Origin of the sequence: Dokdonia sp. MED134 (assembly GCF_000152925.2) — a bacterium.
GTDB lineage: Bacteria > Bacteroidota > Bacteroidia > Flavobacteriales > Flavobacteriaceae > Dokdonia.
In genome coordinates this window covers 1,326,444-1,383,479 of record NZ_CP009301.1, presented here as the reverse complement: position 1 = coordinate 1,383,479, position 57,036 = coordinate 1,326,444, and the positions used below count along the sequence as shown (strand labels likewise).

Annotated in this window: 63 protein-coding genes and 2 tRNA genes (2 of these 65 running past the window's edge); 47 read left to right on the top strand and 18 right to left on the bottom strand. The window is 38.3% G+C overall.

Translation table 11 applies throughout. The features are described 5' to 3' along the window. The 11 genes from xrtF to MED134_RS06160 all read left to right on the top strand — a co-directional run. On the top strand, positions 1–320 hold the 3' portion of the coding sequence (xrtF, locus tag MED134_RS06210; RefSeq protein WP_038597311.1) for an exosortase family protein XrtF. The gene continues 229 nt to the left of window position 1, outside the view; 320 of the gene's 549 nt are visible here — the last part of the coding sequence; the start codon falls outside the window, past its left edge; the stop codon is at positions 318–320. Beyond that, entirely contained in the window at positions 313–744 is a 432-nt protein-coding gene (locus MED134_RS06205; protein WP_021778225.1) for an exosortase F system-associated membrane protein, read from the top strand. Before xrtF ends, MED134_RS06205 begins: the two co-directional genes overlap by 8 nt. Positions 745–780: 36 nt before the next feature. Next, a complete protein-coding gene (locus MED134_RS06200; RefSeq protein ID WP_021778226.1) occupies positions 781–1,344 on the top strand; it encodes a DUF3347 domain-containing protein in 564 nt (187 codons plus the stop codon). Between the two features lie 42 nt (positions 1,345–1,386). Next, entirely contained in the window at positions 1,387–1,767 is a 381-nt protein-coding gene (locus MED134_RS14695) for a hypothetical protein (RefSeq protein ID WP_052084148.1), read from the top strand. Between the two features lie 99 nt (positions 1,768–1,866). Next, entirely contained in the window at positions 1,867–2,898 is a 1,032-nt protein-coding gene (locus MED134_RS06190) for a transporter (protein WP_021778228.1), read from the top strand. Between the two features lie 69 nt (positions 2,899–2,967). Then, positions 2,968–3,384 carry an HYC_CC_PP family protein gene (locus MED134_RS06185; protein WP_148305633.1) on the top strand — a complete coding sequence of 139 codons (417 nt, stop codon included), beginning with the start codon at positions 2,968–2,970 and terminating at the stop codon, positions 3,382–3,384. Between the two features lie 140 nt (positions 3,385–3,524). Then, the gene (locus MED134_RS06180) at positions 3,525–4,292 is read left to right on the top strand and encodes a hypothetical protein (RefSeq protein ID WP_021778230.1); all 768 of its coding nucleotides are present in this window, start codon (positions 3,525–3,527) and stop codon (positions 4,290–4,292) included. 12 nt (positions 4,293–4,304) lie between these two features. Beyond that, positions 4,305–4,934, top strand: coding sequence for a heavy-metal-associated domain-containing protein (locus tag MED134_RS06175; protein ID WP_021778231.1), 630 nt, complete (start codon positions 4,305–4,307; stop codon positions 4,932–4,934). 1 nt (position 4,935) lies between these two features. Further along, entirely contained in the window at positions 4,936–5,826 is an 891-nt protein-coding gene (locus MED134_RS06170; protein ID WP_021778232.1) for an NHL repeat-containing protein, read from the top strand. After that, positions 5,826–6,593: a heavy metal translocating P-type ATPase gene (locus MED134_RS06165; protein WP_021778233.1), complete on the top strand. Its 768-nt coding sequence runs from the start codon at positions 5,826–5,828 to the stop codon at positions 6,591–6,593. The genes MED134_RS06170 and MED134_RS06165 overlap by 1 nt, the downstream gene beginning before the upstream one ends. Beyond that, positions 6,590–6,790 (top strand): hypothetical protein, encoded by a 201-nt coding sequence (locus tag MED134_RS06160; RefSeq protein WP_021778234.1) that lies wholly within the window; start codon positions 6,590–6,592, stop codon positions 6,788–6,790. The genes MED134_RS06165 and MED134_RS06160 overlap by 4 nt, the downstream gene beginning before the upstream one ends. Positions 6,791–6,907: 117 nt before the next feature. Here MED134_RS06160 and groL read toward each other — a convergent pair whose 3' ends face one another. From groL to miaB, 7 genes are all read right to left on the bottom strand, one after another. Beyond that, positions 6,908–8,542, bottom strand: a complete 1,635-nt coding sequence (groL, locus tag MED134_RS06155) for a chaperonin GroEL (protein ID WP_021778235.1) — start codon at positions 8,540–8,542, stop codon at positions 6,908–6,910. Positions 8,543–8,643: 101 nt separating this feature from the next. Next, positions 8,644–8,919: a co-chaperone GroES gene (groES, locus tag MED134_RS06150; protein WP_021778236.1), complete on the bottom strand. Its 276-nt coding sequence runs from the start codon at positions 8,917–8,919 to the stop codon at positions 8,644–8,646. Between the two features lie 163 nt (positions 8,920–9,082). Continuing rightward, positions 9,083–9,427, bottom strand: coding sequence for a preprotein translocase subunit SecG (secG, locus tag MED134_RS06145; protein ID WP_021778237.1), 345 nt, complete (start codon positions 9,425–9,427; stop codon positions 9,083–9,085). A gap of 6 nt (positions 9,428–9,433) precedes the next feature. After that, positions 9,434–10,348: a hypothetical protein gene (locus MED134_RS06140; protein ID WP_021778238.1), complete on the bottom strand. Its 915-nt coding sequence runs from the start codon at positions 10,346–10,348 to the stop codon at positions 9,434–9,436. Further along, positions 10,348–10,860, bottom strand: a complete 513-nt coding sequence (locus MED134_RS06135) for an LptE family protein (protein WP_021778239.1) — start codon at positions 10,858–10,860, stop codon at positions 10,348–10,350. The genes MED134_RS06140 and MED134_RS06135 overlap by 1 nt, the downstream gene beginning before the upstream one ends. Positions 10,861–10,909: 49 nt before the next feature. Then, on the bottom strand, positions 10,910–12,178 hold the full coding sequence (locus MED134_RS06130) for a sigma-54 interaction domain-containing protein (RefSeq protein WP_021778240.1): 1,269 nt from the start codon (positions 12,176–12,178) through the stop codon (positions 10,910–10,912). 102 nt (positions 12,179–12,280) lie between these two features. Then, complete coding sequence (gene miaB, locus MED134_RS06125; protein ID WP_021778241.1) at positions 12,281–13,735, bottom strand: tRNA (N6-isopentenyl adenosine(37)-C2)-methylthiotransferase MiaB; 1,455 nt, start codon at positions 13,733–13,735, stop codon at positions 12,281–12,283. Positions 13,736–13,861: 126 nt separating this feature from the next. On the opposite strand from miaB, the gene MED134_RS06120 reads away from it, so the two are divergent. The 9 genes from MED134_RS06120 to MED134_RS06080 all read left to right on the top strand — a co-directional run bounded on the left by MED134_RS06120 (position 13,862) and on the right by MED134_RS06080 (position 25,354). Beyond that, entirely contained in the window at positions 13,862–14,797 is a 936-nt protein-coding gene (locus MED134_RS06120) for a lipid A-modifier LpxR family protein (RefSeq protein WP_021778242.1), read from the top strand. A gap of 50 nt (positions 14,798–14,847) precedes the next feature. Beyond that, a complete protein-coding gene (locus MED134_RS06115) occupies positions 14,848–15,621 on the top strand; it encodes a hypothetical protein (protein WP_021778243.1) in 774 nt (257 codons plus the stop codon). Between the two features lie 147 nt (positions 15,622–15,768). After that, positions 15,769–18,309: a type I DNA topoisomerase gene (gene topA, locus MED134_RS06110; RefSeq protein ID WP_021778244.1), complete on the top strand. Its 2,541-nt coding sequence runs from the start codon at positions 15,769–15,771 to the stop codon at positions 18,307–18,309. A 3-nt stretch (positions 18,310–18,312) separates the two neighbouring features. Continuing rightward, entirely contained in the window at positions 18,313–19,479 is a 1,167-nt protein-coding gene (locus tag MED134_RS06105; protein ID WP_021778245.1) for a formimidoylglutamase, read from the top strand. A gap of 107 nt (positions 19,480–19,586) precedes the next feature. Continuing rightward, positions 19,587–20,966 (top strand): gliding motility lipoprotein GldK, encoded by a 1,380-nt coding sequence (gene gldK / locus MED134_RS06100; RefSeq protein WP_021778246.1) that lies wholly within the window; start codon positions 19,587–19,589, stop codon positions 20,964–20,966. Between the two features lie 78 nt (positions 20,967–21,044). Further along, positions 21,045–21,680 (top strand): gliding motility protein GldL, encoded by a 636-nt coding sequence (gene gldL, locus MED134_RS06095; RefSeq protein WP_021778247.1) that lies wholly within the window; start codon positions 21,045–21,047, stop codon positions 21,678–21,680. A gap of 49 nt (positions 21,681–21,729) precedes the next feature. Continuing rightward, positions 21,730–23,280, top strand: coding sequence for a gliding motility protein GldM (gldM, locus tag MED134_RS06090; protein WP_021778248.1), 1,551 nt, complete (start codon positions 21,730–21,732; stop codon positions 23,278–23,280). Positions 23,281–23,293: 13 nt separating this feature from the next. Next, positions 23,294–24,184: a gliding motility protein GldN gene (gene gldN, locus MED134_RS06085; protein WP_021778249.1), complete on the top strand. Its 891-nt coding sequence runs from the start codon at positions 23,294–23,296 to the stop codon at positions 24,182–24,184. Positions 24,185–24,295: 111 nt separating this feature from the next. Then, positions 24,296–25,354 (top strand): NAD(P)/FAD-dependent oxidoreductase, encoded by a 1,059-nt coding sequence (locus MED134_RS06080; RefSeq protein ID WP_021778250.1) that lies wholly within the window; start codon positions 24,296–24,298, stop codon positions 25,352–25,354. Positions 25,355–25,406: 52 nt separating this feature from the next. Here MED134_RS06080 and MED134_RS06075 read toward each other — a convergent pair whose 3' ends face one another. Beyond that, on the bottom strand, positions 25,407–25,802 hold the full coding sequence (locus tag MED134_RS06075; protein WP_021778251.1) for a DUF983 domain-containing protein: 396 nt from the start codon (positions 25,800–25,802) through the stop codon (positions 25,407–25,409). An 82-nt stretch (positions 25,803–25,884) separates the two neighbouring features. Here MED134_RS06075 and MED134_RS06070 point away from each other — a divergent pair, with 82 nt between their 5' ends. From MED134_RS06070 to MED134_RS05995, 16 genes are all read left to right on the top strand, one after another. After that, positions 25,885–27,795, top strand: a complete 1,911-nt coding sequence (locus MED134_RS06070; protein ID WP_021778252.1) for an ABC-F family ATP-binding cassette domain-containing protein — start codon at positions 25,885–25,887, stop codon at positions 27,793–27,795. Positions 27,796–28,017: 222 nt separating this feature from the next. Next, positions 28,018–29,154, top strand: coding sequence for an efflux RND transporter periplasmic adaptor subunit (locus MED134_RS06065; RefSeq protein WP_021778253.1), 1,137 nt, complete (start codon positions 28,018–28,020; stop codon positions 29,152–29,154). Between the two features lies 1 nt (position 29,155). Next, on the top strand, positions 29,156–32,404 hold the full coding sequence (locus tag MED134_RS06060) for an efflux RND transporter permease subunit (protein ID WP_021778254.1): 3,249 nt from the start codon (positions 29,156–29,158) through the stop codon (positions 32,402–32,404). Position 32,405: 1 nt separating this feature from the next. Beyond that, positions 32,406–33,086, top strand: a complete 681-nt coding sequence (locus MED134_RS06055; RefSeq protein ID WP_021778255.1) for a hypothetical protein — start codon at positions 32,406–32,408, stop codon at positions 33,084–33,086. Beyond that, the gene (locus tag MED134_RS06050) at positions 33,083–34,420 is read left to right on the top strand and encodes a TolC family protein (RefSeq protein ID WP_021778256.1); all 1,338 of its coding nucleotides are present in this window, start codon (positions 33,083–33,085) and stop codon (positions 34,418–34,420) included. Before MED134_RS06055 ends, MED134_RS06050 begins: the two co-directional genes overlap by 4 nt. Positions 34,421–34,461: 41 nt before the next feature. Beyond that, positions 34,462–34,641: a CPXCG motif-containing cysteine-rich protein gene (locus tag MED134_RS06045; protein ID WP_038597300.1), complete on the top strand. Its 180-nt coding sequence runs from the start codon at positions 34,462–34,464 to the stop codon at positions 34,639–34,641. A 237-nt stretch (positions 34,642–34,878) separates the two neighbouring features. Next, positions 34,879–34,951 (top strand) — tRNA-Met (locus MED134_RS06040). A 135-nt stretch (positions 34,952–35,086) separates the two neighbouring features. Next, entirely contained in the window at positions 35,087–35,311 is a 225-nt protein-coding gene (locus MED134_RS06035) for a hypothetical protein (protein ID WP_021778257.1), read from the top strand. Between the two features lie 134 nt (positions 35,312–35,445). Continuing rightward, complete coding sequence (locus MED134_RS06030) at positions 35,446–35,670, top strand: hypothetical protein (RefSeq protein WP_013751231.1); 225 nt, start codon at positions 35,446–35,448, stop codon at positions 35,668–35,670. A gap of 57 nt (positions 35,671–35,727) precedes the next feature. Then, on the top strand, positions 35,728–36,189 hold the full coding sequence (locus MED134_RS06025) for an RNA methyltransferase (protein WP_021778258.1): 462 nt from the start codon (positions 35,728–35,730) through the stop codon (positions 36,187–36,189). Positions 36,190–36,312: 123 nt separating this feature from the next. Continuing rightward, positions 36,313–37,197, top strand: a complete 885-nt coding sequence (era, locus tag MED134_RS06020; protein ID WP_021778259.1) for a GTPase Era — start codon at positions 36,313–36,315, stop codon at positions 37,195–37,197. Between the two features lie 71 nt (positions 37,198–37,268). Further along, the gene (locus tag MED134_RS06015; protein ID WP_021778260.1) at positions 37,269–37,808 is read left to right on the top strand and encodes an RNA methyltransferase; all 540 of its coding nucleotides are present in this window, start codon (positions 37,269–37,271) and stop codon (positions 37,806–37,808) included. An 84-nt stretch (positions 37,809–37,892) separates the two neighbouring features. Next, entirely contained in the window at positions 37,893–38,378 is a 486-nt protein-coding gene (locus MED134_RS06010; protein ID WP_021778261.1) for a DUF4199 domain-containing protein, read from the top strand. A gap of 179 nt (positions 38,379–38,557) precedes the next feature. Beyond that, positions 38,558–39,232 (top strand): 50S ribosomal protein L21, encoded by a 675-nt coding sequence (rplU, locus tag MED134_RS06005; protein WP_021778262.1) that lies wholly within the window; start codon positions 38,558–38,560, stop codon positions 39,230–39,232. 40 nt (positions 39,233–39,272) lie between these two features. After that, positions 39,273–39,533 (top strand): 50S ribosomal protein L27, encoded by a 261-nt coding sequence (gene rpmA / locus MED134_RS06000; protein WP_021778263.1) that lies wholly within the window; start codon positions 39,273–39,275, stop codon positions 39,531–39,533. 133 nt (positions 39,534–39,666) lie between these two features. Further along, entirely contained in the window at positions 39,667–40,218 is a 552-nt protein-coding gene (locus tag MED134_RS05995) for a hypothetical protein (RefSeq protein WP_038597294.1), read from the top strand. Position 40,219: 1 nt separating this feature from the next. Here the strand turns inward: MED134_RS05995 and MED134_RS05990 are convergent, their stop codons facing one another. Further along, a complete protein-coding gene (locus tag MED134_RS05990) occupies positions 40,220–40,924 on the bottom strand; it encodes a DUF6503 family protein (protein ID WP_038597291.1) in 705 nt (234 codons plus the stop codon). A gap of 60 nt (positions 40,925–40,984) precedes the next feature. On the opposite strand from MED134_RS05990, the gene MED134_RS05985 reads away from it, so the two are divergent. Then, positions 40,985–41,614, top strand: coding sequence for a hypothetical protein (locus MED134_RS05985; protein ID WP_021778266.1), 630 nt, complete (start codon positions 40,985–40,987; stop codon positions 41,612–41,614). Between the two features lie 14 nt (positions 41,615–41,628). Here MED134_RS05985 and MED134_RS05980 read toward each other — a convergent pair whose 3' ends face one another. Both MED134_RS05980 and MED134_RS05975 read right to left on the bottom strand, forming a co-directional pair. After that, positions 41,629–43,149, bottom strand: a complete 1,521-nt coding sequence (locus tag MED134_RS05980; RefSeq protein WP_021778267.1) for a GH3 auxin-responsive promoter family protein — start codon at positions 43,147–43,149, stop codon at positions 41,629–41,631. Positions 43,150–43,305: 156 nt separating this feature from the next. Continuing rightward, complete coding sequence (locus tag MED134_RS05975; protein WP_021778268.1) at positions 43,306–43,743, bottom strand: retropepsin-like aspartic protease; 438 nt, start codon at positions 43,741–43,743, stop codon at positions 43,306–43,308. Positions 43,744–43,867: 124 nt separating this feature from the next. Here MED134_RS05975 and MED134_RS05970 point away from each other — a divergent pair, with 124 nt between their 5' ends. From MED134_RS05970 to MED134_RS05930, 9 genes are all read left to right on the top strand, one after another. Then, positions 43,868–44,644, top strand: a complete 777-nt coding sequence (locus MED134_RS05970; protein WP_038600968.1) for a TatD family hydrolase — start codon at positions 43,868–43,870, stop codon at positions 44,642–44,644. 70 nt (positions 44,645–44,714) lie between these two features. Beyond that, positions 44,715–45,836, top strand: coding sequence for a hypothetical protein (locus MED134_RS05965; protein ID WP_038597288.1), 1,122 nt, complete (start codon positions 44,715–44,717; stop codon positions 45,834–45,836). Then, positions 45,833–46,855, top strand: coding sequence for an asparaginase (locus MED134_RS05960; protein WP_021778271.1), 1,023 nt, complete (start codon positions 45,833–45,835; stop codon positions 46,853–46,855). Before MED134_RS05965 ends, MED134_RS05960 begins: the two co-directional genes overlap by 4 nt. A 99-nt stretch (positions 46,856–46,954) precedes the next feature. Further along, positions 46,955–47,039 (top strand) — tRNA-Ser (locus tag MED134_RS05955). Between the two features lie 687 nt (positions 47,040–47,726). After that, positions 47,727–48,521: a MotA/TolQ/ExbB proton channel family protein gene (locus MED134_RS05950; RefSeq protein ID WP_021778272.1), complete on the top strand. Its 795-nt coding sequence runs from the start codon at positions 47,727–47,729 to the stop codon at positions 48,519–48,521. A gap of 31 nt (positions 48,522–48,552) precedes the next feature. Next, positions 48,553–48,987, top strand: a complete 435-nt coding sequence (locus tag MED134_RS05945) for a hypothetical protein (protein WP_021778273.1) — start codon at positions 48,553–48,555, stop codon at positions 48,985–48,987. Positions 48,988–48,989: 2 nt separating this feature from the next. Continuing rightward, a complete protein-coding gene (locus tag MED134_RS05940) occupies positions 48,990–49,604 on the top strand; it encodes an ExbD/TolR family protein (RefSeq protein ID WP_021778274.1) in 615 nt (204 codons plus the stop codon). A gap of 24 nt (positions 49,605–49,628) precedes the next feature. After that, positions 49,629–50,102: an ExbD/TolR family protein gene (locus MED134_RS05935; RefSeq protein ID WP_021778275.1), complete on the top strand. Its 474-nt coding sequence runs from the start codon at positions 49,629–49,631 to the stop codon at positions 50,100–50,102. 94 nt (positions 50,103–50,196) lie between these two features. Next, positions 50,197–50,904 (top strand): porin family protein, encoded by a 708-nt coding sequence (locus tag MED134_RS05930; protein WP_021778276.1) that lies wholly within the window; start codon positions 50,197–50,199, stop codon positions 50,902–50,904. Between the two features lie 28 nt (positions 50,905–50,932). On the opposite strand, the gene MED134_RS05925 is transcribed toward MED134_RS05930, so the two are convergent. The 4 genes from MED134_RS05925 to MED134_RS05910 form a co-directional block, all read right to left on the bottom strand. Next, positions 50,933–51,538, bottom strand: coding sequence for a hypothetical protein (locus MED134_RS05925; protein ID WP_021778277.1), 606 nt, complete (start codon positions 51,536–51,538; stop codon positions 50,933–50,935). Beyond that, positions 51,538–52,983 (bottom strand): RNA polymerase factor sigma-54, encoded by a 1,446-nt coding sequence (gene rpoN / locus MED134_RS05920; RefSeq protein ID WP_021778278.1) that lies wholly within the window; start codon positions 52,981–52,983, stop codon positions 51,538–51,540. Before rpoN ends, MED134_RS05925 begins: the two co-directional genes overlap by 1 nt. A gap of 104 nt (positions 52,984–53,087) precedes the next feature. Further along, positions 53,088–53,906, bottom strand: a complete 819-nt coding sequence (gene kdsA, locus MED134_RS05915) for a 3-deoxy-8-phosphooctulonate synthase (RefSeq protein ID WP_021778279.1) — start codon at positions 53,904–53,906, stop codon at positions 53,088–53,090. 62 nt (positions 53,907–53,968) lie between these two features. Beyond that, on the bottom strand, positions 53,969–54,622 hold the full coding sequence (locus MED134_RS05910; RefSeq protein ID WP_021778280.1) for a flavin reductase family protein: 654 nt from the start codon (positions 54,620–54,622) through the stop codon (positions 53,969–53,971). A 16-nt stretch (positions 54,623–54,638) separates the two neighbouring features. On the opposite strand from MED134_RS05910, the gene MED134_RS05905 reads away from it, so the two are divergent. Next, a complete protein-coding gene (locus MED134_RS05905; RefSeq protein WP_038597279.1) occupies positions 54,639–55,442 on the top strand; it encodes a class I SAM-dependent methyltransferase in 804 nt (267 codons plus the stop codon). Here the strand turns inward: MED134_RS05905 and msrA are convergent. From msrA to MED134_RS05890, 3 genes are all read right to left on the bottom strand, one after another. Next, complete coding sequence (gene msrA, locus MED134_RS05900; RefSeq protein ID WP_021778282.1) at positions 55,439–56,095, bottom strand: peptide-methionine (S)-S-oxide reductase MsrA; 657 nt, start codon at positions 56,093–56,095, stop codon at positions 55,439–55,441. The genes MED134_RS05905 and msrA overlap by 4 nt on opposite strands. 146 nt (positions 56,096–56,241) lie before the next feature. Further along, entirely contained in the window at positions 56,242–57,021 is a 780-nt protein-coding gene (locus tag MED134_RS05895; protein ID WP_021778283.1) for a zinc ribbon domain-containing protein, read from the bottom strand. Positions 57,022–57,024: 3 nt separating this feature from the next. Continuing rightward, on the bottom strand, positions 57,025–57,036 hold the 3' portion of the coding sequence (locus MED134_RS05890; protein WP_021778284.1) for a Nif3-like dinuclear metal center hexameric protein. Its footprint extends 1,083 nt past the window's final position; the window shows 12 of its 1,095 coding nt (coding positions 1,084–1,095); its start codon lies beyond the right edge, outside the window; the stop codon is at positions 57,025–57,027.

Here is a 57,036-nt window from a genome sequence, read left to right as displayed (position 1 = left end):
ATCTCACTATGGACGGTAAAACCCTCGCTCGCGTAGTAGAAGGTTGTAATGCCGTAAGTGTGATGCTGCTTTTTGTGTCGTTTATGCTTGCATTTTTTGGAGATGTAAAAAGAACACTACTTTTCATTTTTGGAGGAGTCGTACTTCTCTATGGTATGAATGTCTTGCGCATTGCCTTACTTACAATAGGTATTTATGAATACCCAGCATATGCAGATGTACTACACGGCACTATCTTTCCGGCGGTTATTTATGGCACCGTATTCTTGCTGTGGTTAGGCTGGATAAACTCGTATAAAAAACCTGTAAAAGATGCATAAGGTATTCTATATGTTGCTAGCTGTGCTATGCCTGTTTGGGTTGCTTTTTATACGCTTTCGCGAAAGCGTACTCTTCTACGATCCTCTCATAGATTATTTTCACGGAGATTATCAAAACACGCCACTACCTACTTTTGCAAAAGGGAAGTTAATGGCGCATATATTATTTAGATACTTGTTAAATATGCTGTTGTCGCTGGGCTTGCTGTGGGCTGTCTTTAGAGATAGGGGTATTATTAAGTTTACGATTGTATTTTATGCAGTTGTTTTTATTGTGCTCAGTATCGTTTACTATATTTTATTACATCACCATACACCCTCTGAGTATATGGGGCTTTTTTATGTGCGCCGTTTTTTAATCCAGCCATTACTTGTTTTCTTATTATTGCCGGCATTTTTTTATTACCGCAAGGTAAATAAGTGAGTACGTTGTATTTTTGCAGGGTTAAAACCCTAGCAAATGAAAAATGTATTTTTTGTAGCCATCGCAATCGCGTTATTTTCTTGTAAGCAACATCAAGAGGCAGAAGTAAAAACAGCACCGTCGCAACATAGTGATACGGCAGTAATAACCTCTACTGGAGATCTTAATGTGACAGAAGAGTTTGTTGAGGTGACTTTTAAAACAGAAGAGGCTACGCAAGTACATCGTGCTTACTTAAATCTTAAGGGGGCTTTTGTAAATACAGATGCAGAAGATGCAGCATCTGTCGCAAAAGATTTTAGCCAGATGCTTACTGTAGTGCCTAGTGCAGATGCTTTTTCTGCTTTAAAATCTGATCTAGATCAAATCGCTACATCTACTAATATAGATAAGCAACGTGAAGTTTTTGAGGATGTGTCAAAAAGTGTTGAGGTATACCTTTCTGGTCAACTTGCAACTGGATCACTCATAAAGCAATATTGCCCTATGGCCTTTGAAGGTAAAGGTGCTTACTGGTTATCAGATTCTAAAGAAATACGCAATCCTTACTACGGTGATAAAATGCTTAAGTGCGGCGTAGTAGATAAGGAGATACAATAAGAACTTGTTTAATATATTCCTTGCCAATAACAGATCTACCTGTTGAAAGCAATTTACGCACTTATACTCTTTTCTATTTTTGCACTACGTCCAGTTATGAACGTAGGCAATGTTCTATACTATGAGCTTAATATAGATTATATAGTAGAGACGTATTGTGTAAATAAAGATAAACCCAAGTTACAGTGTAACGGTAAATGTTATTTATCTAAGCAGCTGTCACTAGATACTTCAGATAGTAGTAATGAGAATCTGAGTATACGTATTGTAGAAGCATTTTACCCCTTATACTTTCAGTCGGAACAGTCATTTACTATAACCTCCTTAGTAAGTAGTTACACTCAGAATTCTTACCCGCTAATAGAGGGTAAAGTAGCCTCATATCAATCTGATATAGATTGGCCTCCTCAACTATCAGTATAGTTATTTACGAGAATGGTACGTATATGTACTGTTCAAAACCTTAAGCATTCTCTATAAAGGGATATGCTCATTTTACTATGAAATAATTTACACATAATAATGAAAAATTTTATAATGGCTTTGCTAGCTATAGCAATGACCACAGTACTAAGCGCACAAGAAACTGAAACTCAAAATCCTTGGTCAAGTAATCGTCCAGATGGTCACGCACCTATCTCTGTAATGGGAGATCATACACATAAAAAAGGTGAGTTTATGATTTCTTATAGATATATGAATATGCAAATGAACGACCTTAAAAGAGGGAGTGATGATGTAAGTTTTGAGAGTGTATTACTTCCTAATGGTGGGGAGTATATGGTAACTCCTACAGATATGCCTATGAATATGCATATGCTAGGAGGTATGTATGCCGTATCAAATAAAGTAACACTAGCTGCAATGCTAGGATATACATCTATAGATATGGAGCACCTTACTGCAATGGGAGGAAATTTTGAAACTTCATCTAGTGGCATTTCAGATCTTAAAATCTCTGCCCTAGTTACACTTTTTAATAAAAACAGACAGCAGCTACACGCAAAGGTGGGGGTCTCGCTGCCTACGGGTAGTATAGATGAGATGGACGTAACGCCTGCCTCTATGGGTAATGAAGTTATATTGCCTTACCCTATGCAGTTAGGTGGTGGTACACTAGATGCATTACTAGGTGCGACTTATATCTGGCAGTCAGACTCTTTTTCTGGAGGTAACCAGCTAGATGCTGTAGTGTGCACGGGTACTAATGATCGCGACTACCGTTTAGGTAATAGCTATACTCTAAATAACTGGGTGGCTTACAAGGCAACAGATTGGATTAGTTTTTCTGCAAGAGTAAAAGGAACTGTCGTTTCGGAAATAGATGGTGCAAATCCAGATTTAAATCCGCTTATGGTAATCACTGCAGATACTAGAAACTCTGGTGGTACTTATATAGATGGAGGTCTAGGCTTTAACCTTTATGCAAATAAAGGAACACTCAAAAATGTACGTTTTGGGTTTGAGTTTGCAACACCACTTTTACAAGACGTAAATGGTGTACAGCTTAAGCGCAAGGAAACAATTACTGCCGGCTTGCAGTATACTTTATAGTAGATTTAATATAGATTTAAGAGCCCCTCGTGATGCACGAGGGGCTTTTTTGTATCTTTGTAATAAGATATGAAAGCAATTTTCCAAAATATAATGTCTGTCCTTCTAGCGGTATTAGTGCTAGGGTCTACGATGTCGTTTACGGTGTCAAAGCATTATTGTGGCGAGCATCTTGTAGATGTAAGCATTTTTGGAGAGGCACAAGCTTGTGAGATGCAAGCAGCACTTACTCACAAATATGGTGATGACCATTCTAAAAAAATGGAATGCTGTTCAGATCAAGAAACTGTGCTTGACGCACAAGATGAGCTCAAACATCACTTTGAAGATTTCTCGCTAGAGAATCTTGAATTTATTGAGGCTTACACGCACACTTACTTATTACTATTTGATACAGTTGTAAAAAAAGTAGTAATAACAGACAGGTACTTGCCACCACTTATAACGCAAGATTACCAAGAGCTCTTTGAGCAATACCTAATTTGATTTATTAAAAGTCTCCGCACTGGCGGATGGTCTTTTGCGTATCAATATCTTGATACGCAATTATTTAACGCGTTTTAAATTGAATAAAACGTTTATTTAATTAATTTAACCTCAGTCTTTTAGAGGAAAATCAAATACTAATGAAAAAAATAATTTTCACTACATTATTGAGTCTAGTGCTTGTAAAAGTTCTTGCTCAAGGCCCACCTATAACGGCAGATAAGCCCATAATGCTAGGCGGGAACAGCTTTACCACAAAGACACTCACTGAGATAAGGAATAATGATAGAGGTACCGCTGTATATGTACCTTTAATGTTGCATTATCTTCCTACGTCTAACTCTTTAGTGGCTTTGCACATACCCTATTTAAGTTACGATCTAGATGGAGCAGGCTCTGGTAGCACGCTGGCAGATATAAAAGTACAGGGTAAATACCAGTTTTTTAGAAAGGACGGTACAGGTAGAACCTGGCGTATGGTGGCTAAAACTATTCAAACCTTACCCACCGGTAAGGAGCTAGACTTATTAGAGCTCAGCACTGGAGAATATCAAGGCTATTATGGCATAGTTTCTGGACTAGAAACCTTAAAGTATGGAATCTCAACAGAGATAGGCTATAACTGGGCTCCAGATGGTAATCAAGATGAACTTAGAGCAAAATTTGGCGTAGGGTTACCGTTGCTTAAACCGCAATACCCAAACAAGCAAGTCAACCTTTATTTTGAGTACACAAGCTCGTGGCTCACAGATCGAGATTGGTATCAATTACTGTATGCTCAGGGTATACAGTATGCGCTTAAAACGGTCACTTTTGATCTAGCAGTTCAGTTGCCACTTATAAAAGATATTCCAGAAAATAGAGCATTAAATTACAGTGTCTTTTTAGGCACTAGATATACATTTTAAAAATAAATACAGATGAAAATAAAAGCAATAATAGTACTCGTAGCGGTTGTGATGGTTTCCGCTTTCGCGAAAGCGCAAAAAACAATGGACACCTTTGAAGTACAAGTAGACGGTCTAGGTTGCCCATTTTGTGCATACGGACTAGAAAAGAAGTTCAAAGAATTTAAAGGAATAAAGAAAGTAGCGATAGATATTGAGACAGGAGACTTCTCTTTTCAATACCCATCAGAAAAGAATCTTACAATGCAGGCTGTTGTAAAGCAAGTAGAAAAGGCGGGTTATACACCTATCACTTCAAAAATTACAAGAGCAGATGGTACTGTAGAAACAAATGAAGCAAATACAACAGAGCTCTCTGCAGAGAGTGTGGTAGTGACCCAGCAAGTGCTTGTCGCAGGTAAATGCGGTATGTGTGAGGCACGTATTGTAAATGCAGCAGGTAACATACCTGGTGTTACAGATGCCACTTGGAAACAAGAGTTACAAATGATGAAGGTGACTTATGACAAGAGCCAGGTCACGCTAGATGGTATTCAGTCTGAAATTGCAAGAATAGGCCACGACACAAAAGCTCATAAAGCTACAGATGAGGCTTATGCAGACCTACCTGGATGTTGTAAATATGAACGATTAGATCAATAGTATGAAGCAGTATATAATTATAATATTGACAGCGATGCTTATAGCCAGCTGTCAAGAAAAGAAACAAACAGAAATACGCTGGGTACATAGTAAAACCATTGCGCTAGCAGATGTAAATCCTATAGGTATCGCTCAAGGCGAAAAAGGAATCTGGCTCAGTGATGGAGATCGTAATAGGCTGGTGTTAATAGATAATAGCGGTGTAGTTTTAAATACAATAGACTCACTAGACAGACCTATGCACATCGCCTCAGAAGGCGAGATGCTTGTTATACCTCAATATGGTAATGATGAGATATTACGCTTTCGCGAAAGCGAAAAAGAAATCGTTCGTACCTGGGACAGTCTTGATGCTCCAGCTGGGGTAGCGATTAAAGGTGCTGAAATTGCCATTGCAGATTTTTATAATAACAAGGTGCATTACACCGAAAATTCTAACGATTGGATCACCTTTGGAAAAGAAGGAAAAGCAGATGGAGATTTTTATTATCCTACAGATGTGCACTTAACAGAAAGTAATATATGGGTGGCAGATGCTTATAATAATAGGTTGCAGGTGTTTGATAAAAAAGGCAATCATCTTAAAACCATAGGTGAAGACCAAAAGATGAATGCAGCGACGGGAATCTTTGTATCAGATACTAATGCTTATACAACAGATTTTGAAAACGATAGAGTACTTGTTTTTGATCTAGAAGGAAGTCTCAAGCAAGTGCTTGATACAGATATTTCAAAACCTACAGATTTAATTATAATCGATGAGGTGTTGTATGTGACAAATTATAAAGGCAAGTCGTTAAGTCTCTACACCCAGCAAGAAGTTGAAATAAGTAGTCAAGAAGGTCACGATACTCATAATGATCATCACGACCACGAAGATCATAAGGATTAATGAAAACAACAGCTTATACAATTAAGGGAATGACCTGTAATGGTTGTCGTACTGGAGTAGAGCAGAAGCTTGCCGGAATAGCCGGCGTCTCGCAGGCTACTGTTTCCTTAGAAAACGAAGAGGCTATCCTTACAATGGACGACGAGGTGACACTTGATCATTTAAAAAGTGCATTGCCAGAAAAGTATCGTATATCATTAAAGGAACAATCTAAAGCAGAGAGTGAAACCCAAGAGAAGAGCACTGGTGTTTTTGCAAGTAATGAGACGGCTACGCAAGAAGCAAGCGAGTCAAAATTGCAACAGCTCAAGCCGCTCTTTCTTATCTTTCTGTTTATAACTGGAGCAGCCGTATTACTTCATTTTAAAGATGGTCTTTGGGATCAAGCAATGCTAGATTTTATGGGGTTGTTTTATGTTGTTTTTAGTTTTTTTAAATTTTTAGACATTAAAGGATTTAAAACAAGCTTTGCGATGTATGATCCGCTGGCAGGGGCCGTACCTGGATATGGTTATGTATATCCATTTATAGAGCTTGCACTGGGACTTATGTTTTTAATGCGACTACAAATAGCCATAGCACTTGTGCTTACTATTGTCATACTAGGTATCACAACGGTAGGTGTGACTAGAAGTTTGTTGAGTAAGAAAGAGATACAATGTGCTTGTCTAGGTACGGCACTTAAACTACCTATGACAGAAGCAACATTTATTGAAAATGCTATTATGATTATAATGGCGGTTATAATGCTTACAAACCTTTTATGAAAAAGAAACTCACAGCAGTACAAATTTGCACTTTGATTGTATTTACGCTCTACTTAGTCTGGGAGTATAATATGCAGGAATTTATTTCGGTAAACGGATTGTCTAATTCTTTTGAGACACGTCTAGACCTTCTGCTGCTTGTCCCTTTATTGCTTGTTTTGGTGAGTATTTCTATCTGGCAATTTGTAAAGAAGTAATTACGCTTTCGCGAAAGCGTAACAAGAACCATAAAAAAACCTCTGCCGAAAAGCAGAGGTTTTTGATTTTTAGAACCACTCCGAGAGTAGCTCATAAATATCTATGGCGATTCGCCATTACATCATTCCTGGCATTCCGCCTCCTCCCATAGGTGGCATTGCTGCTGGAGCATCTTCTTTAATGTCTGTAAGTGCACACTCTGTAGTAAGAATCATTCCAGAAACAGAAGCAGCATTTTCTAGTGCTACACGTGTTACTTTTTTAGGATCGATAATTCCAGCTTTAAGCATATCTGTGTACTCACCATTTTTTGCGTTAAAACCAAAGTCTTTCTTTCCTTCTAGTACTTTAGAAATCACCACGGCTCCTTCACCACCAGCATTAGAAACAATCGTTCTAAGTGGAGACTCAATCGCACGGTTTACGATCTGCACACCAGTCTCTTGGTCTGCATTTTCTGTTTTGATTTTGTCAAGAGACTTCTTTGCACGTACAAGAGCAACACCTCCACCGGCAACGATACCTTCTTCTACAGCGGCACGAGTTGCGTGTAAAGCGTCATCTACACGGTCTTTTTTCTCTTTCATCTCAACCTCAGAGGCAGCACCTACGTAAAGTACCGCAACTCCACCTGCAAGTTTTGCAAGGCGCTCTTGTAGTTTTTCTTTGTCATAGTCTGATGTAGTAGTCTCTATTTGAGATTTGATTTGCCCTACGCGAGCTTTAATCATATCTGAGTCTCCAGATCCGTTTACAACAGTTGTATTGTCTTTATCTATAGTTACTGTCTCTGCAGTACCTAGCATATCTAGCGTAGTGTTTTCTAGTGTAAAGCCTCTCTCTTCTGAGATTACAGTACCTCCAGTAAGGATAGCAATATCTTCTAGCATAGCCTTACGACGATCTCCAAAACCTGGTGCTTTTACAGCAGCAATTTTAAGAGCACCACGTAGTTTATTTACCACAAGTGTAGCAAGTGCTTCTCCATCTACATCTTCTGCAATGATAAGAAGTGGCTTTCCTGTTTGTGCCACAGGCTCAAGCACAGGAAGTAAATCTTTCATATTTGAAATCTTCTTGTCAAATAGTAAGATATACGGGCTGTCTAGCTCTGCACTCATTTTCTCACTGTTTGTCACAAAGTATGGAGAAAGGAAACCGCGATCAAACTGCATACCCTCTACAACATCTACATACGTTTCTGTTCCTTTTGCTTCTTCTACAGTGATAACACCTTCTTTACCTACTTTTCCAAAAGCTTCTGCGATAAGCTCTCCTATCACTTCATCATTGTTTGCAGAGATAGATGCTACTTGCTTTATCTTGTCTGAAGAGTTGCCCACTTTTGCAGTTTGTTTTTCTAAATCTGCAACGATAGCCTCTACTGCCTTATCAATACCTCTTTTAAGATCCATTGGGTTTGCACCAGCAGCTACGTTTTTAAGTCCTTCTGTAACGATAGCTTGTGCAAGTACTGTTGCTGTGGTTGTACCGTCACCAGCAAGGTCATTAGTTTTTGAAGCAACTTCTTTTACCATCTGTGCTCCCATATTTTCAAGAGCATCTTCTAGTTCTATTTCTTTTGCTACAGTTACACCATCCTTTGTTACGTGTGGCGCTCCAAAAGATTTTGAAATAATCACGTTACGACCTTTAGGTCCTAAAGTAACTTTTACTGCGTTTGCAAGTTTATCTACACCACGCTTTAATCCGTCGCGTGCTTCTATATTAAATTGAATGTCTTTTGCCATTTTCTTTTTACTTTTTCAAAGGCTTTAAGCTGTATGCTCTAAGCGCTATGTTTAAAATATTTTAATTTTCTTAATACGCTTTCGCGAAAGCGAATACCTATTTATACAATTGCAAGGATATCATCCTCTTTCATAATCATATAATCTGCTCCGTCAAATTTTAGTTCACTACCTGCATACTTTCCGTATATCACAGTGTCACCTACTTTAACCGTCATCGTATGATCTTTTGTTCCAGATCCTACAGCAACTACTTTACCTCTTTGTTGCTTTTCTTGTGCACTATCTGGAATATATAAACCAGATGCTGTTTGAGTTTCTGCTGCTACAGGCTCTATTACAACGCGGTCTGCTAATGGTTGAATTTTAATTGCCATTGGTATTTAATTTAAGTTATAAAGTTTGATTCTAGTTGTAACCTCTGTAAGTTACGCTAGCGTAAATGGCAGAAATTATGCCAGTGATTATGCACTGACAAAATTGCATAAAACAAAAAAGCCAGCTGTAAAGCTGGCTTTTTATAATATTTTAATATGAGACTTATTGGTCTCCCCCGTCTGTATCTGGTAAACTTACCGGTGCTGGTGCAGAAGTAGATTGTTCTACAGCATCTGCATCAAATACTTGTGACTCTGCTGTTACTGAACCATCAAAAATAGCTAGATTACTAGCAAGTATAAGGATAAGTAATATGGTTGCAAGAGCCCACGTTGCTTTGTCTAGAAAGTCTGTAGTTTTTTGAACACCACCCATTTGCTGTGTACCGCCACCTCCAAAAGAAGAAGAAAGTCCGCCACCTTTAGGATTCTGTACCATAATAACCACTACTAGTAAAAATGCTACAATAACGATTAGTGCTAAAAATATATAAAACGTAGTACTCATAATATTTTAATCTTTTTGTTGCTCGAGTTGTTCTACTGCTCGAATTTGGTCTGCAAAGAAACCACTTTTTTCTGGATATTTCAAACTTAAAATGCGGTAAGCTTGTTTTGCTTTTTTAAAGTTTTTTTGCTCTACATAAACACGCGCTAAAGTCTCTGTCATCAAAGACTCAGAAGAATATGGTAATTCTTTAATAATCTTCTTTTTTTCTGACTTAGCAGGTTTTAATGCGCTTATTTTGGGATTTGTTTCTATAAAAGAATCTATGATTTTGCGCTTGCGCTCCTTGCTATTATCTTCTTGTACAGAAGTTTGGGTTTCGTTATTATCTTCACTTTTAGGTGTTGCAATAACTTTTTTAGTGTCGTTGGTTTTTGTTTGAACTGTCTCATCTTGAGAACGATCAATATGAGTGAAGCTTGAAAGCTGTAACCACTCACTAAAAGAGTGTGCCTCAGACTTAGTAAACGGTAATGGTTTTCCTACTTGAAGGGTCTCTTCTGCTCTCGCTCTTGTCATCTCAGAGTCTACTTTTTCTACAAAGAGATCTGGGTCTAGTATTTTAGAAGCTTTAGCTTGTTCTTCTTCATCAAGTATGGTAGATACGTCTTCTATATCTGTGATAATAAGGTTGCGTAGTGCCGTCTCTTGCTCTTTGATTTGTGCGCTTACGTCATTTTGTAAAAAACGCTCTGACGTAATGTAGTCAAAAAGCACAGCTCTGTCAGACGTGTGGCTAGCAGTACGCTTTAGGGCCTTGTTATAAGCAAAGCTTTCTTGGTTTTTTAATCCTTTGAGGTAGAGTGCTTGAGCACTCTGAAAAAATGGAAATGCATCTACGATATCACGTAAAGTTGCAGTTTCTTCTGCCGTGATTTTATCTGGATGTTCAAGCAGGTATGTGTATTGCTCTGTATTCATTACCAGCGTGCAAGTGATGCGTTAAAAACATCTTGAGTTATACGTTCATAAATCTCGTCTATAGCAGCGTCTAGTACACTACCCACGGGTTGTGCCGTGCCGGTAAAGTCAGAAAAGAAAGAAAACCTACGCTCAAAGTCATATTCACCGTCTGTTTGCGTGTTGTTATAAAAACGCACGTTTATAGTAATGGTTAATCTGTTTTGAGCAGCTGTATTTTCTGAGGTTGAGGCTTGTGGCGCAATGTAGTACTCTACAATCTCACCTTCATAAATAACGTCTGCATTAGTATTTGTTAATACTAGGGGAGACTGGTTTTGTATAATATCTCTAAGTTGCTCTGTAAACTCGCGGTCTATACCGGGTTCTACAATGGCCGCTTCATTTTGAAAAAAGCGAACTTCAAAAGTTTCTTCATTTACAATAGAAACTCCACTTAGAGAGTACACACCACAACTCTGGAAGCCAAGTGCAAATAAGATAATAAGTAAGGTGCTTTTTATAGAATTCATATGTAGATAACGAAGATGCGGTTTAAAAATTGAATGTACAAGCCTAAGGTTATAGATCAAACTGTTTGATTTTTCTATAAAGCGTGCGCTCGCTTATACCTAGTTCTTGTGCGGCAGCCTTACGTTTTCCTTTGTGACGCTCTAGTGATTTCTTTATAAGTTCCAGCTCCTTGTCGTGTAGTGATAAAGTTTCTTCCTCTTCTATCTCCTCTGCAAAGTGATATGGGTCTACTGTCTGCTCTGTAGGGGGTGGAGTAGAGGCTTGTTGTGATTTTTGAGGTATCTGTAATACATCCATCACTTCTTCTACCGTCTCGTAAGAGTCGTCTTGGTCATCATTATAAATCTTGTTTATAAGACTTTCATTCTCCTGACGTACATCTTGCGTGTTGCCATTTTTCATAAGCTCGAGCGTGAGCTTTTTGAGATCATTTAAGTCGGCTTTCATATCAAAAAGCACTTTGTAAAGAATCTCTCGCTCGTTAGAAAAGTCTGATTTTTCTTGTGATTTTATAACCGCAGGAAGTCTAGATCCTGTATCTGGTAAATAGTTTCTTATAGTCGTAGCGTCTACCTCGCGGTTAGTCTCAAGTACAGATATCTGTTCAGCTACGTTGCGTAGTTGTCTTATATTACCACTCCATCTATATTGCACGAGTAGTTGTATAGCCTCATCACTTAGGCGTATGGTAGGCATCTTATACTTCATAGCAAAGTCTGAAGCAAACTTTCTAAACAATAGGTGTATATCGCCTTTGCGCTCTCTTAATGGTGGCAAAGCAATATCTACAGTACTTAATCTGTAATATAAATCCTCACGAAATTTTCCTTCTTCTATGGCATCAAACATTGCTACGTTTGTTGCAGCGACAATGCGTACATCTGTTTTTTGTGTTTTTGAAGACCCTACTTTTAAGAACTCTCCATTTTCTAAAACTCTTAAAAGGCGCACTTGTGTAGGCAGCGGTAATTCTCCTACTTCATCTAGAAAAATGGTACCACCATCTGCCTCTTCAAAATAGCCACTTCTAGTGGAGGTAGCTCCGGTAAAAGCTCCCTTCTCGTGGCCAAAAAGTTCACTATCTATCGTTCCTTCTGGAATTGCTCCACAGTTTACGGCGATGTACTTGTTATGTTTTCTGTGTGAAAGCGAGTGTATAATGCGGGGGATACTTTCTTTACCTACCCCAGACTCTCCCGTAACAAGTACAGATATATCAGTAGGCGCCACTTGTATTGCTTTTTCGATTGCACGATTAAGCCCAGGATTATCTCCTATAATACCAAATCTTTGTTTTGTGGTTTGTATTCCTTCCATAATTACTTAACTCGTTTGTCGTGTCACAGCGCTCGCTTGTGATGGTTGTTTTTACGCTTTCGCGAAAGCGTAATTAAGCCCTTTAAAATGTATTAGTCTACATTAGTTCTGCCAATAATCTGCATACCCAACAGCCTCTCCTATTAGCGTTCCAGTAGTGCACTCATTTACTTTTACGTTTACAAAATCACCTACTTTATAATCACCTTTAGGGAAAACGGCAACTACGTTTTGGTCATTGCGACCGCTCCACTCGTCTTTATTCTTTTTAGACTCTTTCTCTATTAATACCTCTATGGTTTGATCTTGATATCTTAATAGATTTTTTCTTGAGATCTCACGCTGTAAGTCTATGACGTCTTGCAATCTTCTTTTCTTAATTTCTAGCGGAATATCATCTTCCATTTTACGTTCCGCAAGGGTTCCAGGGCGTTCAGAATAATAAAACATAAAACCGTAGTCATACTTTACGTAGTCTATAAGGTCTAGTGTGCCTTGATGATCTTCTTCGGTCTCTGTGGGGAAACCTGTTATCATATCTTGACTTATCCCAATGTCTGGAATAAGGTTTTTTATATTATCTATAAGCGTTTTATACTCTGCTACCGTATGCTGGCGGTTCATAAGCTTGAGTATTCTGTCACTACCAGATTGAACCGGTAGGTGTATGTAGTTACAGATGTTTTTATGGCTCGCCATCACTTCTATAACGTCTAGCGTCATATCTTGAGGGTTTGAGGTAGAGAAGCGTATTCTCATTTTAGGCTGTGCTTTAGCCACCATATCCATAAGCTGTGCAAAGTTTACCGCAGTAGCCTTTGCCATCTCACTGGCTTTGTCAAAATCTTTTTTAAGGCCACCGCCATACCATAGGTAAGAATCTACGTTTTGACCCAGTAGGGTAATTTCTTTAAATCCTCTATTTGCTAGATCTTGTACTTCTTCTAGTATAGATTGCGGGTCACGGCTACGCTCACGACCTCTTGTAAATGGTACCACGCAAAATGTGCACATATTATCACAACCACGTGTGATAGATACAAAAGCGGTAACTCCGTTAGTTTGTAATCGCACTGGTGAGATATCACCATACGTTTCTTCTTTAGAAAGGATAACGTTTACAGCATCACGCCCTTCTTCTACCTCACTTAGTAGATTAGGAATGTCTTTATAGGCATCTGGACCTACAACGAGATCTACAATTTTTTCTTCTTCAAGAAATTTGCTTTTAAGACGCTCTGCCATACAGCCTAGCACGCCTACCTTCATTGTAGGATTTTGTTTGCGCTTTACGGCTTGGTATTTTTCGAGTCGCTTTCTTACAGTAACCTCTGCCTTTTCACGTATAGAACACGTGTTTACAAGTACGAGGTCTGCTTCTTCAAGATTTTGAGTGGTGTTATATCCTTCATTTGCAAGTATAGAAGCCACCACTTCACTATCTGCAAAGTTCATCTGGCAACCGTAACTTTCAATAAAAAGTTTTTTACTGTTCTCGAGTTTTCGCTCTAGTGTAAGCGCTTCCCCTTGTTTATGCTCGTCTATTATTTTTTCCATCTGCTTAATCGTCCTGAATACGTTGTCAAGGATTATGCAAAGATACAGTTAATAAAGAATTGTGACAAAGTGGCAGGCGTTTAGAATTGACATAAATTCTCGTAATTTGTAGCAAAAATTAAAAAATTGCAACTCAAGCTACTCCCTATTTTAGTTTGTATACTCACGCATCAGGCTTGGTCTCAAGATATCGAGCCTGCTTCTACGCAACTGTATACACAAGAGTTTTCTATACAACACGATAATGACTTTCTTTTTGCAATAGACCGTTATTATACCGCGGGAAGCTTTTTGAGATATAGTAGAAAGGTAGAACAGGATTTTATTTTTAAAAATACGCAAGAGTCGCCGTTACAATATGATATCATCATAGGTCAAGAGACTTATACACCACGTGAGCTATTTGTAGAAAACTTTGACAGCTTAGAGCGACCTTATGCGGGCTATTTATTTGCAAGGTTTAATCTTACAAAAGCTCAGAAAAATAGCTTGTATACTGTGGGTCTTGAGATAGGTCTTGCTGGAGAGCAATCTGGAGCGCGTACCTTACAGCTCAATTATCACAGACTTATAGGGGCATTTATGCCCGTATGGTCTGGCCAGATTGCAAATAGTACACACATTAATCTTTATGGAAATTATATAAAGGACTATGAGTTGCCTAATTCTAATCTGTTTAAAAACGCTGCACTACAATCTTCTGTGGCTATAGGTTCAAGAAGAATGTATGCACGTCAAGAAGCACTTTTATACATAGGTGATAGGGCGCAAGTGAGTACCTCTAGTGCATATGGTCAAGTAGGAAACACAACAGAATTTTATGGTGTAGGCGGTGTAGGAGTTGAGTATGTAGTGCTTAATGCGCTTATAGAAGGTAACCCACTAGGTGATGGTTCTCCTTTTACCTTACCTGCAGTGCCAGTAGTTTTTTCTTTTAAGGCAGGAGGTGTCTATCGAGCGCATCGCAACACCTACCGTATGATCTATAAATTTAGAGCCAAAGAAACCAAAAGAGAGGGAAGAAGTCAGTACGTAACCTTTGAGTTTGCCAGACGATTTTAAATTCCCTTATTTTAGAGCGTTCACTTTATAAATATAAACCAGTATTATTTATGACCCACACAGACTTACTCACCAAAATAAAAAATGCACCACACGTAGATTTTGGTAATCTCTTTGGAGAGTCTATCAACCTTTTTCAAAAAGTGTTCTTACAAGGGTTACTCTTGCAGATACTAACCGTAGCCATTTCTTACGGGATATCTATGCTTGTTATGCTGCCTTTTAGTCTAGGTGGCGCATTTATAGATTATAATGATATCAATAGTTATAGTGATGAGGAAGTAGGCATCGTGGCTATTATCACAATGTTTTTTTTATACCTAATAATTACCGTTGTAATGGCGGTGGTAAACTTTGCCTTGCAAGCCGCGTTTTACAGAATCGTGCGTATGAAAGATAGAAACAAGCGCAGCGAGCTGGGTGTAGGCTTTGGGATGTTTATAAAAAAGCAGCATATAAAAAAGGTGCTCATCTTGTCTATGGCTCAAATAGGCATTGCCGTGGTGGCGATGTTATTTTTTATTCTCCCCTTGTTTTTTGTGCTTGTGCCGTTGCAATTTGCCGTTATCATATTTGCCTTTAACCCAGAACTCTCTGTAAACGATATTTTAAAAGCTGCTTTTGCTCTTGGAACAAAAAAGTGGGGAATCACCTTTGGGGCTTGTCTCATTATAGGTTTTCTTGCGCTTGTGGTAGGGGTGATGGCTTGTTTTGTCGGGGTGTATGCAACGATTTCAATTGTGTATTTACCGGCTTACCTGGTGTATAAAGAAGTGGTAGGCTTTACCGAAGATGAAGACCTCATTGCTCAGATAGGTGTGTAGTGTGAGTGCGCTTTCGCGAAAGCGTAATAAACCCTATTAAACCGCAATTTACAAGGCTTTAAAAATGCATTTATTATAGAAATAACGGCCTTGCGGATTGCGATATAAATAAAACATCTACTTTTGTAATCTGAAAAAATAAAATGTATGGCAAAGAATCTCGTCATTGTGGAGTCACCTGCAAAGGCTAAAACGATAGAAAAATTTCTAGGCTCAGACTATAAAGTTGAGAGTAGTTTTGGACACATTGCAGACCTTCCCTCTAAGGAGTTAGGTGTTGATGTAGATGGAGATTTTACTCCAAAATATAAAGTCTCAGACGATAAGAAAAAGGTGGTGAGAAACCTTAAGTCTCTTGCAAATAAGGCAGAGATGGTGTGGCTCGCTAGTGATGAGGATCGCGAGGGAGAGGCTATAGCCTGGCACTTAGAACAAGAGCTTGGGTTAACACCAGACCGTACAAAACGTATTGTTTTTCACGAGATTACAAAGACGGCTATACTAAGAGCTATTGAGAACCCTCGTAAGATTGATTATGATCTTGTAAATGCACAACAAGCGCGTAGAGTGCTTGATAGATTAGTGGGGTATGAGCTCTCTCCAGTATTATGGAGAAAGGTAAAAGGAGGTCTTTCGGCGGGGCGTGTGCAATCTGTTTCTGTAAGACTTATTGTAGAGCGTGAGCGTGAGGTTTTAGGTTTTGAGCCTAAAGCATCATATAGAGTAGATGCAGAGTTTACTACGCAAGATGGAAAGTCTTTTAAAGCAAAACTTCCTAAAAATATAACTACCAAAAAAGAGGCGAAGGCTTTTCTTGAGAAAAACCTTAGTGCTACTTTTAAAGTAGATGCGCTTACTAAGAAGCCAGCAAAAAAATCACCAGCACCACCATTTACTACCTCTACTTTACAACAGGAAGCAAGTAGAAAACTGTATTTCTCTGTAAGTAAAACGATGACGATGGCACAGCGACTCTATGAAGCTGGGCATATTACATATATGAGAACAGATAGTGTAAATCTATCTAAAGATGCAAAGGCTGGAGCAGAGGCAGAGATTGTAGCTGCTTATGGTAAGGAGTTTCATAAAGAACGTAATTATAAAGGAAAGTCTAAGGGAGCACAAGAAGCTCACGAGGCGATACGTCCTACAGATTTCTCAAAGCATTCTGTAAATATGGATCGCGACCAGATACGTCTTTATGAACTTATCTGGAAACGTGCGATTGCCTCACAAATGAGCGAGGCACAACTAGAGCGCACAAATGTGCAAATAGCTTCTAGTGCAGGTACAGATAATTTTACAGCAAATGGGGAGATCTTAAAGTTTGAAGGTTTCTTAAAAGTATACCTAGAAGGTAGTGATGATGAAGATGTAGAAGAAACAGGTTTACTTCCTGATCTTAAAACAGGAGAGGCGCTACTTAATAAATACATTACCGCCACAGAACGTTTTACAAGACCACCATACCGTTATACAGAAGCTTCTCTAGTAAAGAAACTTGAAGAACTAGGTATAGGACGTCCATCTACATATGCACCTACTATTACGACTATCCAAAATCGTAAGTATGTAGAAAAAGGTACTGTAGAAGGGAAGGAGCGATCTTATGATGTGCTTAGTCTTGAAAATAACGAGATAAAAGATAGAACTCTTACAGAAACTGTAGGGTCAGATAAAGGAAAGCTTGTTCCTACAGATGTAGGGATGGTCGTAAACGACTTTTTAGTCCAGCATTTTGAAAACATTCTTGATTATAACTTTACTGCAAAGGTCGAAGCAGATTTTGACGACATAGCAGAAGGAAAGCAGGAGTGGACTAAAATGATGAAGGATTTCTATAAAGACTTCCATCCTCACGTAAAAGATGTAGAAAAAAATGCAGAGCGTGAAGTAGGAGAGCGCATACTAGGTAAAGATCCAGAAACAGGTAAGCCTGTGAGTGTGCGTCTAGGTAAATTTGGTCCTATGGTTCAGATAGGTTCTGTAGAGGATGATGAGAAGCCTCGATTTGCAAGTCTAGGTCCAGATCAAACGCTTAGTAACCTTACGTATGAGCAGGCAATGGACCTCTTTAAACTACCTAAAGATTTAGGAACTTTTGAAGAAGAAGAGGTGTCTGTAAATAATGGTCGTTTTGGACCGTATGTTAAGTTTGGAAAAACATTTGTATCACTACCTAAAGGACGTGATCCAATGGATGTAGATCTAGATGAAGCTATAGTGTACATCAAAGAAAAACAAAAGGCAGACGCTCCTATATATATGTATGAGGATCTTCCGGTTCAAAAAGGTACAGGTCGTTTTGGCCCGTATATAAAATGGAACGGAATGTTTATAAACGTAAACAAGAAGTACGATTTTGATAACCTCTCTGATGAGGATATTGTAGAGCTTATAGAAGTTAAAAAGCAAAAGGAAATAGATAAAGTACTTCAGGATTTTCCAGAAGAAGGAATACGTGTAGAAAAAGCACGCTGGGGACGCTCTAATATTATAAAAGGTAAGCTCAAAATAGAGCTTAGTAAAGATATAGATGCTGCTGCTTTAAGTCTTGATGAGATAAAAGACTACATCGAGAAGAAAGCTCCAAAAAAGAAAGCTCCAAAAAAGAAGGCTGCCAAAAAGAAGGCGCCAGCAAAAAAGAAAGCTCCGGCTAAGAAAAAAACCACAGCAAAAAAGAAATAACATATGGCATTTGAGGTGCTCCTCCCTATTCCAGATCTTGCGCTTGCACATATACAGCTGCAGCATCACCAGTCACTAGGTAATAACATAAGGCTGCACAGCGAGCAAGAAGGACTGCCAGAATTAGAAGGGGTACGCATAGCTATAGTTTGCTTACGCGAAAAAAGAAGAGACCCCAATAATCTTTCAGACGGGCTCTCTTTTACCGAAGTGCGCCGAACATTTTATGAATTGTTTCCTGGAAACTGGCACACTACTATTGCAGATCTTGGAGACATAAATCCAGGTGCGTCTGTAGATGATACGTACTTTGCAATACGTACACTCAACGAGTCTTTATTCAAAAAAGGAATCATACCTATTTATATAGGAGGAAGTCAAGATCTTGTGTATCCTATTTATCGTTCTTACGATAAGCTAGATCAAATGGTTAATATCGTTAATGTAGATAGCCGTTTTGATCTAGGTGATGCCAGTCAGCCCATAAGCAACAAGTCTTACGTAGGTAAAATCATAGTCACAGAGCCTTATAATTTATTTAATTACTCAAATATTGGGTATCAGACCTATTTTAATCCTCAAGAGGAAATAGATTTGATGGATAAGTTGTATTTTGACTCCTATAGGCTGGGCAATGTTTCGGCAGCTATAAATATTACTGAGCCTGTTATGCGTGATGCAGATCTTGTTGCTATAGATCTTAATGCTGTACGCAGTAGTGAGTTGAGTACTAGGCATAATAAAATGCCTAATGGTTTTGATGGAAAGGAGATATGTACCATTGCAAGATATGCAGGGATAAGTGACCGTGTAAGTTCTTTTGGAATTTTTGAATATCAAAATGATGCTCAAGAAGAAAAAGCGGCAATGCTTGTTGCACAGATGATGTGGTACTTTATAGAAGGAGTAAATTTTCGCGCAAGCGAAAATATGGATGTAGAAAAAGGTAATTTCCTTACCTACCAAGTCCCTATTGAAGATGAGGTGCTTACATTTTATAAAAGTGAAAAAACAGCTCGCTGGTGGATTGAAATTCCATTTATTATGGGCTTGAATAATAAATTAAAAAGGCACACGTTATTACCTTGCACGTACCAAGATTATCTAGACGCTTGTAACCAAAATATCCCCGAAAGATGGTTTAAGGCAAGAAAGAAAAACGAGGTTTGATTGTGTGTTTCAACGATGAAAAGATTATTTTTGGCGAATAAATTGTTTATTTCAAATAAAATAAATAGGTTTACGCCCTTAACTTAGAATACTTAACCTAATATCCTATGAAAAAGTATATTGCATTTATTGCGATAGTAGCTTTGCTGTCTAGTTGTGGCAAAGGCGATCGTGGAGAGCTCGTTGGTGCCAAAGGCAAGCGATGGAATCCCGAAAAACCATTTGGTATGACTCTCGTTTCTGGAGGGGCATATATAATGGGTAAAAGTGATGATGACTTTGCTGCGGTAAATGATGCTCCTACTAAAACTGTTACTGTTCGTTCTTTTTATATGGATGAAACAGAAATCACAAACGCCGAATATAGACAGTTTGTAGAGTGGGTTAAAGATTCTACTGTACGTACAAAACTTGCTATACTAGCAGATGAGCTTGGGGAAACTCCAGGGTCTGGTGATGGAGCCAGTATAGGTGATTTTGCATTTAGTGATGCAGATCCAGAAAATATGACTCCATACGAGCAATATATGTACGATAACTATTATGGGTTAGGCGAGACTGGCTTTGAAGGTCGTAAACTCAATAAAGATATTGAACTAATCTGGGATACAGACCAGTATCCAGATGAGTACTATGCTGAGGTGATGGATACAATGTATATCCCACTAGAAGAGGCTTACAATGGACAGCGCACGATAGACGTAGATAAACTTAACTTTCGTTACACATACTTAGACATACAAGCTGCTGCAAAGAAGAACGGTGGTCGTCGTAAAGATCATATTAAGACAGAGGTGGTTCCGATTTACCCTGATACGACTGTATGGATTAAGGATTTTGCATACTCTTATAACGAGCCTATGCATAATGATTACTTCTGGCACGATGCTTATGGCGAGTACCCTGTAGTAGGTGTTACTTGGATGCAAGCAAAAGCATTTTGTGAGTGGAGAACAATGTATAAGAACTCTTACCAAAAATCAAAAAAGAGACAATTTGTAAATCGTTTTAGACTTCCAGGTGAAGCAGAGTGGGAATATGCTGCTCGTGGCGGACTGGAAAGTGGTGACTACCCTTGGGGTGGACCGTATGCAAAAAATGATAGAGGATGCTTCTTAGCAAACTTTAAACCTTTAAGAGGAGATTATGGTGCAGACCAAGCACTATATACTGTAGAGGCAGATGCTTACGAACCTAACGACTATAACCTGTACAATATGGCAGGTAACGTGTCTGAGTGGGTAGCTTCTTCTTATGACCCAGCTTCTTATGAATATATGTCTACTATTAACCCTAACGTAAACGATAAGGATAACCGTCGTAAAGTTATACGTGGTGGTTCTTGGAAAGATGTTGCTTACTTCCTACAGGTAAGCTCACGTGATTATGAGTATCAAGACTCTGCACGTAGTTATATCGGTTTTAGAACCGTACAGGATTTTATGGGAATTGATGAGAAAATCAACCTTAGAAAACCGAAGAAATAACTAATATTATTTACCCAAATTATATTATTCAATTACTTAACTAAATTAACTTAACTAAACTAAAAAATTTTATTAGTCATGGCAAAATCTAAAACTGGAAAGAAATTAATGAATATGGTCTACGGACTAGGAGCAGCAGTTGTAATTATTGGTGCTTTATTTAAAATTATGCACTGGCCTTTTGGAAACGAGATGCTTATTGTAGGTCTTGTTACAGAGGCAGTAGTATTCGCAATTTCTGCATTTGAACCAGTAGATGACGAACTTGATTGGGCGCTAGTATATCCAGAATTAGCTGGCGGAGCAGGTGGATCTAAGAAAAAAGCTGCAGCTCCTGTAGATGCAGAAGTACAATTATCTAAAAAACTAGACGATATGCTTAAAGAGGCAAAAATTGACGGTGAGTTGATGAGCAGCTTAGGAAATAGCATTCGTAATTTTGAAGGTGCAGCAAAAGGAATTGCTCCTACAACAGATGCAATGGCCTCTACAAAAAAATACTCTGAAGAGATGGCACTTGCTGCTGCTCAGATGGAATCTTTAAATAGCCTTTATAAGGTGCAGGTTGAGTCTTCTAGCCGTCAGGCAGAAATCAATGAGCAAGTAACTGCAAATGCAGGGAAACTTAAAGAGCAAATGGAGAGTCTTGCAACAAACCTTTCTTCACTGAATGGTGTTTATGGAGGAATGCTTTCTGCTATGAATAAAAACTAATTCTAGTTGTTTTTTACAATTAACTAACTAACAGCTAAAATTAAAAACAATGGCAGGAGGAAAACAAAGCCCAAGGCAGAAGATGATTAACCTGATGTATCTAGTGTTTATAGCAATGCTAGCACTTAATATGTCTAAGGAGGTACTATCGGCTTTTGGATCGATAAATGAAAAGTTTGATCGTTCTAATACTACGTTTGAAACTAAGAATAATCTAGCACTAGCAGATCTTTCTAAGAAGGCAAACGAAAATGAAGAGTTCAAAGCAGCTGCAGCAACAGCGCAGTCTGCAAAGCAACTAGGAGATGCATACTTTGCTTATCTAGCTTCAGAGAAAGATGCGCTACTTGCAGAAGTAGAAGATAAGACAGATTATGAATCAATGGATAAGTCTAACTTTCTAGATGAGCGCTTTTATAAAGGAGGAAAAATCACACCAGAAGGGCAAACTTTTCTTGATGAGATGGCAAAGTACCGTGACGGTATGGTAAAGCTTGCAGGTGACAATAAAGCGCTAGTTGCTCAAATCAATGAAGATTTTAGTACGAGTGATATTGTAGATGGAGAAGGAGTAAAGAAGGATTATATATCATATAATTTTGTAGGTTTCCCTTCAGTATCTTCATTAACTAAGATGTCTCAATTACAAAATGATATTAAGGTTGTTGAAAACGAGCTTTTAACAAAGCTACTTTCTGGTAATCTTAAAGAACTTGCTTCTTTAGATAATTATGAGACAGTAATGACTACTTCAAAAGGAGCTTATTACACAGGATCAACTTTTGATGGTGTGCTTTCTTTAGGTCGTGTAGATGCTTCTACAAAACCTTCTAGAGTTGAGCTTAAGCTTGATGGAAGAGCAATTCCTTCAGATAAGATTTCTTATGATGGTGGTAAACTAGTATTAGGAGTAAATACTGGTGGAGTAGGAGATCACAAAATCACAGGTACGTTATTTTACCCACAAGACGGTAAAGAAATAGAGGTTGCTGTAGAGCAAGCTTTTACAACAATAAACAAACCTAACTCTGCAACTATCGCTGCAGATAAGATGAATGTTGTATACCGTGGTGTAGATAACCCTATGACGATATCATTTGCTGGTGTGGCAGATAATGCTGTTACAGCATCTGGAGCAGGTCTTTCTAAAAGATCAGGAAGTAAGTACAATATGAAACCTTCTCAAGGTAGAGAGGTGACAATTAATGTGACTGCAAAGCTGCCAGACGGCGGTGGTACAGTTTCTGATAAAGCTGTTTTCCGTATTAAAGATATCCCGCGTCCAGTAGGAGCTTTAGGAGGAGATGACGGTGGTAACCTTAAGAAACCACGTAACACAGTATCTGCAGCTCCTATTAATGCTGTTTTACCAGACTTTGATTTTGACCTAAATCTTAAAGTAAATAGCTTTAAGTTTAGAGCAGGTGATCAGGCAACGGTAGCTGTACAAGGTAATAGACTTAATGCTGCGGCAAAGTCTGCACTTAAAAGAGCAAAAAGAGGTTCGTCAGTACAGATATTTGATATTAAAGCAAGTATACCAGGTAACTCTATAAGATTGAAGACAGTGTCTCCTATCATTATTGAGCTATCAAACTAAAATAAAGTAAATTATGAGTCTTAAACGTTTAATTTTTGTTGCACTAGGTCTTTTAATGACTGTACCAGCGTTTGCACAAGGTAACATCCTTAATGCAAAAACGCCAGACGAGATGTTTGAAGTAACCGAAGAGCAAAAAGCAAAAGATAATGACAAACCATTACCATACGGTTACGTTGAAAAACGTGATGTACTGTGGGCAAAAAATACGTGGGAAGTTATTGATCTTGATGAGCGCGTTAACTTTCCTCTATATTACCCTATTGATACGGTAAATATGGGGTCAGATCGTCGTTCGCTTTTTGATGTTCTTGTAAAGAATATTAAAAATGGTAAGATAGACGCTATCTATAGAGATTCATATTTTACAGAAAAGATACAGTTAGAAGACCTTTCTGCGGCAATGGTAAAGATCGATACTTCAGATGAGGGGTATGATCAGTTTAATGCAGGAGAGCCTATTTCAGATTATAACATTGAGCGTACAGAGATTACATCTTATGACATTAACGCATATCACGTACGAGGGTACTGGTATATAGATAAGCGTCAAGGTGAGTTAAAGTACCGTCTGTTAGGTATTGCTCCAGTGTCTGGTGATGTAAACTTTTTAGATGATGCAAGTGCGGCAGATATCGAGCTTTTCTGGGTATGGTTCCCAGGGGCGAGAGAAGTGCTTCATAATGCAAAAGCTTTTAACCGTAAAAACACATCTTTACCTATTTCATTTGATCATCTTCTTAACAGTAGGCGCTTTAACGCCACAATTTATCAAGAAGATAATGTGCAAGGAGACCGCAAGGTTAAGGAGTACATAAGTGACAATGCAATGATGCAGTTACTTGAGTCTAATCGTATAAAAGAAAATATACGCAACATAGAGCAAGACCTTTGGAATTATTAAGGGAGTTCTATTAGAATATATAAAAGCCATCAGAACAATGTTTTGATGGCTTTTTTTATGTAATGAAGATAACATCACTATTTAAACCGGCTATTACCTTATTTTTGTTTTGTGAGTAAAGTAGATTATATAATAGTAGGTCTAGGTCTTGCTGGTATTGCTTTTTGTGAGCAATGTCTAGCCGCAGGTAAGACTTTTATGGTGTTTGATAAAGGCGTAGAAGGTGCCAGTAGGGTAGCTGCCGGTCTTTATAATCCTGTAATTTTAAAACGATACTCCCTCCCTTGGAAAGCTGTATCGCAGTTTGATCTAGCGATTCCGTATTTTAAAAAACTTGAGGAAAAGCTAGATACTCAGTTTATGTACTCTATGCCCGTGAGGAAGGTGTTTCACTCTATAGAAGATCAAAATAATTGGTTTGCTGCTAGTGATAAGCAGGGGCTCGAGCGTTTTGTAAAAACACCACTCGTAAAAAACGAAAATAAAGATATACAAGCACCTTATGATTATGGCGAAGTACTAGAGACAGGTCGGGTAGACATAAAGGCCTTACAGCACGCTTATGAAAATTATCTTGAGGGGATGTCCGCTTTCGCGAAAGCGGAATTCAACTACACACAGCTCACACTTACAGATGCCGGAGTACAGTATAAAGATTATGAAGCAAATCACATAGTCTTTGCCGAAGGATATGGTATCAAGCAGAACCCTTATTTTAACAGATTACCACTTGTAGGAAACAAAGGTGAGTACATCATCATAAAAGCTCCAAAATTAAAGCTGACTGCCGCTATCAAAACATCATTTTTTATTGTTCCCCTTGGTGAGGATTTGTACAAAGTAGGAGCAACTTATAACTGGACTGATAAGGACTGGGAGAGCACACAGATAGCCTGCGAGGAGTTAGAGTCTAAGTTTGCTGCTTTAGTAAATACACCATATGACGTGGTAGGTCAAGAGGCAGGTATACGCCCTACTACGGGAGATAGAAGGCCACTTTTAGGAGTGCATCCTGCATATAAACAGCTTGCTGTGCTCAATGGCTTAGGTACGCGCGGGATAATGGCAGGCCCTCTGCTGGCACAACATCTATTTGAGTTTATAGAAAAAAATATTCCACTTCCAGAGGAGGTCGATATAATGAGATTTCCAAAAAAGCTGGAGATTTAAGTAGTAAGGAATGTGGTTTAGTACGCTTTCGCGAAAGCGTACTCTTACTTACTTACTTACTTACTAGTTGATCTTTACTAGGGTCATATGTCATAAAAAAGTTAATCCATATGTTGCGTGCTAGTCGCATAATAACCGGCATAAAAACGACCATTGTGCCTACTATGGCGATAAATGTATTTACTAGCGTAGCTTCAAAAAAGAAATAGGTAATTACAAAAGCTGCTGTTGCAAAAGCAATCCCCACGGGATAACTCACATACATAGCACCATAAAAGAAAGAAGGTTCTATCTTATACTTTGTGTCGCAGTGAGAGCAGCGCTCGTGCATTTTGAGCGTCTCAGATAAGATATAAGGATTTGAGTTTTTGTACATAGACTCGTTTTGACACACAGGGCACTTTCCTGTAAGAATACTGTTGAGTTTACTGCCTTTTAGAATTCCCATAATCTCCTTAGTTTTTAACTACAAATTTAAGCATCTTTGCACGGTTAGTACATACCAAATAATAACTTTTACTTATTACTCTATGCTCAATATTCACAACCTTTCTGTCTCTTTTCAAGGCGAATATTTGTTTGAAGAAATCACCTTTAGACTTAATAGTGGTGATCGGGTAGGACTGGTAGGTAAAAATGGTGCTGGTAAGTCTACAATGCTACGTATCATTTCTGGCGAGCAGCAATATGATACGGGATCTATAGCTATAGAGAAGGAGATAAGCATAGGTTTCTTAAAGCAAGACATAGATTTTATAGAAGGACGTACCGTACTTGAGGAGTCTTATGAGGCTTTTAAAGAAATAAAAAAACTAGAGAGTCAACTTGCACATATTAATGAGCAACTAGCGACACGCACAGACTACGAGAGCGAGAGCTATAACCAGCTTATGATAGATATAAACGACGTACAACACCAGTATGAAGTGCACGGCGGGTATAGTTATAAAGGTGAGACAGAGCGCATATTACAAGGTCTAGGTTTTAAGCGTGAGGATTTTGATAAGCTTACAGACACCTTTTCTGGAGGGTGGCGTATGCGTATAGAGCTGGCTAAGCTTTTACTGCAAAATCACGATATATTACTGCTCGATGAGCCTACAAACCACTTAGATATAGAATCTATTATCTGGCTTGAGAGCTTCTTGCGTGGGTATACTGGTGCTGTGGTGATTGTATCTCACGATAAGATGTTTTTAGATAACGTGACTAACCGTACTATTGAGATTTCGCTAGGTCGCATTTATGATTACCCGAAGCCGTATACACAGTACCTTGTGCTTCGTTCGGAAATAAGAGAGCAGCAACTGGCTTCACAAAAAAACCAGCAGAAGCAAATTGAGCAGACAGAAAAGCTTATTGAGAAGTTTAGAGCAAAAGCTTCTAAGGCCACAATGGCCCAGTCGCTCATAAAAAAGTTAGATAAGATAGACCGCATTGAGGTAGATGAAGATGATAATAGTGTGATGACGCTTAAATTTCCTGTATCTGTAACGCCTGGTAAGGTTGTGGTAGAGGCTGAGGAGGTTGCAAAGAGCTATGGAGATAAAAACGTTTTACAGGGTATAGACTTGCTGGTAGAGCGTGATACTAAGACTGCCTTTGTAGGGCAAAATGGCCAAGGTAAATCTACGCTGGCAAAAATTATAGTAGGAGAGCTCGAGCACCAAGGGAAGGTTAAGCTAGGTCATAATGTACAGATAGGGTACTTTGCTCAAAACCAAGCAGAGTATCTTGACGGATCAAAAACTGTAGAAGACACGATGATAGATGCTGCAGATGAGAAAACAAGACCACGCGTGCGAGATATATTAGGCTCTTTTCTCTTTAGGGGAGAGGAGGTAGATAAGTATGTGCGTGTACTCTCTGGAGGTGAGCGCAACAGGCTAGCACTTGCTAAGCTTATGCTGCAACCCTTTAACGTGCTTGTGATGGATGAGCCTACAAACCACCTAGACATTAAGTCAAAAAATGTACTTAAAGATAGTCTCAAGCAGTTTGAAGGGACTCTTATAGTCGTATCTCACGACCGTGATTTTTTACAAGGTCTTACAGATAGAGTTTATGAGTTTAAAGATCATCGTATAAGAGAGTATCTGGGAGACATAGATTATTATCTAGAGCAGCGAGAAGTGGCAAACTTGAGAGAGGTAGAAAAGCGTGATGTTGTAAAAAAAGAAGCGCCTGTAAAGAGCACAAAAAAATCTTACGAAGATCAAAAAAAGCTCAAATCTCTTAATAATAGACTCAGTAAAGTAGAGTCTAATATTAATAAAATAGAACGCGAGATCAAGGAGCTAGACGTTGCTCTTGCGACTAATTATGATGAGACGGTTGCAGATCCAGCGTTTTTTGATAACTACAATGGCAAGAAAAAGAAGCTAGACGGCTTTATGGAAGACTGGGAGAAAATCACAGAAGAACTCGATGCGTTAAACTAGTATTTTTACGCTTTCGCGAAAGCGTAATACCATTCAATAATAATTAAGAAACCAGCTATACAAGCTGGTTTTTTTCTTTTAACATATGCAATAGGTTGTTTTGTAAGTAATACCGCACGTTCTTGCTTTTAATTTAAGACATCGTTAACAGCAGCGCTATGGCTTCATACTTAGATTTGCACTGCTGGTACTCAAGCCACCAAAACAACCAAAATAAACTAGATGCGTAAAATCATCCTCTCTCTATTAGGAGTCCTACTCATAATCGGAGCTTTTTTTGCTTCAGAAGCTATTGTAGCAAGTAATCAACGTACAAGGCCTAAGCCTAAAAAAGTAATTAAAACCGTTTTTGTAGAAGATGCTGTAAATGGGGTCGTACCTATTGAGATTTCGGCAAACGGTAATCTCGTTGCTCAAAGAAGGTTAGAAATATTTTCTGAAGTACAGGGCGTTCTTCAAAAAGGAAGTAAACTTTTTAAGCCAGGGCAAGAGTATAGAAAAGGACAAACATTACTTAGTCTTAATAGCTCTGAATATTATGCAACTGTACAATCTCAAAAAAGTGCATTGTATGATCAGATTACTTCTATAATGCCAGATTTACGTCTTGACTATCCAGAAGCCTACCCAAAATGGCAGGCTTATCTTAATAACTTTGACCTAAGCAAGGCAACTCCACCTTTACCAGAAGTCACATCAGAAAAAGAAGGCTATTTCATTTCGGGAAGAAATATACAAACGGCTTATTATAACGTAAAAAACTTAGAGCAACGTCTAGGTAAATACAGAATAACCGCTCCATTTACAGGAGTTCTTACAGAAGCTCTAGTTACAGAAGGAACGCTAGTACGATCTGGACAAAAGCTAGGCGAGTTTATAGATACAAGCTTATATGAACTAGAAGTTGCTATAAGTAAAAACTATGCAGATTTATTACAAGTAAATAATGAAGTAACACTGTCTACTATAGACGGTAAGCAAACGTATACTGGTAAGGTAACTCGAGTTAATGGTAATATAAATCAAGCCTCACAAACTATAAATGCCTACATAGAGGTAAAAGGAGAAGGTCTTAGAGAAGGTGTTTACTTAGAAGCATTGCTACAAGCAAAAGAAGAGCAGGATGCAATATCCCTACCAAGAGGATTATTACAGCCAAATAATGAACTTTTTATGGTGCGTGATTCTATTCTAGATGTGATAGAGGTAAACCCAGTTTATTTTTCTGATAAGGAAGTAGTTGTAAAGGGTATACCTGAAGGTACAAAGATAGTAAGCAAGCCAGTACCTGGGGCATATGCAGGTATGCTTGTAAAGATCTATTCAGAAAAGGAATCATCACAAGAAGAAGCAGAGTAAGATGCGTAAAGTCATTGAATATTTTATTAAGTATCACGTAGCTGTAAACGTTATCGTGTTAATGTTTGTGGTGTTTGGTATTTATGGTGCCTTGTCACTTAACTCTTCATTCTTTCCACTAGTAGATTCAAAAAATATTAATATAAGTGTTGCTTACCCAGGTGCATCTCCACAAGAGGTAGAAGAAGGTATTATACTTAAAATAGAAGATAATCTTAAAGGATTAGATGGTGTTGAGCGTGTGACATCTACTTCACGAGAAAATAGCGGAACTATAAATGTAGAGATAGAAAAAGGGAAGGATATTGATTTTATGCTTCTTGAAGTAAAGAACGCTGTAGATCGCGTACCATCATTTCCTTCTGGTATGGAGCCTCTAGTGGTAGCAAAAGTTGAGGCTATAAGGCAAACTATATCTTTTTCTATAAGCGGAGAAAACGTATCGCTTGAGACTTTAAAACAAATAGGGCGACAGGTAGAAAATGACCTGAGGGGTATAGATGGTATTTCTCAAATAGCAGTATCTGGATATCCTGAAGAAGAGATTGAGATAGCTGTAAATGAAAACAGTTTACTTGCTTACGATTTATCTTTTGCAGATGTATCTCAGGCGGTAAGCACATCTAATATTCTCACTACAGGCGGGTCTATAAAAACAGAAGCCGAAGAGTATCTTATACGTGCAAATAATAGAGCTTACTACGGGGATGAGTTGTCTAATGTAATAGTACGATCAGACGCAAGCGGGCAAACGATACGCCTTAAAGACGTGGCAGAGGTAAGAGATCGTTTTTCTGAAACACCTAATGCTAATTACTTTAATGGAAATCTTGCTGTAAATGTGACTATAACATCTACAAATACAGAAGATCTTATAGGCGCCGCAGAAAAGGCAAAAGTGTATATAGAAGACTTTAATGCAAAGTATAATAATGTACAGCTGGCTGTTGTAAGTGACTTATCTATAACGCTTGTACAACGTACTGCACTCCTTACAGAAAATGCCGTTGTAGGGATGCTCTTGGTGCTATTGTTTCTATCAGTGTTTTTAAATACACGACTGGCATTCTGGGTAGCTTTTGGACTTCCTGTAGCATTCTTAGGGATGTTTATGCTTGCAGGTTATTTTAACGTGACAATTAATGTATTATCATTATTTGGGATGATTATCGTGATAGGTATTCTGGTAGATGACGGTATTGTCATAGCAGAAAATATCTATCAACATTATGAACGTGGTAAAACCCCTATACAAGCTGCCGTAGACGGTACAATGGAAGTATTGCCTCCTATACTTTCGGCAATAACTACCACGATTCTGGCTTTTGGTATTTTCTTATTTTTAGATGGAAGAATAGGTGAATTTTTCGGAGAGGTTTCGGTTATAGTAATGCTTACGCTGCTTGTTTCTCTTGTAGAAGCCCTCATTATACTGCCAGCTCACCTTGCACATTCTAAGGCATTGCGAGCACAAAGCAATAAGCCTAAAAAGGGAATGGCAAAGCTATTCTCAAAACTGCGTTATATTAATGAGTTTGGAGATCGTATTATGGTCTGGTTACGTGATCGCGTGTATAGCCCAGTACTGAGATTTGCACTCGACTACAAGTTCTTGATGTTTTCATTTTTTATTGCATTTATTTTACTCACCTCTGGGAGTTTTAAGGCGGGTATTATACGTGGAGCTTTTTTTCCGCGTGTTGCAAGTGATAATGTGAGAATAAGTCTTGAGATGCCTAATGGTACAAATGCGGCTATCACAGACAGTATTATCTCTATGATAGAAGAAAAGGTTGTAGAGACAAATAAAGAGCTAACTGAAAAGTATAAAAATGAGATAGATGGACCTATGTTTGAGAATATTATCAAAAACATTGGGCCAGGAACATCTACAGCTTCTTTAAGTATAAATATGCTTCCGGGAGAAGAAAGACCTAACGAGGTTACTTCTATCATAGTAGGTAATATGATACAAGAGAAGGTAGGTCCTGTAATAGGTAAAGAAAGCCTTGTGTATGGAGGCGGAGGTAACTTTGGAGGAAGCCCAGTTGCAGTTTCTTTATTAGGAAATAATATAGCCGAACTTAAAGCAGCAAAGGCTGAGCTTAAGCAATCGCTAGAGACCAACCCTGTATTAAAAGATATAACAGATAATGACCCTGCGGGTATTAAAGAAATTAGATTAGAGCTCAACGAGTCTGCATACTCACTGGGGCTCAATTTACAAACTGTAATGGCGCAGGTACGAGCAGGATTCTTTGGAGCACAAGCGCAGCGCTTTCAGAGAGGTCAAGATGAGATAAGAGTATGGGTGCGTTATGATCGGGATAATAGATCATCTATATCTAATCTAGATGATATGCGTATCACTACGCCATCTGGAGCAAAGGTGCCTCTCAATGAGATAGCATCTTACACTATTGAGCGTGGTGATGTGGCAGTAAACCACCTTGAGGGTAGAAGGGAGATACAAATACTTGCAGATCTCAAAAACCCAAAAGAAGTAAGTGCCACAGATGTAATGACAGATTTGCGTACTAACGTGATGCCAGAAATACTGTCTAAGTATCCTACAGTAACACCATCATACGAAGGTCAAAACAGAGAGGCAGGTAAACTTACAGACTCACTTATACCTGTAGGCCTTACAGTGCTATTACTTATTTATATAGTGATTGCATTTACCTTTAGAAGTTATAGTCAGCCGTTGATGTTATTGCTTCTTATACCATTGAGTTTGCCAGCAGTAGCCTGGGGACACTGGATACACGATTTCCCGCTTAACATACTATCTATGCTTGGTATTATAGCCTTGATAGGGATTATGGTAAATGATGGCCTGGTGCTTATAGGTAAGTTTAATACTAACCTAAGAGAAGGTATGACTTTTGAGGATGCTATTTTTGACGCTGGTCGTTCTAGATTTAGAGCTATCTTTCTTACCTCAATCACAACTATTGCTGGTCTTGCACCGCTTATTTTTGAAGAGAGTAGACAAGCACAGTTCTTAATCCCAATGGCAATATCTATTGCATACGGGATAGGCTTTGCAACGGTACTTACGCTTGTAATGCTTCCTATCTTTTTATCATTTAGCAACTGGGTAAAGACCACTACAGATATGTTACAGAAGGGAAGAAAGACAGCTAGAGAAAATCAAGAGAGAGCCGTTAAGGAAATGGAAGAAGAGCACGAGAATGACAACCAAGAGCTTCAAGTTGCCTTTAAGCCTAAAACAGATATAGCGTAAAATGAATTTGTATAAAAATCATACACCGCGAGAAATTGTTGCCGTGCTCGAGCATAGTGACAAGCTTACTTATGAAGCAAAACTCAACTTGCTAGATACAATTAGAAAGCAATCTATAGATGTTTCTACAGAAAAGCTGGAAGAGCAAATTGCACAAAAAGAAGCGGCCATCGCAAATCTTGAAAACCTCGATGAACTAGGCTTTCATTATGAAGAAAACACAACCACAGGAGAGATTATAGTAAAGCGTACCTCCAAAGCAAAAATTATGGATATCATATCCATAGTACTAGGTGTGTTACTGTCACTTGTAGGGCTTATAGCTTTCTGGCTACTCGTTGCAATTTTTACAGGCGATAACGAGTTTGGACTTGATAAGTTGTTTACGTATGTGTTAATGATTACTGCTGGACTTGTAGGTTTTAAAATGCTATCAGGCATAGAGCGCTTTTTAGATTTTAATAGCTTTTTGCTTACTAAATCTGGAGATGAAGTAACTATAAAAAAAGGAGGACTACCTGGAGCTCAAACTTACCTTAGTAGCCAGCTCGGGATTGAAGAAGAAGAAGGAGAACTCGTTTTTCATATAGATGATATTGAGTTCATAAGAGCAAATCAAGACAACCTAGTGCAAAGACGTACACTAGAAACATTATTACTTAAAATGACTGCAAACAGATGATACAATCTTTTATAAAAAGTATAGTTGCTATGGTGTTGTTTTTCGCTTTCGCGAAAGCGTATGCACAAGACCTCCCAGCACAATTACTCACAAAAGAAGAGGCCGTGCAGATAATGCTTGAGAATAACTTTGGGATACTACTCGCAAATAATCAAGTCGCCATAGCCGAAAACAATAAAAGTATCTTAAATAGTGGCTACTTGCCATCTCTCACAGGTAATGCAGGTGTAAATTATAGTATAGATGATCAAGAGGCTACCTTTCAAGACGCAACGTCTAGAGCTGTAGATGGTGCAGAGACCACAAGATATAATGCTTCTATTAACCTTAACTATACCTTGTTTGATGGGTTAGGTAGGTACTATAATTATAAAACATTAAAAGAGCAGTATGGCTTATCACAGCTGCAAGCACGAGAGACCATAGAGAATGTAATGTTGCAGCTATTCTCTGTGTATTATGAAGTGGCTCGTATTGAAGAAAACTTAGCTGTTTTAGAAACCGCTTTAGATATTTCAAAAGCAAGAGAGGTACGTGCACAATATCAATTTGATTATGGACAAGTAAATAAGTTAGAGGTGCTCAATGCACAAGTAGATATTGTGACTGATAGTACAAACATTCTTACTACCAGACAGCAGTTACGTAACGCACAGCGAGATCTTAACGTGGTCCTCGCTAGAGAGCTGGAAGACTTAAAAAGTGCAGATACTACCGTTACTTTTATAAACCCGCTAGAAGTAGAGCGCTTTATAAGTGAGGGTATCACAAATAATGTATCTATTCTTCAAGCAGAGCAAAATATTACGATAAGTGATTATCAAATTAAACAAGCTAAATCTTTGCTTTTACCTACCATAGGTCTTACAGGTAGTTACGGCTGGACAGAGGGTAATTTTCCTGCTACAAATTTTCTTGCCTCAAGCACCTCTACAGGTTTTCAAACAAGTGCAACCCTGCAGTGGAATTTATTTGATGGCGGCAGCTCTATCATAGGAGTAAAGAATGCAAAAATCTTTTTAGAAAATCAAAAGTATACCCAAGAGCAACTAAGGCAGCAGGTACTGGGAGACATTGCAAATGCAAAGGGAGATTATCTCAATGCCCTTAAAATCTATGAGCTTCAAGAGCAAAATGTAAGTACAAGTCAGGCTAATTTTGATCGATCAGAAGAGCGATTTAAACTAGGGCAGGTGAGTAGTGTAGAGTTTAGACAAGCTCAACTTAACTTGCTCAACGCACAAACCACTAAGAACGCCGCAAAGTACACAGCAAAGCTGGCAGAGATAACACTGCTGCAGCTCACAGGGCAACTGCTTAATGTGAAGTTCTAGGTAAATTATGCTTTCGCGAAAGCGCAACAAAAGATTACATTATGTATGAGCATTTTTTTCAATGTCCGTATTGCTGGGAAGAGGTGTCTATGTTATTAGATCCATCTGTAAGTACTACTTATGTAGAAGATTGTGAGGTGTGTTGCAACCCTATAGAAGTACGCACTACTTTTGAGGAGCAAGAGCTTGTAGGTTTTGAGGCTCTTGATATTGAACAATAAGCCGTTTCTAGTATCTATTTTGAACATCTTAAGGTAGTATTTGAGATTTAAATACAGTATTACCTACTCTGAATTAAATATATTCTTGCAGATATGCCTGTCTATGTGATGGTTGCAAATAATTAAAAAAATATCCTACATTTTCCTTTTATATATGACAAAAACGGTTGTATATTTGCACTCCAATTAACGCAGTACTGATGGCCTAATCAAGAAACGTGTTACTGGAACATATATCGCGGGATAGAGCAGTAGGCAGCTCGTCGGGCTCATAACCCGAAGGTCACTGGTTCGAGTCCAGTTCCCGCTACTAAGTAAAAAGTCTCAATCACAAGTTGAGACTTTTTTTATGCAATAACATTGTTGTTCTTAAGGCGCAAGATAATTTTTGATATAGAAAAAATTATGAGAGCTTAAGAGTATCAAAAAAATAAAAACAAGTATTATGGAAATTAATCTTACCGAAATTATCGGTTATCTAGCCAGTTTATTTGTGCTGTTGTCATTTTTGTTTAAAGATATACGTACACTACGTATTGTAAACTCAGTGGGTTGTGCATTTTTTGTGGTGTATGGAGTATTGTTGTCAAGTATACCGGTAATTGTAACTAATGTTGCGATATTGCTAATAAATGCATACTATCTTTTTATAAAAAAGAATGTAAATTAAGGAGTTGAGTAGGAGTTTTCTCTCCTTTTTAAGTTGATTATCAATATTTTATACTTGTGTAGTGCAAGTATTTATGGGTAAATCTTGTATAATATGGTGAGTTACATTACATTCGCCAAAATTTGAAATACTGTATGAAATTAATGGAAGAAGCGGTGGCTTTTGAGAATGCTTCAATGAGCAATATGTCCACCAGTGATCGCGTTGCAGCTTCAAGAGAAGCAAAACGCCTCATTCTTGCACTGAATGAGATTTTTAAAGAGACTAAGGACTCTGAAATAATGGATGCAATGAAGCGTCTCACAGAAAAGAAAAAGAAGATCGAAAAACGCTTGAAGGGTAGACCAGATAGTATGTAAAATAAAAGAGGCCTCAGCTATGATGGTCTCTTTTTTATTTATATCATAGTCATATATATGCAGCCAGATAATTTTACAAATGAGTTTTTTGGGATAGGTATCCAGAATGGTAAAACACCAGAAAATCTGGGTGTCTTGTGGCGATCTGCTCAAAACCTAGGTGCTAGTTTCATTTTTACTATAGGTAATAGATATGCAAAGCAGGCTAGTGATACACATAATGCTGTAAGTGCGATGCCTTATTATCACTATGATAATTTTGATGACTTTTTTAACCACTTACCTAAAGGTGCTCGTATTGTAGGTGTAGAGCTAGATGAGCGTGCACAACCGCTAGAAACTTTTGAGCACCCTAGGCGCTGTGTTTATTTACTAGGTGCAGAAGATCACGGCCTTACACGTGAAGCTATAGATAGATCACACTTTCTTGTAAAATTCTCTTCTACCCTAAGCCTTAATGTGGCAGTAGCTGGGAGTATCGTGTTATATGATAGAGGGCTGGCAAAACCTAGATCGTAATTAGTACGCTTTCGCGAAAGCGTAATACCTCCCATAACCACACATCATTTACATAATTAATAACTCTTTATATCCATAAAGGCAAACGTACTATTTAAAGTATCTTTGCCTAAAAGAAACACTATGTCGCACAAAGCCGGATTTGTAAATATTATAGGAAACCCAAATGTGGGTAAAAGTACGCTTATGAATGCCTTTGTGGGTGAGCGACTCAGTATTATTACCTCAAAAGCACAAACTACACGTCACCGTATACTAGGTATTGTAAACGGAGAAGACTTTCAGATGATTTTGAGCGACACGCCAGGTATTATAAAGCCGGCATACGAGCTACAAGCATCTATGATGGATTTTGTAAAAAGCGCATTTGAAGATGCAGATGTGCTACTTTACATAGTAGAGCTAGGAGAAAAGGAGCTCAAAGACGAAGCGTTTTTTAATAAAATACGTGGCGCAAAAATCCCCGTTTTATTACTCATTAATAAAATAGACAAGGGTAACGAAGAGATGCTGGGCGAGGCGTTAAAGCTTTGGTCAGAAAAAGTGCCAAATGCTGAGGTGTTTGCGATCTCTGCACTTGAAAACTTTGGTGTGCCACAAGTGTTTAATAGAATTATAGAGTTATTGCCAGAGTCTCCAGCATTTTACCCAAAAGACCAACTTACAGATAAGCCTGAGCGCTTTTTTGTAAATGAGATCATACGTGAGAAAATCTTGATGCACTACAAGAAAGAAATCCCTTATGCAGTAGAGATAGATACAGAAGACTTTTTTGAAGAAGATGAGATTATACGTATGCGCTCTGTGATTATGGTAGAGCGTGATAGCCAGAAGGGTATCATTATAGGTCATAAAGGAACTGCACTTAAGCGAGTGGGAGTAGAGGCTCGTAAGGATTTAGAAAAATTCTTTGGTAAGCAGGTGCACCTTGAGCTCTATGTAAAAGTAAATAAGAACTGGAGAAGCAGCGAGCGCCAGCTCAAGCGTTTTGGGTATAACCAGAAGTAGTATAAGTACGCTTTCGCGAAAGCGTAAATCACCATCTTTTACAACATCTCCATACTAGATATTTTATCATCGTGAATAATAGAAAGCTTAAGAATAGCGAACTTAACAGAAAAACGGTTGCAGATTTTAAGGAGGCAGAAAAAACGCCACTTATTATCGTGCTAGATAATATAAGGAGTCTCAACAATGTAGGTTCGGTTTTTCGTACGGCAGATGCCTTCCTTGTTGAAAAAGTATATCTGTGTGGTATCACTGCTACGCCGCCGCATCGTGATATTCAAAAAACAGCACTAGGAGCAACAGATGCTGTAGCGTGGGAGTATGTAGAAGACTCAGTCGCGCTTTCTCAAAGATTAAAAGAACAAGGTGTGAAGCTTTGTGCTATAGAGCAAGCAGAAGATGCAGTAATGCTAGACAAGTTTACTCCTGTAAAAGGGGAGAGGTATGCTGTTGTTTTTGGTAATGAAGTAAAAGGGGTACAGCAAGAGATTGTATCTTTAAGTGATACGGTACTTGAGATTCCTCAGGTGGGTACTAAGCATTCTCTTAATATTTCTGTAAGTGCGGGAGTGGTTATATGGGACATCTTCAGTAAGTTAGGAGTTTCTTAATGGGTTGTTAAAGTGTTATTTAACAGTCACTTATGATTTTTACTCAATATTTTGTTTATCTTTAAAAGAAAAAAGATAAACATTATGTCAAAATTCACAATGCCCATACGTTTTGCCATCGCAATGGCAGGCGGGCTCATCGCATATTTTTTAGTACTCGCATTATTTAACCTTCATACCAATGTTATGTTCTCGCTCTTTAATGGCGTGATTGTAGGTTTTGGTATTTATGAGGTGATTAAGTACACAAAGATTAAGAACGGATCAGCTTTTAGCTACACAGACGGACTCACTAATGGAGTGGTATCAGGATTTATTGCTACAATATTATTTACGGGATTCTTTGCGTTATATGCAGGTAATATAAACCCAGATTTTCTAGACGGTCTTATAGGGCCTTGGGAGAAGACGTATAATACAAGTATAGGCTCCGTAATATTTACAGTCGCAATAGGAGGATTCTCTACCGCTATATGTTTATCATTATGTTTTATGCAGCTTTTTAAACCTAGCTGGAATACGGAGGGAACAAAGAAGGTATTACGAGAGAGAGGACCGGTTATTAGATAGACTTCATTTTGAAAAAATAAATTAAAAAACCGCCAGATGGCGGTTTTCTTAGTTTTAATTAAAGGCAAAAAAAACACAGCTAGCGATTGTAAATCACAAGATAAATAGTATATTTGCACCCGCTTAAACTGAGAGGTTTAGGCTTTTATTAGTGTAATAACAATATTTAATTAATCGCTATGTACGCAATTGTAGAGATAGCAGGGCAGCAATTTAAAGTTGCAAAAGACCAAAAAGTCTTTGTTAACCGCCTATCTACTGAAGAAGGAAAAAAAGTCGATTTCGACAAAGTACTTTTAGTAGGAGACGGGTCTAACATCACTTTAGGCGCCCCAGCTATAGACGGAGCTCTAGTAGGAGCTAAAGTCTTAAGACACCTTAAAGGTGACAAAGTAATCGTTTTCAAAAAGAAGAGACGTAAAGGATACCGTGTTAAAAACGGACACCGCCAGTCACTTACTGAAATCGTAATTGAAAGTATCGCTACTTCTGGAGCTAAGAAAGCTGCTCCAAAAAAAGAAGCAAAAGCTGAACCTAAAGCTGCTGCTCCTGCAAAGGAAGCTGCACCAAAGGCAGAAGCAAAAAAGGCTGCTCCTAAAAAAGCTGCCAAAGCTGACGATCTTAAAAAAGTGGAAGGTATCGGACCAAAAATCGCATCAACTCTTGTTGAGGCTGGTATTGATACATTTGCAAAACTTGCAAAAACTGACGCTGCTAAGATTTCTGAAATCATCGCAGGTGTACGTGGAAACCACGTAACAGACACTTGGCCAGCACAAGCACAAATGGCTGCAGATGGTAAGTGGGATGAGCTTAAAAAATGGCAAGACGAATTAGACGGTGGTAAAGCATAATTGCAATACCATCAAGTATAACTTATAAAACCGAAACAAGATGGCTCACAAAAAAGGAGTTGGTAGTTCTAAAAACGGTCGTGAATCAGAATCGAAACGCTTAGGTGTTAAGATCTTTGGAGGACAGGCTGCAATCGCAGGGAACATCATCGTACGTCAAAGAGGTAACACGCATCACCCAGGTGAAAACGTGTACGGAGGAAAAGATCACACACTTCACGCAAAAGTGGATGGTGTTGTAAAATTCCAAAAGAAAAGAGACAATAAATCTTACGTTTCTGTAGTGCCTTTTGAGGCATAAGCAACTAAGATAATTGCTATCTCATTATATAAAACCCTTACCGCAATGCGGTGAGGGTTTTTGTGGTTATACATACTTGATTGAGCTTTAAGTGTTTGGTATGTTGTTTGATGCAAGACACAAAACACTCCTTATGAGAATATTACTAGCGTTTTGTTGTGCCTTTTTATTGCAATCTTGCTTTCCTGTAGCAGTGGCGCCTAACCTGAGGGAGGGTAAGGTTAAAAAAGCAAAGAAGTTTAATAGAAAACTACCTAATAGATATGCATATCTATTTACAGACCCTAAGGATGCAAATGAGTTTTATGCGTATGTAAATACTAAATATGATCTCAATCATAACTATGTAGAAGATAATGTGCGCGTACTCATAAGTAACCAAGCCTACTATGTCTCATTTTATGAAGTGGGAAAGAAGACGCAAACGGTCAATTTATTGAGACCACTAGCAAATAAGTTGCTTGAAGAAAATGGAGCACCGCCCGTCTTTAATGATGACCCTTTTAGGGATTATGGTGATACCTGGTATATCGCATTACTTATAACAGATGAAGATTTTAACGACGCCTTGCATCCAGATTATAAACATTATAAGGACATAAGACAATTTGCAGCTTCTCTACATAGAGAGTACTATAGTATGAGTAACTATAAGCAAGCCACATTTACAGTGGAGCATAACTAGCTTAGTTTACCTTGATTTTATCTGCACCTAGATAGCCATCATTTTTATTGTAATACCAAGCTCGGTCTTTAGGCATTTTTATACCTCCTATAGTGGCAAGATCAGTAAGCAGTATGTACTCACCTGTAGTCTCATCATCACCCTTAAAAAATTGATATACCTCCATTGCATAAGTCTCTGGGTCAAAATAAAACTGCCACACATCTGTGCCTACATTTTTATCATAGCGCACACGTGCTACTAGATATTCTTTTCCTTTGAAGATGTGCTTTTTAACATCCTTCTCGATAATAGTTCCCTTATCTGTTAGCTTCATAGGTAAACCATAGAGGTATGAGTAGTAATTTCTAAACATTACAGTGCGTTCACAATCCTCATCTGCAGTGGTGCTTGTTACGACCTCTCCAGCTTCGTTTGTGTATTTGCAAGCAGTGCCTAGAAGTTCTCTAAAGCTGGTTTTACCATCTTGTGTTGTAGTTAGATTAAAGTACTCTCTAGGTAAATCTAGTGTAATTACACTTTTGCGATCTGGTTTATCTGGCATATCAAGTACGAGTGTAAATTCTCCAGTAAAGGTCTTCCAGTTGCTATTTGGGTCGTGATAGGCTATAGATTTTGCCACGAGCTCTGGTCCAGATAATTGTTGTGAGTACGCTTTCGCGAAAGCGCCACAAAATAAAATAGCAATAAGCGTATAGTTTTTCATTGTGAAAGTTTGAGCTATGAAGATACACATTGATTTTTGATAACCATAACTAACTTTAGTATGGTCTTAACAGCAGTACAAAATGATAAATTGTATCTTAAATATATGGAAGAAAAAGTAGATGTAGCGCTTGAAGATGGAATGCTCAATCTAGAAAACAAGCAGATCCCAAAAGAGATTTATGATGAGGCAATTATTGCCTTAGAGCACTATCCTGAATTGTGGGATGCAGATATTACTTTTCAATTTAAGGACAATATAAGAAAGTCTACTATGCAGGCACAGCCTAGATGGGCTAGCTTTTTTAAAGCTAGAAAAAACAGGTCTTACATTATTTTAATCTCAAGAAAGATACAAATAGATCAAGAAGAGCTTAACTTTTCTGAAGTGCCCAGCGATGTGGTAATAGGGTGGCTAGGTCACGAGCTGGGTCACGTGATGGATTATAGGGAGCGCTCTGCCTTTGGGATGTTGGTTTTTGGTGCTAAATATTTATACTCTGGTGCACATATAAAAGAAGTAGAGCGCACTGCAGATGTATATGCAATTACCCACGGTATGGGGTCATACATTTTAAAAACAAAGAATTTTATACTAGATCACGCTCATATTTCTGAGAAGTATAAGCAACGTTTGCGTAGTTTATATATGTCGCCAGAAGAGGTGATGCACCTGCTTGAGAATGATTAAGCTATAGCTGGGGTTTATTGTTTATTTATAAAAGCTTCAAAATCTGCAAACTTTTCTTCTCCCATTACTTTCTCCATCTTTACCTGGCCACCTTTTTTCTTATTTGCGCCACTCCACTCGTGAAAGACATTTGGGTCTATAGTAGTCACCTTTACACCTTTTAGGGATTTGCCTCTGGCTACACCGTAGTTTTTATTGGCATTTTTAAGAGATTCATCAAGAGCTTGGGCTAGATCTTTCTCACTGGTAGTGGCTGTTGTTCCTAAATACCAACAGTGGTAAAATTCACCATCTATTTTTTTTGCACTCAGTGTAAACTCCGGTATTTTAATGTCAAACTTTTCTTCTAGATCTCTTAGAGCATCTTCCATTTTATTTACAGAAAGTTGTGAGCCTACCACGTTAAGGAAGAATTTTGTTCGTCCGGTGATTTTAATTTCGGCTCTCTCCACATCTGTAAATGCTATGGTGTCGCCTATGAGATATCTCCACGCACCAGAGACAGTACTTATGATAAGTACATAGTCTACTCCTGTCTCTACTTCGTTAAGTGTAAGAGCAGGTGCATCTTGTGAGAGCGAGCCATCTTCATTAATATATTCAGGTTTAAATGGTACAAACTCAAAATAAACGCCGGCATCTGTGCTAAGCTTCATAGATGCTGTTTCTGGTCTGCTCTGGTACGCCATAAAACCTTCTGAAGCTAGGTAGGTGTCTATAATGGTAATGTCTCGTCCTAGTAGCTGTCTAAAACTTTTTTCATAGGGTTGAAAAGCTACACCACCACTAGTAAAGACCTGCAGGTTAGGCCAGATGTCGTGTATGTTATCTACATTATGGTATGCTATTACTTCTTTGAGCATAAGCTCCATCCAAGATGGGATGCCGCTTAAGGCTCCTATATCCCAAGACTTTGCATTTTCTGCGATGGTTTTAACACGCTCATCCCAGTTGTCTATTTTTGCTATTTCTTCTCCAGGTTTATAAAAACCTTTAAACCAGAAGGGGATATTGCTAGCTGTGATACCGCTTATTTCTCCCTCAAGAAACTCGTCATTTTCGACGAGGTCTGTAGAGCTTCCTAGCGCCATAACTTCTTTGTCAAAAAAGTCTGTAGGTAAGTCATAATGTGCCAGCGCAGATACTTGTGCGATACTAGTCGTTCTTATAGCTGCTACCATATCTTCGGTTACAGGTATGCGTTTACTTGTTTTACCTGTAGTCCCACTTGATAATGCAAAATAATGTGGCTTACCAGGCCAGGTGATATTTTCTAGGCCTTCCTTGATGCGTTTCCACCACATATCATTCATTTGATTGTAGTCGTGGTAGGGTATTGCTTTTCTGTAAGCCTCGCCCACATTATCTTCTTCTAGAATTTTTGAAAACCCGTAATAGATGCCAAAAGATGTATCCTTTGCTGTGTCGAGCATTGTGCGCAACACGTTCTCTTGCTCTTCAACTGGGTTTGAGCTGGTGGTGAGCGAGTCTTTAAGATCAATTGCACCTTTTATGATAGAACCTAGAATAGCCATATGAGTTGGTTTTTTTACAAATATGTTAAATAAACCCGCTTAACTTATTGTCTTTAACCCAATCTTAAGGAACAATTGTGAAAAATATAGGAGCTTTAGTGTAGGGGTAATTACGCTTTCGCGAAAGCGTAAAAAAAACCATCTCACACTTATATCTTACTTGAGGTATAAGCAGTTGTATTGATAATCTATAATGCCCTTGCCTGCGTTTAAAACATCTGCACCCAGAATACCGTGTACAGGCGCTGCATTGTGAGCGATTAGTGCAGTGTTTACGTGTGACATATCAAAGAGAACGATATCAAGTTTTTTATACTGCCACTTCTGGATTTTTAGAGAATTATTGCGAGAGAGTTTAGTCTCCATACCGGTTGCTCCCGCGCCTGCGGCTAGCACCTCACTATCTTCTTGTAATAAGCCAAAAAGATCTGCGTGGCTAAAATCTATACAAGAACTAGACGCGCCAGTATCTAGTATAAAAGACCCTTCTACACCATTAATTTTTGCCTTCATCTCGAGGTGATTTGTTACGGTAGGAAACAGCCGTGAGCGGCAATAACCTTTTGATAATAAAAACTGGCGTAGTGAGGGCATATGGTATGTGATTTCTATCAAAAATAATACAATCGTTTGTACACCGCGTGGCAACTAAATGATTTTTGAAAAAAGAGGCAAAATCATTTTACTTCCTTCTCGTGGCAAAGTATTTTTGTCATCTATGACTTTTACAGATACACATACCCATTTATACAGTGAGTCTTTTGACGAAGATCAAGCAGAAATGATACAGCGCGCCATAGATGCTGGCGTGACTCGTTTTTTTATACCAGCAATAGACTCGGCATATACAGAGCGTATGTATGCGCTAGAAAAGGCACATCCAGATGCCGTGTACCTTATGATGGGATTACATCCCACTCACGTAAAAGAAAACTATAAAGAAGAACTTGCTCACATAGAAGCACAGTTTGCAACACGTGACTTTTATGCGGTAGGGGAGATAGGGATTGATTTGTACTGGGATAAGTCTACTCTAGCGATACAACAAGATGCATTTACTAGACAGATCCAACTAGCAAAAAAATATAAGAAACCCATAGTGATACACTGTCGTGAGGCTTTTGACGAGGTTTTTGAAATATTAGAAAGTGAGAAGGGTGATGATCTTTTTGGGATTTTTCATTGTTTTACGGGTACAAAAGAACAAGCCGAAAAAGCGATAAGCTACAATATGAAGTTGGGTATAGGAGGCGTGGCGACCTTTAAAAATGGTAAGATAGATCAGTTTCTTGCAGAAATACCGCTGGAGCACATAGTGCTAGAGACAGACGCTCCTTACTTAAGTCCCGTACCATATCGCGGTAAGAGAAATGAGAGTAGCTACTTAGTGCTCGTGGCAGAAAAGCTAGCGACTATTTATCAAAAACCGCTAGACGAGATTGCTGCTATTACCAGTAAAAATGCAGATAACATTTTTTTTACAAAGCACGCATAGTATCTTATTGTAAATAGGTAACTCAGGCATAAAATATTTTGTTCTTTTGTGGGGACCAATCCAAACTAAATTGAACAGATACGATCACATACGCCCATACCACGACCAGGAGGTTAATGAGGCACTTTTAAGAGCAGCCAGACACCCTATGTTTAGAGTGTTATTACAATTTACATTTCCAGATTTCTCGCAAGAGCAAATTCTAGAAGTGCTTAAAACGTGTCACTCTATTGCAGATTTTCAAGAGAAGGTGATTTATAAGTCTGTGAGTAACCTGCTTGACAAAAGCTCAGAAGGGTTTACTCAAAGTGGTTTTAGTGCGCTTTCGCGAAAGCGGTCTTATCTCTATTTATCAAATCATCGTGACATCGTACTAGATACGTCGTTGCTCAATATGACACTCATAGACCATAATCTTATCACCACAGCATCTGCTATAGGTGATAATCTGGTGCAAAAAGATTTCTTAATGGAGTTGTCTAAACTTAATAGAAACTTTTTGGTCTTAAGAGATCAGTCGCCTAGGGAGTTACTTATGAGTTCTAAGCTGCTTTCTAGTTATATTAAATTTTTACTACAGTCTAATAGATCTGTATGGGTAGCGCAGCGAGAGGGAAGAACAAAAGATGGTCTTGATAAAACGCAGCAGGGTGTTCTTAAAATGATTACTATGGCTCGCGGTAAGACGCCACTTATGGCTTACCTACGAGAGTTGAGCGTCATAGGTGTGGCGATATCTTATGAGTATGATCCTACAGATATATTAAAAGTGCCAGAAATTGTTGCCAAAAGAGAGAACCTGCCTTATATAAAAACAGCAAATGAAGATTTTAATAGCATACTTAAAGGAGCGCTAGGTAATAAACGTAACATTCATATCGCCGCATCACCGTTACCAGAAAAGGTATATGATGATATTGAAGATAAGTATGATAGTGACAATGAGAAGTTACAAGCCTTTGCTAGTGAGTTAGATAAAGTAATATGGAAGAATTATAAGCTCTGGCCTACAAACTACATCGCTTATGATCTCTATCATAAAATAGATAAGTATAAGGACAAATATGATACTAAGGAACTTCGTCATTTTGAGCGTAGACTCGAAGTACGTGTTGATTTGTCTAAGCAAATGGAAGTAGACAGCTTCTTATTAATGTATGCAAACCCCGTGTTGCAAGCCGAAAAGTTATGAGTAAAGCAAAAATCCTTTTAATATACACTGGTGGTACCATAGGTATGATTAAAGACTATGAGACGGGAGCGCTCAAAGCCTTTGATTTTGATGAGCTACTAGATAAAATACCAGAGCTACGGTTGCTGGATTGTGAGATAAGCACAGCCTCTTTTGAGACCGTAATAGACTCGTCTAATATGAATCCTGCATACTGGAATCAATTATGTGATTTTATAGAGCAAGGTTATGATGCATATGATGGCTTTGTAGTCTTGCACGGCAGTGACACGATGAGTTATAGCGCATCTGCAGTGAGTTTTATGCTAGAGAATTTAAGTAAACCCGTTGTATTTACAGGTTCGCAGTTGCCTATAGGTGACTTACGCACAGATGCAAAAGAGAATCTTATAACAGCCGTACAGGTAGCTGCCTTAAGAAAAAGGAATAGGCCACTCATAACCGAAGTATGTTTGTATTTTGAGTATAAGCTTTACAGGGCAAACCGTACATCAAAAATAAGTGCAGAAAATTTTGAGGCCTTCACTTCGCCTAACCACCCAGAGCTTTTAACCTCAGGTGTGCATCTCACAATTAATGAAGACGCTCTCTGGAAACCTAATAAAAAGCAACTCAAGGTTCATAAAAAGCTAGTTACAGAAGTCTTACTACTTAAGATATATCCAGGTATCTCGCAGTGCCTTGTAGAAGCAATGCTCAATGTACCTTGCGTGCGAGGTGTGGTGTTAGAAACTTTTGGAGCTGGTAATACTACTACAGAGCAGTGGTTTATAGATGCACTTAAGGCAACTATAAAGAGGGGAGTGCCTGTAGTAAATGTGACACAATGTATCTCAGGCAGTGTTCATATGGGTAATTATGAAACCAGCGTAGCCCTTAAAAAAATGGGGGTTATTAATGGAGGCGATATCACCTCTGAAGCCGCAATAGCAAAAATGATGTACCTCTTAGGACAAAATTTAGGGCCAAAAGTTTTTAAAACAGTTTTTGAAACATCACTGCGTGGGGAGATGTCATAATTATAAACTAAACCTTGAGTGCTCGGAGGTTTTTTTGTTAATTCGCACTCCTTAATATATAGCGATTGTTTTTAGTACGCTTTCGCGAAAATTAATAATAGAAAGGTGGCCGAGTGGCTTAAGGCGCACGCTTGGAAAGCGTGTATACGGAAACGTATCGAGGGTTCGAATCCCTTCCTTTCTGCGAAAACCTCTTGAATCCCATTGTTTATAGGGATTCTTGATTTGAGGGGCATAAAAAAAATTAACTTGCAACTCAAAAAAGACTAGCTTGATTAAATTGGTCGTTAAAGGCACTTACATTTTCCTAAGTTTTAAATTACTTTGTTAGAGGTGGGCTGTCTAACGATTATAGTGCAATTGCATTACCTTAATATGTAGCAATGTTGTATTTGTCTCATAACATATTAAAATACGCTGGGTTGAAGTCTTTGGTGTTGAATCTTAGCTCTATAATATTTTAACAGAATTGTCTAACAGGGTTTCTTTGTTTTGGAGTGGGGTAGGAGCTAGGTTGATTAGTTATCACCATTAACATATTACTAAACTGTTAATTAATAAAGCAATACAACTGGCGTTTGTTAAAATGTTGATTGCTTCTAGTAAAAAAATAGCTTGCTATGCTAATATTCCCCTTTTACTTTGCTATACTTGCTGATTCTACGAGTAATATACTTGGGTTATTACTTGTACTAAGCTTTGTGAAGTAAATATTTGGTATCTGTTTTACACATTCACTGTATGATTTAGTAATTACATACTAAATTAATTGTAAATAAAATAAGACGATGCTTTTCTATATTTGTTACACATAATCTAATTAATTACTATATTTAACCCTTTACTAATTTAAACTTTAAGATCAAGAGCAATGAAAAAATTATTCTCTATCATGGCAGTTGCCGCTGTAGTAGTGTTAAGCACATTTACCGCTAACGCAAGCAACGCACAAACAACACTTCCAGTACAGATTCAACAAATAGTTGCAAATGTAGATGCTGGTTCTTCTTTTCAAGATGACGCAGCAGCAGAGGAACTTTCTTTTACACAAGATTTGAAAAAACGATTTATAGAAGGAGGTCCTGGATTTATGGGAATTGTACTTTTATGTTTAATATTAGGTCTTGCAATTGCAATTGAGCGTATTATATATTTAAACTTGGCCTCTACTAACACAAAGAAACTTCAACAAGAAGTAGAAGATGCACTTAACAGTGGTGGTGTAGAAGCAGCAAAAGAGGTATGTCGTAACACAAAAGGACCAGTAGCATCTATATACTACCAAGGTCTTGATAGAGTTGACGAAGGTCTTGACTCTGCTGAGAAAGCTGTAGTAGCTTACGGAGGTGTTCAAATGGGACAACTTGAGAAAAACGTATCTTGGGTATCATTATTTATTGCTCTTGCACCTATGCTTGGGTTTATGGGTACGGTAATCGGGATGATCCAAGCCTTCGATAGAATTGAAGCAGCTGGAGATATGAACCCTGCACTAGTTGCCGGAGGTATTAAAGTAGCACTTCTTACAACAGTATTTGGACTGATTGTGGCTATTATTCTTCAAATATTCTATAACTATATTATTGCAAAAATTGACAGTATCGTAAACGATATGGAAGATGCATCTATCACATTGATGGATATGCTTGTACGTTACAAGAAGTAATATATAGTAATCTTAAAAATTCATACATATTATGGGATTACATAAAATTTTAAAATTCATTGTGGCTATCGTAGGTGTTGCAGCATTAGTTGTAGCAGGTATGGTATGGGCAAACAATGATGCCATCGTAGGTGGTGATTCACAGAACCTTGTCGATATAATGATCCTCCTTGCTTGGGCGGTTATAGGTATCGCTTTAGTACTCGTAGTAGTCTTTGTTCTCAAAGGTCTATTTTCGGGTAATGCAAAAAACACACTTGTAGGAGCTGGATCTTTCTTACTTATTGTTGCTATTTCTTACTTTGCTGCAAGCGGAGCAGAAGAAGTACCAATGAAAGACGGAGAAGTTCTTTCTGCTAGTGGTTCACAGTGGGTAAGCGCTGGTATAAACGCATTCTTTATTCTTGCAGCAATTGCAATTATACTTATGCTAGTATCAGGAGCTAAGAAACTTGTAAATAAATAATTATGGCTAGGAGAAATGCACCAGAAATTAATGCAGGGTCTATGGCAGACATCGCATTCTTACTACTTATCTTCTTCTTGGTAACAACTACCATTGAGAAAGATAGAGGACTTGTAAGAGCGTTACCGCCAGAGCAGCCTGAAAATGTGGAGCCTCCTATCATTAAAGAAAAGAACCTTTTTGTAGTTATCGTAAATAAAAACGATGAACTTTTGGTTGAAGATAAGCCTATGGAGATGAAAGATCTTCAAGAGGCAGCTATCGCCTTCTTAGATAATGGAGGTGTACCAAAAGGGCAAGAAGGGTATTGTGATTACTGTCAAGGAGAGCGTGACCCTAGTTCGTCAGACTTTCCAGACAAGGCTATTGTAACTGTAAAAAATGACCGTGAGACATCTTACGATACATATATTACAGTTCAAAATGAGCTTGTAGGAGCATACAATTTTTTACGTGATAGAGAGTCACAACGTTTATACGGTTGGAAATTCACAGAAGTAAAGAAAGCTATAGACGAAGGAGTTTATAAAGGGAACGAAGAGAGTGCAAAAGAAAAACTTGATATTATCAAGAAAATGTACCCTCAGAAACTTTCTGAAATAGATCCTCAATCATAAGTAGAATTATAAAATAAAAATATTATGTCAAAATTTAGAAAAGGAGGGTCTAAAGAGTTACCAGCGGTAAACACGGCTTCCCTACCAGATATTGTATTTATGTTATTATTCTTCTTTATGGTGGCAACAGTTTTACGTAAAAATGACGTAAAAGTGGCGCAAATTTTACCAGCAGCAGATCAAACTGAGAAGCTACAGAAGGACAGAAGTGTATACATCTTTGGAGGGAAACCTGGAGAAGGTTATAAGCAGTTCGGTACAGAAGGTAAAATTCAAATAGGAGACAAATTCGTAAATATAAACGAAGTACAGCCTGCTATTCTTGAAGAACGTGAGAAGCTTAGAGATGAGCTTAAAGATAGAGTAATGGTTGCCTTTAAAGTAGATAAGGAAACTAACTCTGGTCTAGTATATGACGTAAAGCAAGAATTAAGACAAGCTAATTTGTTAAAAGTGATTTACATCACTACTCAAACTGAAGACGCTGTAAGTCAGTAGTCGATAGTTAAATTAGTAAAAAAACACCTTGAGGTAACTTAAGGTGTTTTTTTATGCAATATTGCCAGCGGCAATTCTGTTATATTTGCAACAAATGATTCTCTTGAAATATCTTCTTTACATCTTTATAGGTTTAAGTACCATTACGACACTTGCACAAGATGTTGATGTGCTTGATGCCCAGGTTGTAGATTCTTTATATAGAGAAGATCAAGTGTACATAGGTATAACTTTTAACTTGTTAAGTAATAAGCCTTCTAGTTTTGAACAAAATGGTCTCAGCGCTGGTATACAAGCTGGATTTATTAGGGATTTTCCTATTAATAAAAGGCGTAATAAAGCGATAGGTATCGGTTTTGGGATGGCATTAGATACCTATAATCAAAACCTATTTATTTCTGATCAAGAAGGCATTCCTTCAATTTTTGAAATAGTAGATGAGAGTGTAGAGAATGTTACAAATAGGTTTACTAGCTACACATTAGAAATGCCTATTGAGTATAGGTGGAGAACATCTACGGCTACAAAATATAGCTTTTGGCGTATACACGTAGGTATGAAACTGGGGTATATAGTTAGATTTAACACTACCTATCAAGACAATGTATTAGATATTACAAGCACAGATATACCAGAAATAAATAAGTTTCAATATGGACCCTCTTTTTCTTTTGGGTATGGTGCGTTTAATTTTCAAGGATATTACGGTTTAAATAACCTTTTTAATGATAATGCATTACTCAATACAGAAGAGGTAGGCATTCAAGTAATGCGTCTTGGATTGGTTTTTTACTTTTTATAATGTTACGCTTTCGCGAAAGCGTCATTTTCTATATCCAGTAACTATAGACCATAAATTGTGATACTGCACCTACAATAAACCCTACTACAAGCTCTGCTGGAGTATGTGCGCGCATATCTAATCTAGATGTTGCCGTTGCTCCACAGGCAAAAATAAATGCCGCTATGAGTGGTAATAGATTTTTGCCAAAGTGTAAACTAAGACCTACTATAAAGAATAGCACACCAGAGAGAGCGATCATATGTAAACTCGCTTTAAATTTGAAGAGCGCTATTAAAAATGCACCGGTGCTAGCAGCAAGTATCCCTACAAAAAAGAAATATAGTTCGGGAATCTCATATCCATCAAAAATGAGCCTAATAAGAATAAATGTAAAGAGCATTTGTAATAAAAGAGGCCATCTGCGTTCTTTTACATTAGAGAGATGTATACTTGTTACCAGTTGCAGATTTTTAAGCATAAAGTAACTCAAAATAGGAATGACAGTAGTCATAATGACTGTGGCAAAAACTTTTGAGTATAAAAATTCTGGATTGAAATATCTAGGTGAAATATAGAAGTAGAGTAACACTCCTACTAATGGCATAAAAAGTGGGTGAAAAATATAGGAAAAGCTACGTATGAAAAACTTCATTAAATTTGCTTTCGAAGTCGTGCTACTGGTAGTTCTAGCTGTTCTCTATATTTGGCAACCGTTCTGCGGGCTATTGGATATCCTTTTTCTTTAAGAATGCCGGCAAGCTTGTCATCTGTGAGTGGCTTGCGCTTATCTTCCTCTTCGATAACCGTTTCAAGTATTTTTTTAATCTCACGTGTAGATACTTCTTCACCTTGATCATTAGTCATACTTTCAGAAAAGAAGTTTTTAATGAGTTTTGTTCCGTAAGGTGTGTCTACATACTTACTGTTTGCTACACGTGATACTGTAGAGACATCCATACCTATCTCTGTAGCTATATCTTTAAGAATCATAGGGCGTAGATTGCGCTCATCACCAGTCAAAAAGTATTTTTTCTGGTAGTTCATTATAGAGCTCATCGTGACAAATAAGGTCTGCTGGCGTTGTATAATGGCTTCTATAAACCACTTTGCGGCATCAAGTTTTTGTTTTATAAAAAGCACAGCATCTTTTTGTGCTTTTGTGCGCTCTTTAGACTCTTTGTACCCTTTGAGCATATTGCTATAATCTCTAGAGATTTTAAGCTCTGGAGCATTGCGTCCATTGAGAGATAGCTCTAATTCTCCGTCTACAATTCTTATGGTAAAATCTGGTACTACGTGCTCTACTATTTTTGTATTGCTCGAGTAAGATCCGCCTGGTCTTGGGTTAAGGTGTTCTATCTCGTGTATGGCGTCTTTAAGTTCTTCTTCTGTGATATGGAACTTAGCCATTAACTTTTTGTAATGCTTCTTGCTAAAATGGTCAAAAGACTTCTCAAGTATTTCTATGGCTAGTGAGATAGACTTTGTAGGAGTTTTTCTGTCTAGTTGTAGTACTAGACACTCTTGAAGATTGCGGGCTCCTACGCCCGCAGGATCAAGATCTTGTACTTTAAAAAGCATTTTTTCTATAGTCTCTTCTGTGGTGTAGATGTTTTGGGTAAATGCTAGGTCATCCATCAGATCTAATATGGGACGCCTTAAATATCCAGCTTCATCTAGTGAGCCTATAATAAACTCTGCAACGCTACGCTCCTCTGGTGAGATACGCATCGTGTTGAGTTGGGTTTTTAGGTATTGGTTAAAAGATGTTCCTGAGGCATAGGGTACTTGTTTATCCTCGTCATCTGCACTGTAATTATTTGCACTTAAGCGATACTCTGGTATCTCATCATCACTGAGGTAATCATCTACATTAATTTCTACCTCTGGTGCTTCGTCAAAATCATCTGTGTTATCAAACTCTTCAAAGTCATCTTGAACCTCCTCTTTGCCGCTATCAAGGGCAGGGTTTTCTTCTAGCTCTTGCTTTATCTTTTGCTCAAACGCTTGCGTAGGAAGCTGGATAAGCTTCATAAGCTGTATTTGCTGTGGAGATAGCTTTTGAGAAAGTTTAAAATTGAGCTGTTGTTTTAACATATGAAACGAAGTTACAAAAAAGGAGTAGATGTAGTTGCGAAATATTTGTTAAGCAAGATACGTGCCCTTTATCGTTTATAGCAATCTAAATTTGTGTCTTATAACTATAAGCTCGTGATTGTTTTTCTAATCGCGACAAGGTTAGAAAGCAATCGCTCTAAGTGAGCGAGGTCAAGCATATTTGCCCCATCACTCTTTGCATTTGCCGGGTCAAAATGAGTTTCTATAAATAATCCGTCTACATTATTTACAATACCTGCTCTGGCAATAGTTTCTATCATATCTGGTCTTCCTCCCGTAACACCACTAGACTGGTTAGGTTGCTGTAGTGAGTGTGTCACGTCAAGCACGGTAGGAGCAAATGAGCGCATCGTAGGGATGCCTCTAAAGTCTACAATCATATCTTGATAGCCAAACATTGTACCTCTATCTGTAATCCAGGCATTTTCATTACCACTATCGTGTACCTTGCGCACAGCGTGTTGCATAGCCTCTGGAGACATAAACTGCCCTTTCTTGAGGTTTACCACTTTGCCTGTTTCGGCCGCGGCAACGACTAGCGATGTCTGGCGAACTAAAAATGCAGGGATCTGAAGTACATCTACATACTGTGCAGCGAGTGCAGCATCAGAGCTTTCGTGAATGTCTGTGACCGTAGGAATATCAAATGCCGAAGAAACCTTTGCAAGAATCTCAAGCGCCTTCTCATCACCTATGCCCGTAAAACTGTCTATGCGACTACGATTTGCTTTTCTAAAACTTCCTTTAAAAACGTAAGGAATAGATAACTTATCTGTAATGGTTACCACCTTTTCGGCAATGCGCATAGCCATATCTTCTCCCTCAATAGCACAAGGGCCGCAGAGTAAGAAGAAGTTATTTGCTTCTGTATGTTTTATTTTAGGAATGCTTGATAGTTTCATAATGTGAATTTTTATGCTTTCGCGAAAGCGTAACAAAGATACTCTATACAGCCTAGTTACCTCTACTTGTCTAAAATAGATGTCGCTTTTTTATCTGGCTTTGCGTAGGTAAATCTGTCTATTATTTGAGGAGAAGTATACCCGTCTAGCCCATTAATGGCTACGCCGTTTGCCTTTTGTAAATGCACCCAGCCATCTTCATATAAAGTATCTTCGGGAATGGTAATATTTGTAATTGCACCTATGACGAGTATGGTGCCATTTTCTTTAATCTCGTACTCGTTTACGTACTCACACGCAAGCTGTATGTGTGCTTCTTTTACAAAAGGAGCTTTAAAGTCATCGCGATATGCTGCGGTAAGCCCCACGGCGTTATACTCAGATATGTTGCTGTCATAAGCTGCAGCCGTCTGGTGTGACTGGTTTATGATATTGCTATGTATGTGATTTACGGTAAAGACTCCCGTTTCTTTTATATTGCTATACGTATGTCTAGCTACTGTGGTGGGTCTTGTGATATAGCTTAGTAGTGGCGGGTTGCTCCCTATATGCGTGATACTACTTATAACTGCTAGGTTTTCTATTCCCTCTGGAGAGATGGTGCCTATAAGGTTTGCACTCTTAAAACCCGTAATGCTATTAATAAAATTTGCTCTGTACCGAGAGGGCATTGCATTAATGGCTTCTTTATTAAAATGTAGTATCTTTTTCATCATTTCAAAAATACGGAATATGTCAAAAGACCATCAAAATTACTTCTCTACTAATAAAGAAACTTGGAATAAAAAGGTAGCTATACACGCAGCGAGTGACTTTTATGATATGAAGGGATTTATGTCTGGTAAAAGTTCGCTTAACTCATATGAGCTCGATGCGCTAGGAGATGTTGCGGGTAAATCACTCTTGCATTTGCAGTGCCATTTTGGACAAGATACCTTGAGCTGGGCAAGGATGGGAGCCTTGTGTACGGGTGTAGATATAAGTGATGAGGCGATTACGCTTTCGCGAAAGCTAAATAAAGAACTCAATCTATCGGCAAAATTTGTGTGTTGTAATGTACTTGATACAAATAGCTACGTACAAGAAAAATTTGATATTGTATTTACAAGTTATGGGGTGATAGGCTGGCTCCCAGATTTAAAACCGTGGGCGCAAGTTATCGCAGATTGCCTTGAGGTGGGAGGGGAGTTTTATATGGTAGAATTTCATCCCATAGTCTGGATGTTTGATTATACAAAAGCACAACCTGAGATGCGTTATGGTTATGCACAAGAAGAAGTGATTTATGAAGAGTACGAGGGTACATATGCGCAAGAAGATGCCCAGATGGTGAGTAAAGAATATGGCTGGAATCACGGTCTAGGGGAGGTTGTGACTGCCCTAGCAGGGGCTGGCTTACAGATACAATATATGCGAGAGCACGATGGCGCTCCATATGATGTGTTGCCAGATCTGGTAAAAAATGAAAACGGCCTCTACGTGAGTAAAGACCGTTTGTATCCTTTAATTTTTGAAATTAAAGCTGTAAAAATTTAGTGAGCATCATCCTTTAGTAACTCAGGAAACTTAGCTGCAAACCTTTGATACCTAGGCACAGATATGTTTTGAATGTACGGGTTGTTTGGATTGTTCTTTTCATAATCCTGGTGGTATGCCTCTGCAATCCAGAATTTCTGAAAAGGAAGTACTTGCGTTACAATACGGCCGTCGTATGTAGACTCATTTAATTCCGTAATGGTATTTTCTATAATTTTCTTCTCTTCTTCATTTTGGTAAAAAGCAATAGATCTGTATTGTGGTCCAGCATCTGGTCCTTGTCTATTATTGGTCGTAGGGTCTTGTGATCCAAAAAAGACATCTACCAATTGCTGATAGCTTATCACCTCCGGGTCGTAAATCACCTCTACAGCCTCTGCGTGTGTTGTTTTTCCGTAGCTTACTTGTTTGTAAGTTGGGTTGTCTTCTGTGCCTCCACTATAACCGCTTATGGCTTCATCTACACCTTTAACACTTTCAAAAACAGCTTCTACACACCAAAAGCAGCCGCTTGCAAAGTAAGCCTTGCGCATCCCGTTTTGGGTGGCAACTTCTACCGGCTCAAGCATAGCAGTGGGTTCTGCCATAGGTTTTGTGTCATAATTACAACTCAATAATGTGATAAGAGCTGTGATTGCTGCAATAATTTTCATAACGATAATTTTATTACAAAGCTATACTATAACGTGGTGCGTTATTGTTAGGGTTATGTTAATGACAGTATAGGGAGTAGGTTAAACTTGTTGCATAAAAAAAGCCTTCTGGTGAGAAGGCTTTTAAATATTATTTAAAAAGATGATTACAGCTTACTGAAAAGTGTATTCATTTTTTCAGTTTGCTCATTTGCTAGTTCGCTATCTATAAGGATACGACCAGAATGCTCATCTGTAATAATCTTCTTGCGACCTGCAATCTCTACTTGTACCTGTGGTGGTATTGTAAAATAAGATCCTCCAGAAGCTCCACGCTCTATAGGTACAATGGCAAGACCATTACGTACGCTAGATCGTATTCTCTTGTAAGCTTTTACAAGGCGCTCTTCTATGTTGTTTTCGTACTCTTCGCTTTTTGCTAGAAGTGCTTTTTCTTCTTTTTCTGTTTCAGAAAGAATAGCGTCTAGCTCACTCTTTTTGTGCTTAAGGTGTTCCTTGCGCTCGCTTAGACGTTCTTTGGTCTGAGCAATTACTTCACCTTTTTGTTCAATTTGAGCTTTAAACTCGCGTATGTTTTTTTCTGCAAGTTGAATTTCAAGTTCTTGAAACTCTACCTCTTTGCTTAATGCATTAAACTCGCGGTTGTTACGTACGTTCTTTTGCTGTTCAGAATACTTTTTGATAGCTGCTTTAGAGTCATCTATTTGTATTTTTTTAGCCTTGATAGAGTCATCTACCAGTTTTAAGTCGTTCTCCAACTTCTCGATGCGCTTGTTAAGACCAGCTACTTCATCTTCAAGGTCTTCTACTTCCAAAGGAAGTTCTCCACGTACATTGCGGATCTCGTCCACACGTGAGTCAATAAGTTGTAAATCGTAAAGCGAGCGTAGTTTCTCTTCTACTGTTGCTTCTTTCTTCTTTGCCATACGTTAAAAATAGTT

What these genes read in the sequence shown, in the direction of transcription:
- MED134_RS06205 (WP_021778225.1), top strand. Translation starts at nt 313, where the DNA reads ATGCATAAGGTATTCTATATGTTGCTAGCTGTGCTATGCCTGTTTGGG.
- MED134_RS06200 (WP_021778226.1), top strand. Translation starts at nt 781, where the DNA reads ATGAAAAATGTATTTTTTGTAGCCATCGCAATCGCGTTATTTTCTTGT.
- MED134_RS06190 (WP_021778228.1), top strand. Translation starts at nt 1,867, where the DNA reads ATGAAAAATTTTATAATGGCTTTGCTAGCTATAGCAATGACCACAGTA.
- MED134_RS06185 (WP_148305633.1), top strand. Translation starts at nt 2,968, where the DNA reads ATGAAAGCAATTTTCCAAAATATAATGTCTGTCCTTCTAGCGGTATTA.
- MED134_RS06180 (WP_021778230.1), top strand. Translation starts at nt 3,525, where the DNA reads ATGAAAAAAATAATTTTCACTACATTATTGAGTCTAGTGCTTGTAAAA.
- MED134_RS06175 (WP_021778231.1), top strand. Translation starts at nt 4,305, where the DNA reads ATGAAAATAAAAGCAATAATAGTACTCGTAGCGGTTGTGATGGTTTCC.
- MED134_RS06170 (WP_021778232.1), top strand. Translation starts at nt 4,936, where the DNA reads ATGAAGCAGTATATAATTATAATATTGACAGCGATGCTTATAGCCAGC.
- MED134_RS06165 (WP_021778233.1), top strand. Translation starts at nt 5,826, where the DNA reads ATGAAAACAACAGCTTATACAATTAAGGGAATGACCTGTAATGGTTGT.
- MED134_RS06160 (WP_021778234.1), top strand. Translation starts at nt 6,590, where the DNA reads ATGAAAAAGAAACTCACAGCAGTACAAATTTGCACTTTGATTGTATTT.
- groL (WP_021778235.1), bottom strand. Translation starts at nt 8,542, where the DNA reads ATGGCAAAAGACATTCAATTTAATATAGAAGCACGCGACGGATTAAAG.
- groES (WP_021778236.1), bottom strand. Translation starts at nt 8,919, where the DNA reads ATGGCAATTAAAATTCAACCATTAGCAGACCGCGTTGTAATAGAGCCT.
- secG (WP_021778237.1), bottom strand. Translation starts at nt 9,427, where the DNA reads ATGAGTACTACGTTTTATATATTTTTAGCACTAATCGTTATTGTAGCA.
- MED134_RS06140 (WP_021778238.1), bottom strand. Translation starts at nt 10,348, where the DNA reads ATGAATACAGAGCAATACACATACCTGCTTGAACATCCAGATAAAATC.
- MED134_RS06135 (WP_021778239.1), bottom strand. Translation starts at nt 10,860, where the DNA reads ATGAATTCTATAAAAAGCACCTTACTTATTATCTTATTTGCACTTGGC.
- MED134_RS06130 (WP_021778240.1), bottom strand. Translation starts at nt 12,178, where the DNA reads ATGGAAGGAATACAAACCACAAAACAAAGATTTGGTATTATAGGAGAT.
- miaB (WP_021778241.1), bottom strand. Translation starts at nt 13,735, where the DNA reads ATGGAAAAAATAATAGACGAGCATAAACAAGGGGAAGCGCTTACACTA.
- MED134_RS06115 (WP_021778243.1), top strand. Translation starts at nt 14,848, where the DNA reads ATGACCCACACAGACTTACTCACCAAAATAAAAAATGCACCACACGTA.
- topA (WP_021778244.1), top strand. Translation starts at nt 15,769, where the DNA reads ATGGCAAAGAATCTCGTCATTGTGGAGTCACCTGCAAAGGCTAAAACG.
- MED134_RS06105 (WP_021778245.1), top strand. Translation starts at nt 18,313, where the DNA reads ATGGCATTTGAGGTGCTCCTCCCTATTCCAGATCTTGCGCTTGCACAT.
- gldK (WP_021778246.1), top strand. Translation starts at nt 19,587, where the DNA reads ATGAAAAAGTATATTGCATTTATTGCGATAGTAGCTTTGCTGTCTAGT.
- gldL (WP_021778247.1), top strand. Translation starts at nt 21,045, where the DNA reads ATGGCAAAATCTAAAACTGGAAAGAAATTAATGAATATGGTCTACGGA.
- gldM (WP_021778248.1), top strand. Translation starts at nt 21,730, where the DNA reads ATGGCAGGAGGAAAACAAAGCCCAAGGCAGAAGATGATTAACCTGATG.
- gldN (WP_021778249.1), top strand. Translation starts at nt 23,294, where the DNA reads ATGAGTCTTAAACGTTTAATTTTTGTTGCACTAGGTCTTTTAATGACT.
- MED134_RS06075 (WP_021778251.1), bottom strand. Translation starts at nt 25,802, where the DNA reads ATGGGAATTCTAAAAGGCAGTAAACTCAACAGTATTCTTACAGGAAAG.
- MED134_RS06070 (WP_021778252.1), top strand. Translation starts at nt 25,885, where the DNA reads ATGCTCAATATTCACAACCTTTCTGTCTCTTTTCAAGGCGAATATTTG.
- MED134_RS06065 (WP_021778253.1), top strand. Translation starts at nt 28,018, where the DNA reads ATGCGTAAAATCATCCTCTCTCTATTAGGAGTCCTACTCATAATCGGA.
- MED134_RS06060 (WP_021778254.1), top strand. Translation starts at nt 29,156, where the DNA reads ATGCGTAAAGTCATTGAATATTTTATTAAGTATCACGTAGCTGTAAAC.
- MED134_RS06055 (WP_021778255.1), top strand. Translation starts at nt 32,406, where the DNA reads ATGAATTTGTATAAAAATCATACACCGCGAGAAATTGTTGCCGTGCTC.
- MED134_RS06050 (WP_021778256.1), top strand. Translation starts at nt 33,083, where the DNA reads ATGATACAATCTTTTATAAAAAGTATAGTTGCTATGGTGTTGTTTTTC.
- MED134_RS06045 (WP_038597300.1), top strand. Translation starts at nt 34,462, where the DNA reads ATGTATGAGCATTTTTTTCAATGTCCGTATTGCTGGGAAGAGGTGTCT.
- MED134_RS06035 (WP_021778257.1), top strand. Translation starts at nt 35,087, where the DNA reads ATGGAAATTAATCTTACCGAAATTATCGGTTATCTAGCCAGTTTATTT.
- MED134_RS06030 (WP_013751231.1), top strand. Translation starts at nt 35,446, where the DNA reads ATGAAATTAATGGAAGAAGCGGTGGCTTTTGAGAATGCTTCAATGAGC.
- MED134_RS06025 (WP_021778258.1), top strand. Translation starts at nt 35,728, where the DNA reads ATGCAGCCAGATAATTTTACAAATGAGTTTTTTGGGATAGGTATCCAG.
- era (WP_021778259.1), top strand. Translation starts at nt 36,313, where the DNA reads ATGTCGCACAAAGCCGGATTTGTAAATATTATAGGAAACCCAAATGTG.
- MED134_RS06010 (WP_021778261.1), top strand. Translation starts at nt 37,893, where the DNA reads ATGTCAAAATTCACAATGCCCATACGTTTTGCCATCGCAATGGCAGGC.
- rplU (WP_021778262.1), top strand. Translation starts at nt 38,558, where the DNA reads ATGTACGCAATTGTAGAGATAGCAGGGCAGCAATTTAAAGTTGCAAAA.
- rpmA (WP_021778263.1), top strand. Translation starts at nt 39,273, where the DNA reads ATGGCTCACAAAAAAGGAGTTGGTAGTTCTAAAAACGGTCGTGAATCA.
- MED134_RS05995 (WP_038597294.1), top strand. Translation starts at nt 39,667, where the DNA reads ATGAGAATATTACTAGCGTTTTGTTGTGCCTTTTTATTGCAATCTTGC.
- MED134_RS05990 (WP_038597291.1), bottom strand. Translation starts at nt 40,924, where the DNA reads ATGAAAAACTATACGCTTATTGCTATTTTATTTTGTGGCGCTTTCGCG.
- MED134_RS05985 (WP_021778266.1), top strand. Translation starts at nt 40,985, where the DNA reads ATGGTCTTAACAGCAGTACAAAATGATAAATTGTATCTTAAATATATG.
- MED134_RS05980 (WP_021778267.1), bottom strand. Translation starts at nt 43,149, where the DNA reads ATGGCTATTCTAGGTTCTATCATAAAAGGTGCAATTGATCTTAAAGAC.
- MED134_RS05975 (WP_021778268.1), bottom strand. Translation starts at nt 43,743, where the DNA reads ATGCCCTCACTACGCCAGTTTTTATTATCAAAAGGTTATTGCCGCTCA.
- MED134_RS05970 (WP_038600968.1), top strand. Translation starts at nt 43,868, where the DNA reads ATGACTTTTACAGATACACATACCCATTTATACAGTGAGTCTTTTGAC.
- MED134_RS05960 (WP_021778271.1), top strand. Translation starts at nt 45,833, where the DNA reads ATGAGTAAAGCAAAAATCCTTTTAATATACACTGGTGGTACCATAGGT.
- MED134_RS05950 (WP_021778272.1), top strand. Translation starts at nt 47,727, where the DNA reads ATGAAAAAATTATTCTCTATCATGGCAGTTGCCGCTGTAGTAGTGTTA.
- MED134_RS05945 (WP_021778273.1), top strand. Translation starts at nt 48,553, where the DNA reads ATGGGATTACATAAAATTTTAAAATTCATTGTGGCTATCGTAGGTGTT.
- MED134_RS05940 (WP_021778274.1), top strand. Translation starts at nt 48,990, where the DNA reads ATGGCTAGGAGAAATGCACCAGAAATTAATGCAGGGTCTATGGCAGAC.
- MED134_RS05935 (WP_021778275.1), top strand. Translation starts at nt 49,629, where the DNA reads ATGTCAAAATTTAGAAAAGGAGGGTCTAAAGAGTTACCAGCGGTAAAC.
- MED134_RS05930 (WP_021778276.1), top strand. Translation starts at nt 50,197, where the DNA reads ATGATTCTCTTGAAATATCTTCTTTACATCTTTATAGGTTTAAGTACC.
- MED134_RS05925 (WP_021778277.1), bottom strand. Translation starts at nt 51,538, where the DNA reads ATGAAGTTTTTCATACGTAGCTTTTCCTATATTTTTCACCCACTTTTT.
- rpoN (WP_021778278.1), bottom strand. Translation starts at nt 52,983, where the DNA reads ATGTTAAAACAACAGCTCAATTTTAAACTTTCTCAAAAGCTATCTCCA.
- kdsA (WP_021778279.1), bottom strand. Translation starts at nt 53,906, where the DNA reads ATGAAACTATCAAGCATTCCTAAAATAAAACATACAGAAGCAAATAAC.
- MED134_RS05910 (WP_021778280.1), bottom strand. Translation starts at nt 54,622, where the DNA reads ATGATGAAAAAGATACTACATTTTAATAAAGAAGCCATTAATGCAATG.
- MED134_RS05905 (WP_038597279.1), top strand. Translation starts at nt 54,639, where the DNA reads ATGTCAAAAGACCATCAAAATTACTTCTCTACTAATAAAGAAACTTGG.
- msrA (WP_021778282.1), bottom strand. Translation starts at nt 56,095, where the DNA reads ATGAAAATTATTGCAGCAATCACAGCTCTTATCACATTATTGAGTTGT.
- MED134_RS05895 (WP_021778283.1), bottom strand. Translation starts at nt 57,021, where the DNA reads ATGGCAAAGAAGAAAGAAGCAACAGTAGAAGAGAAACTACGCTCGCTT.